40 protein-coding genes are annotated in these 49,272 nt (G+C 69.0%); 20 read left to right on the forward strand and 20 right to left on the reverse strand.

All coding sequences use genetic code 11. The features are described from left to right. From OXR60_RS17090 to OXR60_RS17100, 3 genes are all read left to right on the forward strand, one after another. The coding region (locus OXR60_RS17090) for a LamG-like jellyroll fold domain-containing protein (protein ID WP_267397163.1) at nt 1-3,704 on the forward strand (3,704 nt) is incomplete at its 5' end. Further along, nucleotides 3,701-4,894, forward strand: coding sequence for a DUF885 family protein (locus tag OXR60_RS17095; RefSeq protein ID WP_267397164.1), 1,194 nt, complete (start codon nt 3,701-3,703; stop codon nt 4,892-4,894). The genes OXR60_RS17090 and OXR60_RS17095, both read left to right, overlap by 4 nt. Nucleotides 4,895-5,013: 119 nt before the next feature. After that, a complete protein-coding gene (locus OXR60_RS17100; RefSeq protein ID WP_267397165.1) occupies nt 5,014-5,994 on the forward strand; it encodes an aldo/keto reductase in 981 nt (326 codons plus the stop codon). Nucleotides 5,995-6,006: 12 nt separating this feature from the next. Here OXR60_RS17100 and OXR60_RS17105 read toward each other — a convergent pair whose 3' ends face one another. The 14 genes from OXR60_RS17105 to OXR60_RS17170 form a co-directional block, all read right to left on the reverse strand. Beyond that, complete coding sequence (locus OXR60_RS17105; RefSeq protein ID WP_267397166.1) at nt 6,007-6,981, reverse strand: hypothetical protein; 975 nt, start codon at nt 6,979-6,981, stop codon at nt 6,007-6,009. Between the two features lie 43 nt (nt 6,982-7,024). Continuing rightward, nucleotides 7,025-8,038: an alpha/beta hydrolase gene (locus tag OXR60_RS17110; protein ID WP_267397167.1), complete on the reverse strand. Its 1,014-nt coding sequence runs from the start codon at nt 8,036-8,038 to the stop codon at nt 7,025-7,027. Next, nucleotides 8,035-8,748: a TylF/MycF/NovP-related O-methyltransferase gene (locus tag OXR60_RS17115; protein WP_267397168.1), complete on the reverse strand. Its 714-nt coding sequence runs from the start codon at nt 8,746-8,748 to the stop codon at nt 8,035-8,037. The genes OXR60_RS17110 and OXR60_RS17115 overlap by 4 nt, the downstream gene beginning before the upstream one ends. After that, a complete protein-coding gene (locus tag OXR60_RS17120; RefSeq protein WP_267397169.1) occupies nt 8,745-9,404 on the reverse strand; it encodes a hypothetical protein in 660 nt (219 codons plus the stop codon). The genes OXR60_RS17115 and OXR60_RS17120 overlap by 4 nt, the downstream gene beginning before the upstream one ends. Then, the gene (locus OXR60_RS17125; protein WP_267397170.1) at nt 9,401-9,784 is read right to left on the reverse strand and encodes a hypothetical protein; all 384 of its coding nucleotides are present in this window, start codon (nt 9,782-9,784) and stop codon (nt 9,401-9,403) included. The genes OXR60_RS17120 and OXR60_RS17125 overlap by 4 nt, the downstream gene beginning before the upstream one ends. A 42-nt stretch (nt 9,785-9,826) precedes the next feature. Beyond that, nucleotides 9,827-10,744, reverse strand: coding sequence for an amino acid permease (locus OXR60_RS17130; protein ID WP_267397171.1), 918 nt, complete (start codon nt 10,742-10,744; stop codon nt 9,827-9,829). A gap of 1 nt (nt 10,745) precedes the next feature. Then, nucleotides 10,746-11,132: an SCP2 sterol-binding domain-containing protein gene (locus OXR60_RS17135; RefSeq protein WP_267397172.1), complete on the reverse strand. Its 387-nt coding sequence runs from the start codon at nt 11,130-11,132 to the stop codon at nt 10,746-10,748. Nucleotides 11,133-11,161: 29 nt separating this feature from the next. Next, nucleotides 11,162-11,692 carry an acyl-CoA dehydrogenase family protein gene (locus OXR60_RS17140; RefSeq protein WP_267397173.1) on the reverse strand — a complete coding sequence of 177 codons (531 nt, stop codon included), beginning with the start codon at nt 11,690-11,692 and terminating at the stop codon, nt 11,162-11,164. After that, nucleotides 11,689-12,411 (reverse strand): acyl-CoA dehydrogenase family protein, encoded by a 723-nt coding sequence (locus tag OXR60_RS17145; protein WP_267397174.1) that lies wholly within the window; start codon nt 12,409-12,411, stop codon nt 11,689-11,691. The genes OXR60_RS17140 and OXR60_RS17145 overlap by 4 nt, the downstream gene beginning before the upstream one ends. Next, complete coding sequence (locus tag OXR60_RS17150; RefSeq protein ID WP_267397175.1) at nt 12,395-17,011, reverse strand: aminotransferase class III-fold pyridoxal phosphate-dependent enzyme; 4,617 nt, start codon at nt 17,009-17,011, stop codon at nt 12,395-12,397. The genes OXR60_RS17145 and OXR60_RS17150 overlap by 17 nt, the downstream gene beginning before the upstream one ends. Beyond that, a complete protein-coding gene (locus tag OXR60_RS17155; protein ID WP_267397176.1) occupies nt 17,011-18,048 on the reverse strand; it encodes an NAD-dependent epimerase/dehydratase family protein in 1,038 nt (345 codons plus the stop codon). The genes OXR60_RS17150 and OXR60_RS17155 overlap by 1 nt, the downstream gene beginning before the upstream one ends. Before the next feature lie 70 nt (nt 18,049-18,118). Next, nucleotides 18,119-18,904: a GMC oxidoreductase gene (locus OXR60_RS20045; RefSeq protein ID WP_267397177.1), complete on the reverse strand. Its 786-nt coding sequence runs from the start codon at nt 18,902-18,904 to the stop codon at nt 18,119-18,121. Nucleotides 18,905-19,056: 152 nt separating this feature from the next. After that, nucleotides 19,057-20,220, reverse strand: a complete 1,164-nt coding sequence (locus OXR60_RS17165; RefSeq protein WP_267397178.1) for a GMC family oxidoreductase N-terminal domain-containing protein — start codon at nt 20,218-20,220, stop codon at nt 19,057-19,059. A gap of 129 nt (nt 20,221-20,349) precedes the next feature. Beyond that, complete coding sequence (locus OXR60_RS17170) at nt 20,350-21,111, reverse strand: hypothetical protein (RefSeq protein WP_267397179.1); 762 nt, start codon at nt 21,109-21,111, stop codon at nt 20,350-20,352. A gap of 212 nt (nt 21,112-21,323) precedes the next feature. Between OXR60_RS17170 and OXR60_RS17175 the strand changes: the two genes are divergently transcribed. The 3 genes from OXR60_RS17175 to OXR60_RS17185 are packed head-to-tail and all read left to right on the forward strand — an operon-like array spanning nt 21,324 to nt 25,376. Continuing rightward, nucleotides 21,324-22,901, forward strand: coding sequence for an AarF/ABC1/UbiB kinase family protein (locus OXR60_RS17175; RefSeq protein ID WP_267397198.1), 1,578 nt, complete (start codon nt 21,324-21,326; stop codon nt 22,899-22,901). Continuing rightward, a complete protein-coding gene (locus OXR60_RS17180) occupies nt 22,891-24,399 on the forward strand; it encodes a hypothetical protein (protein ID WP_267397180.1) in 1,509 nt (502 codons plus the stop codon). Before OXR60_RS17175 ends, OXR60_RS17180 begins: the two co-directional genes overlap by 11 nt. After that, nucleotides 24,396-25,376 (forward strand): hypothetical protein, encoded by a 981-nt coding sequence (locus OXR60_RS17185; protein WP_267397181.1) that lies wholly within the window; start codon nt 24,396-24,398, stop codon nt 25,374-25,376. The genes OXR60_RS17180 and OXR60_RS17185 overlap by 4 nt, the downstream gene beginning before the upstream one ends. Here OXR60_RS17185 and OXR60_RS17190 read toward each other — a convergent pair. Then, nucleotides 25,369-26,244 (reverse strand): LysR family transcriptional regulator, encoded by an 876-nt coding sequence (locus OXR60_RS17190; RefSeq protein ID WP_267397182.1) that lies wholly within the window; start codon nt 26,242-26,244, stop codon nt 25,369-25,371. The two genes, OXR60_RS17185 and OXR60_RS17190, sit on opposite strands and share 8 nt — an antisense overlap. A gap of 91 nt (nt 26,245-26,335) precedes the next feature. Between OXR60_RS17190 and OXR60_RS17195 the strand changes: the two genes are divergently transcribed. The 6 genes from OXR60_RS17195 to OXR60_RS17220 all read left to right on the forward strand — a co-directional run bounded on the left by OXR60_RS17195 (nt 26,336) and on the right by OXR60_RS17220 (nt 33,868). Next, a complete protein-coding gene (locus OXR60_RS17195; RefSeq protein ID WP_267397183.1) occupies nt 26,336-27,505 on the forward strand; it encodes an isovaleryl-CoA dehydrogenase in 1,170 nt (389 codons plus the stop codon). A 10-nt stretch (nt 27,506-27,515) separates the two neighbouring features. Next, on the forward strand, nt 27,516-29,111 hold the full coding sequence (locus tag OXR60_RS17200; RefSeq protein WP_267397199.1) for a carboxyl transferase domain-containing protein: 1,596 nt from the start codon (nt 27,516-27,518) through the stop codon (nt 29,109-29,111). A 4-nt stretch (nt 29,112-29,115) separates the two neighbouring features. Continuing rightward, nucleotides 29,116-30,969, forward strand: a complete 1,854-nt coding sequence (locus OXR60_RS17205; RefSeq protein ID WP_267397184.1) for a biotin carboxylase N-terminal domain-containing protein — start codon at nt 29,116-29,118, stop codon at nt 30,967-30,969. Then, nucleotides 30,969-31,421: a MaoC family dehydratase gene (locus OXR60_RS17210; RefSeq protein WP_267397185.1), complete on the forward strand. Its 453-nt coding sequence runs from the start codon at nt 30,969-30,971 to the stop codon at nt 31,419-31,421. Before OXR60_RS17205 ends, OXR60_RS17210 begins: the two co-directional genes overlap by 1 nt. Further along, nucleotides 31,418-32,272 (forward strand): CoA ester lyase, encoded by an 855-nt coding sequence (locus OXR60_RS17215; protein ID WP_267397200.1) that lies wholly within the window; start codon nt 31,418-31,420, stop codon nt 32,270-32,272. Before OXR60_RS17210 ends, OXR60_RS17215 begins: the two co-directional genes overlap by 4 nt. Before the next feature lie 108 nt (nt 32,273-32,380). Further along, on the forward strand, nt 32,381-33,868 hold the full coding sequence (locus OXR60_RS17220) for a peptidase S10 (protein WP_267397201.1): 1,488 nt from the start codon (nt 32,381-32,383) through the stop codon (nt 33,866-33,868). A 34-nt stretch (nt 33,869-33,902) separates the two neighbouring features. On the opposite strand, the gene OXR60_RS17225 is transcribed toward OXR60_RS17220, so the two are convergent. Both OXR60_RS17225 and OXR60_RS17230 read right to left on the reverse strand, forming a co-directional pair. After that, nucleotides 33,903-36,401 (reverse strand): FtsX-like permease family protein, encoded by a 2,499-nt coding sequence (locus OXR60_RS17225; RefSeq protein WP_267397186.1) that lies wholly within the window; start codon nt 36,399-36,401, stop codon nt 33,903-33,905. After that, nucleotides 36,398-37,102: an ATP-binding cassette domain-containing protein gene (locus OXR60_RS17230; RefSeq protein WP_267397202.1), complete on the reverse strand. Its 705-nt coding sequence runs from the start codon at nt 37,100-37,102 to the stop codon at nt 36,398-36,400. The genes OXR60_RS17225 and OXR60_RS17230 overlap by 4 nt, the downstream gene beginning before the upstream one ends. On the opposite strand from OXR60_RS17230, the gene OXR60_RS17235 reads away from it, so the two are divergent. Then, on the forward strand, nt 37,090-37,767 hold the full coding sequence (locus tag OXR60_RS17235; protein WP_267397187.1) for an arylesterase: 678 nt from the start codon (nt 37,090-37,092) through the stop codon (nt 37,765-37,767). The genes OXR60_RS17230 and OXR60_RS17235 overlap by 13 nt on opposite strands. On the opposite strand, the gene OXR60_RS17240 is transcribed toward OXR60_RS17235, so the two are convergent. Continuing rightward, nucleotides 37,736-38,428 (reverse strand): TetR/AcrR family transcriptional regulator, encoded by a 693-nt coding sequence (locus OXR60_RS17240; RefSeq protein WP_267397188.1) that lies wholly within the window; start codon nt 38,426-38,428, stop codon nt 37,736-37,738. The two genes, OXR60_RS17235 and OXR60_RS17240, sit on opposite strands and share 32 nt — an antisense overlap. An 88-nt stretch (nt 38,429-38,516) precedes the next feature. On the opposite strand from OXR60_RS17240, the gene OXR60_RS17245 reads away from it, so the two are divergent. The 4 genes from OXR60_RS17245 to OXR60_RS17260 all read left to right on the forward strand — a co-directional run bounded on the left by OXR60_RS17245 (nt 38,517) and on the right by OXR60_RS17260 (nt 44,130). Next, on the forward strand, nt 38,517-39,992 hold the full coding sequence (locus tag OXR60_RS17245; protein WP_267397189.1) for an efflux transporter outer membrane subunit: 1,476 nt from the start codon (nt 38,517-38,519) through the stop codon (nt 39,990-39,992). A gap of 31 nt (nt 39,993-40,023) precedes the next feature. Further along, nucleotides 40,024-41,139: an HlyD family efflux transporter periplasmic adaptor subunit gene (locus OXR60_RS17250; RefSeq protein ID WP_267397203.1), complete on the forward strand. Its 1,116-nt coding sequence runs from the start codon at nt 40,024-40,026 to the stop codon at nt 41,137-41,139. A 13-nt stretch (nt 41,140-41,152) separates the two neighbouring features. Further along, nucleotides 41,153-42,679, forward strand: a complete 1,527-nt coding sequence (locus OXR60_RS17255) for a DHA2 family efflux MFS transporter permease subunit (protein WP_267397190.1) — start codon at nt 41,153-41,155, stop codon at nt 42,677-42,679. Between the two features lie 119 nt (nt 42,680-42,798). Next, nucleotides 42,799-44,130, forward strand: a complete 1,332-nt coding sequence (locus OXR60_RS17260) for a chloride channel protein (protein WP_267397191.1) — start codon at nt 42,799-42,801, stop codon at nt 44,128-44,130. Nucleotides 44,131-44,145: 15 nt separating this feature from the next. On the opposite strand, the gene OXR60_RS17265 is transcribed toward OXR60_RS17260, so the two are convergent. Next, complete coding sequence (locus OXR60_RS17265) at nt 44,146-44,442, reverse strand: DUF1330 domain-containing protein (protein ID WP_267397192.1); 297 nt, start codon at nt 44,440-44,442, stop codon at nt 44,146-44,148. 157 nt (nt 44,443-44,599) lie between these two features. On the opposite strand from OXR60_RS17265, the gene OXR60_RS17270 reads away from it, so the two are divergent. The 3 genes from OXR60_RS17270 (at nt 44,600) to arsC (ending at nt 47,048) form a co-directional block, all read left to right on the forward strand. Further along, nucleotides 44,600-45,247, forward strand: a complete 648-nt coding sequence (locus tag OXR60_RS17270; RefSeq protein WP_267397194.1) for a DsbA family oxidoreductase — start codon at nt 44,600-44,602, stop codon at nt 45,245-45,247. Nucleotides 45,248-45,281: 34 nt separating this feature from the next. Beyond that, on the forward strand, nt 45,282-46,367 hold the full coding sequence (locus tag OXR60_RS17275) for an alkene reductase (protein WP_267397195.1): 1,086 nt from the start codon (nt 45,282-45,284) through the stop codon (nt 46,365-46,367). Nucleotides 46,368-46,631: 264 nt separating this feature from the next. Beyond that, a complete protein-coding gene (gene arsC, locus OXR60_RS17280) occupies nt 46,632-47,048 on the forward strand; it encodes an arsenate reductase (glutaredoxin) (protein ID WP_267397196.1) in 417 nt (138 codons plus the stop codon). A 456-nt stretch (nt 47,049-47,504) separates the two neighbouring features. Here arsC and OXR60_RS17285 read toward each other — a convergent pair whose 3' ends face one another. Beyond that, nucleotides 47,505-48,311, reverse strand: coding sequence for a hypothetical protein (locus OXR60_RS17285; RefSeq protein ID WP_267397197.1), 807 nt, complete (start codon nt 48,309-48,311; stop codon nt 47,505-47,507). Between the last annotated feature and the right edge of the window lie 961 nt (nt 48,312-49,272).

Here is a 49,272-nt window from a genome sequence, read left to right on the forward strand (position 1 = left end):
AGAGCCTCACGGCCGATGTTGCCGGGGGCGATCCGGTGCCGAACTTCCGCAGCAACGTTTCGGTGGTGCCGGACGGCGCGATCGGCGGTGCGGCGCGCTGGGAAGACGATGGCTATGTCGCCTGGCAGGCGGCGGGCAACATGCTCAGCCAGCGCGGCACCCTCGCCTTCTTCTGGCGCGCGCGCCAGCCGGTCGGCGAGGCGCCCTTCGTGATCTTCCGCGCCGGCTTCGCCGATCATTCGAGCTGGGACATGGCGTTCCTGCGCATCGACTGGAACGGCCACGGCTTCGATGCCTTTGTCACCGACGCCAATCTGTCGCGGCTGCGGGTGTCGTGGCGAATGCCCGATCTGCCCGATCCCCGCGCCTGGCATCACATCGCCTTCGGCTGGGACGAGACCCGTGGCGTGCAACTGTTCGTCGATGGCCGCGAAGTCGCCCGTCGCGACCAGCGGGCCGACCTCGACAGCGGGCTCGATCAGTTCGGCATGGCCGGCCGCGTGCTCTCGCCGCATCAGGTGCAGAGCCGCTACAATTTCATGCGCGGCTCCGACCTCGACGAAATCCGCGTCTACGATCGCCTGCTCGCCCCCGCGGACATGGCGGCGCTGGCCGACAAGCGCGAGCCTGGCGCTGCACCTGCTGCCGGATTGGCTGCCGAAGAGGCCGGCCGCCGTGCGGCCTGGCTGCATCGCTACGGCTGGGATCGCACCGACCCGCCGCTGCTCGATGCGCCCGTCACCCGCATCCGCAAGGTCGAGTTCGCCGACGCCAAGGATCTCAAGGCGTGGATGTGGAAGGGCGTCGACGGCATTGCGGAGACGACCTGGCCGGGCGTCTACAACCGCTCGCGGCTGCCGGGCCGCGACGACTATTTCGAGCTGCCCGACTGGAACACCTATGTCGAGGGCGGCAAGCGTTACGACCTGACGATCCCGCCGGGCGAACGCGTCAACCGCGTCGAGCTCCGCGGTGCGGCTTATGGCACGCTGGCCGGGTCCGATGGCACCAGGCCGGTCACGCTCGCGAGCCGGCCCCGCGGTGTCGTGCGCAGCGTCGATCAGTTCGCCGCGCGCACCGGCGGGACGCTGAGCTTCACCAACGTCATGCAGGAACAGCCGATCCAGGAGATCTGGGCCTATGACGTCGCCGCCGGTACCGAGCCGGCGGGCAGCTTCAAGCTCGATTACACCGTGCGCGCCGATGTCGCGCCGAGCCAGGCCGCACTCGCACCGCTCAACGCCTTTATCGCCGGCCGTCACCCGCCCGAAGAGCGCAGCACCGTCGTCGCGCTGCCATCGGCAGGGCTCAAGGCCGCGGTCGGCGCGGCGGCAGCCGGTGCCACCGGCAAGGTGACGCGCGCCGATCATGCCGCGCCCATCGTCCACGTCCTGATCCCCGCAAGCTTCGGCGATGCCGCGCCGGATCAACCGGTCGCCCGTGCCTGGGATTATGGCTGGCAGAACATTCACGACGGCCTCGATGGCATCGCCATCGACCTGCCCGCGCTGACGGTGAAACCCGACGCCCGCGGGCTGGTCCCGCTCAACATCCGGGTCAAGGATCCGATCTGGCCGGGCCGCGACATGATCGACATCTCGGTCTCCGTCCGCCCCGGCGAAGCGCGGACGCTGTGGCTCGACCTGCGCGACCGCATCCTCTCGCAGGACAGCCTGTATCTGACGGTCGCTTCGGCGGCGCCCGACTTCGACGCCCGCAGCCTCGACGGCGCGCGCATCCGGCTCGTCTTCAAGCCGCGTGGCGAAGCCGCGAAGGAGCATGTCGCCGATCGCTTCAACCAGGTCCGCGACAATTGGGGATTCCTCGTCGAGGAGCATACGGCCTCGAAGCGCGCGGCGCTCTATGCGCGGCTGTACGCCGACGCGTCCGATCTGCTCCGGGTCGACCCCGATCACGTCCAGGGTCGCGCCTATTGGGCCGACATCAATTACCGGCCCGAGAATTTGCCCGCCGTGCCCCAGCCGACGCCGCCACCCGGCGTACCCTTATGGGCGTTCCGCCAGCTCGAGGATCTCAAGCTCACCCGCCGGTTCGTCGAGTGGTGGATCGACCATCGCCAGGTGCCGTTCGGCGATTTCGGCGGCGGCATCTCCGATGATGTCGATCTCACCCAGCAATGGCCGGGCCTCGCGTTGATGGGCGTCGAACCCGACAAGATCAACGCCTCGCTGCGGGCGCTGTCCGATGCGGTCTACAAGAACGGGATGATCGTCGACGGGCTCGGCTACGTCACCACCGACGAGCTTCACGCCTATGAGGAAGGGCTCAACATTAACGCCGAGCGGCTCTACCTCAACTGGGGCGAACCGCGCGCGGTCGAGCGGCTGATGGACAACACGCGGGCCCTTACCCGCGTCATCCTGCCCAACCCTGCAGGCCATCTCCACTTCGCCTCGAGCTGGTACGGCGGCCGCAAGATCTATCGCGACGATCCGTGGAGCTGGCAAAAGCCTTATGCCTTCACCGTCCTCCACGGCCCGACGCTGGTCGGCCTCTACAACGGCAATTCGATCGCGCGCGGGCTGGTCACCGGCGTGGTCGACGGCTGGTTGGCGCATGGCAAGCAGGACGCCAAAGGCGCGTGGAGCTTTCCCAACGAGATCAACTGGCGGACTGATGCCGAGCGGGCCGGCGACGGCGGCGGCGCGACCACCCCGATCCAGGTCGCCTGGAGCGCCTGGCATTTCACGGGCGACGGCAAATATCTGCGCCCGCTCGAGGCGCGGGTCGCCAAGGCGGGACCGGCCGCGCTGGCGGAGATCGACGACAATGTGTTCGATCTGCTGCCCGAAGGCCGACAGTGGCGCGCGACGCTTGGCAAGGGCGGCAGTGACGACGCCTTCGCCCGCTACGCCGCCTGGGCAGCCAGCGGCGACACGGCGCCGCTCGCCGAGCTCCATGGCGCCGCGATTGCCGACAAGGCCGCGCACGAATATATGTACACCGAGGGCCATTGGTGGTCGGATCGGGTCGACCAGCCCAACGAGATCCTGCAGCGTGAGCGGCTCGGCGCAATCGCGCTGCGCCGCAACCAGCACTGGCCCGCCAACGCCGTCAGTTGGCGGTTCGCCGAGCCGGGTGGCGCCGAGCAGGTCGCGATCCTGGTGCCCGGCGCGACGACCGACAAGATCCGCGTGGTCGCCTACAACGTCGGCGATAGCCCGCAGCCGGTGATCCTCTCGACCTGGAACGTCACCGCGGGGCAGTGGCGGGTCTCCACCGCGACCAGCGTCGACGAGGGCAAGACGCTGCAGCCGCAGGGCAATCCTGTCATGGCGTCGCTCGAACGCAGCGCCGGTCTGCCGGTGAGCTTCGCGCCGCACACCACCACCGTGATCGATCTCGCCCTTGTCCAGGCAACCACGCCGGTCGACCAGCGTGCCGACCTCGGCGTCGGACGCGACGACGTGACGGTGGTCCGCCGCCGGGTCGCGGTCACCGTCCACAGCCTCGGTGCCAAGCCCACCGGCGGCGGCTTCGTGCACTTGATGGAAGGCACCAGGGTGATCGCCAGCGCGCCGCTGCCGTCGCTGGCCGCGCCGCTCGATCTGCTGGCAAAGACCGCCACGGTGCGGCTGACCATTCCCGCCGGTGCCGATCGGCGACAGCTGGCGGTGCAGGTCGCGCTGCCCGACTCGGCGGCGGAAGTCACCCTGCTCAACAACCGGGTGCCGCTGCCGTGACGGTCGATCGGCGGGCGCTGCTGGCCGGGCTCGGCACCGCGCTGTGCCTGCCGGCAGAAGCGGCCGGTGCAGCCGACGCGGCCGGCGCGCCCGCCGACGCGCGCGGCCTGCTCGACGCCGCCGCCGCCGCCGCCACGCCTGTCGCAGGGCTGCAGATGCTCGAGCAGCTCGATCCGGCGCGGCTCCCGCCGGGGCTGCGGCTCGACGTCGCCAGCGCACGCGCCGGGCTTGCGATCGACGCGGCGCTGGCGCGAACGCCCGACGATTACTCGCTCCGGCTGCAGCGCTCGCTCGGCACCGGTGTCGACCCCGACTGGGCCGAGCAACGGCTCGCGCGCGAACTCGATCGGCTCTCGGCCAAAGCGACAGGCCTGTTCGCGCAACTTGGTTTGCCAAGCGGCGGCATCGGCAGCCGCTTCAGCGAGCTCTGGCAGAACGAACGCTGGCTCTATCCGGACGACGACGCCGGACGCCGGGCCGCGCTGGCCGACATGACCGCCACGCTCGTGCGGGCCCGCACGGCGTCGCTGCGGGCCTTTCCCAAAGCACCTGCCTTCTGCTTCGACGTCGCCGTCCGCAGCCTCAGCGCAGCCGAGATCGCGGCCGGCAAGGGCGGCTACCGCGAGGTGCCGGCTCGTGACCGGCCCGGCGCCTATATCGTCGATCTCAAGCAGATCCGCCGCCGGCCGCAGTGGACGCTCGACAGTGTCGTCACTCATGAACTGCTGCCCGGGCACATGATCCAGCTCGGCATCGAAGCGCTCGAACCGCCGCACCCGCTGCGGCTCACTTATGCGGCGGCGTTCGTCGAAGGCTGGAGCATCTATGCCGAACAGCTCGCGGCCAGCTGGGGCCTGTTCGCCTCCCCCGAGACGATGCTCGGCCATTGTCACTGGCTGCTGTTCCGCGTCGGCCGCGCGCTGGTCGACCTGCGCATCCATCGCCGCGGATGGTCGATCGACCAGGCTCATGCGGCGTTGGTCGACTGGCAAGGCGAGCCCGCCTATTTCGCGCCGTTCGACACAGAGCTTGCCCGGATCGCGCGCGAGCCGGGGTCGCGCGCGGCGGAGGCGCTGGCGTGGCTGGGGATCGCCGACCGCGCGCCGGCGGCGCCTCACGCACGGGGCGCCTATCACCGGGCGGTGCTTGCGCATGGCCGCAAGCGGCTCGAGGCGTTGCCGCACGGCTAAACGCGCCAGCCGGGGCCGAACACCGATCGCCGCCACCCGGGGGAACCATGTCTCCGGCCGGCGGTAATGGACCTTCGAAACGGCAATGCCCGGCCGCGCGCCGGACCAGGAGACGATCGATGGACTATGTGAAGCTCGGCCGTACCGGCCTCGATGTCTCGCGCCTGTGCCTCGGCTGCATGACCTATGGCGTGCCCGAGCGGGGGCCGCACCCCTGGACGCTCGACGAGGAGCGCAGCCGCCCGCTGATCCGCCAGGCGGTCGAGGCCGGGATCAACTTCTTCGACACCGCCAACGTCTATTCGGACGGCACCTCGGAAGAGATCGTCGGCCGCGCGCTCAAGGAATTCACCCGGCGGGACGAGGTGGTGATCGCGACCAAGGTCCATGGTCGCATGCATCCCGGACCCAATGGCGCCGGGCTCAGCCGCAAGGCGATCCTGCAGGAGATCGACCATTCGCTGCGCCGACTCGGCACCGATCATGTCGATCTCTACCAGATCCACCGCTTCGATCCCGAGGTGCCGATCGAGGAGACGCTGGAAGCGCTTCACGATGTCGTCAAGGCGGGTAAGGCGCGGTACATCGGTGCGTCGTCGATGTTCGCCTGGCAGTTCGCGACCATGCTCCACGTCGCCGAGGCGAATGGATGGACGCGGTTTGCGACCATGCAGGATTACGTCAACCTGCTGTACCGCGAGGAAGAGCGCGAGATGCTGCCGCTGTGCGATGCCGAAGGGATCGGCGTGATCCCGTGGAGCCCGCTCGCGCGCGGGCGGCTGACGCGGCCGTGGGACGAAGCAACCGAGCGATCGCAGAGCGACCAGTTCGGCCAGACGCTGTACGCGCATACCGCCGATGCCGACCGCCAGGTGGTCGAGGCGGTGGCCAAGGTCGCCGAGGGGCGCGGCGTGCCGCGGGCGCAGGTGGCGCTCGCCTGGGTGCTCGCCAAGCCCGAGATCAGCGCGCCAATCGTCGGCGCGTCGAAGCCCGGTCATCTCGACGACGCGTTCGCCGCGCTCGATCTGGTGCTCAGCGACGACGAGATCGCAACCCTCGAGGCGCCATACGTGCCGCACGCGGTGGTCGGCTTCTCCTGATCCAACGCCTGTCTAAATCACCAGCTCAGCCGGCTGATGAGGCCGATCGCGGCTGAGGATATAGACCCCGGCGAGCATCAGATCGGCGACCCAGATGAAGCCGCCGTTCATGAAGAAATCGGTGTTCTGGCCTACCCACAGCATGTTGTACTTGCCATTGGCGAGCCAGAAGCCGTCGAACAGCTCGATCACCGCGCCCTGCAGCAGCAGGATGGCGAGCAGCCGGTGATCGTGGCGGCGCACCGCATACCAGAGCGCGAACAGGATGAAGAGGCCGAACGCCAGGTTGCGGTTGCCGATCATCCGCGCCGGCAGCAAGGCGCCGAACAGGTCGGCGCCCGACCCCCAATCGGGAAATGGCCGGAACGCGGCGAGCCAGAAGCCGATGCTGTCGAACCACCACCAATAAGCGAACAACAGTTTCATGCCCGCATAGACCAGCGCCACCGCGTAGCAGAGATAGATGAAGTAGCGGTCGAGTAACCGCGCCAGCGACGAGAGGGGCAACGTGGTCTTGGCGGGGCGCGAGAGCGGCGCGGGTTCGTCCCTCCCCCACAACAGCCATGCCGCCGCCAGTAGCAGCACGGCCCAGCACAGATCGGTGACGATCGCCTGGTTCGTCGCCGCGGTGATCCAGCCCTGCTGCTCCCCGATCGTCAGCCACAGCGCATCGAGCAGCTCGATCGCTGCCGCCTCGCAGGCGACCAGCGCGGCCAGCCGATAGGCGCGCACGCTGAAGCCGGTAGCCAGCGCCGCAAACATCCCGATGGCGGCGCCAAGCGACCGGGTGCCGAGCCATTTGGAGGGCAGCAGGCCCCCATAAAGCTCTGCACCACTACCCCAATCGGGATAAGGCCGAAACAACGCCAGCCAATGGTCCACGCCATGAAACCAGAATTGCCCGACCAGCAACGACTTGGACAGCACGAACGCGAGCAGCACCACGATCCCGGCGATGATGGCAACGGCTGAATAGCGAAGGCTCATGGCTGGCGTCCTTTCTGGCCGGGAAACCGGTGGGCAGTCGCGATCAAGGGGCATGGACTTCGACCCAGGCGAGGATGCCCTTGATCAGCTCGGGCGGGGGCTTGAGGATCATCAGGTGCGGCAGATCGCCCAGCAGCAGAAAATGCTTCGGGCACGTCAGCCGGTCGAACAGATGCTGCTCATAGGCTGGCGGAAACACCTCGTCGCCGGTTGACGAGATCAGCATCAGCGGCATGGCGATTTGCGCGAACGGATCGGCTGGCGGACATTTGGCGAGCGTCGAGATCGCGCCGAGGCTATAGGCCAGGGTGGCGAGCGGATCCTGCGCCATCAGCGCCAGCGCACCACCGCCGCCACCCGGCAGCTTGAGCTTGTTGAACGGAAGATACCAGTTCACCGGCAGCGACCAGGCGCGCATCGCCGTGAACAGCCAGCATAGCAAGGGCACCACGAACAACGGCGGTTTCAGGATCGCGATCTGCCGGATGGTGTTGCCGTCCAGCCAGGCGATGTTGTGGCACACCACGGTGGCGATATGGGGATCCCTGGTTGCCGCGACGTACATCGAGACCACGCCGCCCTGGCTGCTGCCGGAGAAGACGACCTTTTTGCCAAACCGCTGATGCGCATAGGCCGCCACCTTGCGGCCGTCGGCGATCATTTGCGGAATGGTGAACAGGCCGCGCCTGCCGCCGCTGCGGCCATGCCCGCGCGGATCGTAGGCGACGATTGTGTAGCCATGGCCGTGAAGATCGACGAGCAGTTGCGCGTAGAGCTGCGCGTAAACGGCGGTTCCGGGCATGAACACGTAGACCGGCGCGTCGGGTTTGCCGCGCAGGATGTACAGCGCCAGGCAGATCCCCCCGCCGACATCCAGCCAGTCGCGCTCGAAGCCTGCCGGATCTGCGGCGATCCCGAACCGGGCGTAGATCTTGGCAAGATAGGCGATCAGCGCGCACTCGTAATCGCGTCGTTGCGCCACATACCATTGGCTGAGCGCCAGCCATGCCAATAGGGCCGCGACCGCCACGCCGAGGATGATCAGCACCAGCGTCATGCTGCTTTCTCCAATCCGCCGCGGCAGACGATCATCGCCTGAGTGCTCGGCAGCTCGATCGCCCGCTCGGGACGACCGGCAAGGAAATCGGCAAACGCGCGTTCCACGCCGGGCAGGATCGAGAAATCATGGCTAACGATGATCCCGCCGGGCACCATCCGCGGGTAGAAATAGGTCAACCCCGCCAGCGTGCTGTCGTACAGATCGACATCGAGATTGACGAAGCTGAAGCGGAGGTGATCCAGCCCAGCGGTCGAGCCGGGAAAGGCGCCGACGTGGAAGGCGAGATTGTCATGGCCGGCCAGCCGTCGGCGGACCCGATGAAGGCTGGTGCCGAACTGCCCCTTGCGGAACACCGCCTGCTCGCCGGCGCCGGGTTCCGGCAGCCCCGCGAAGGTATCGAACAGATGGAGCGTACGGTGCGGCGCCGCGGTGGCGATGATCGTCGCCGAACTCCCCTCGAAGACGCCGAACTCAGCCATCTCCCCGGCGAGCACCGCCTGCGCGCGGGCGATGCTGAACAGCGTAAAATGCTCGTTGGCGGTCAGTAGCGACTCCCGCCCACGGCGGCTGCCGCGGATCAACGCCATCACCTCGTCCCGCTTGTGGCCGCGCATCGCCGCAGTTTCGATCGCCGAGAGCAGCCCGATCGCGGACCGCCGCAGCAGGCGATTGCGGCCGACAATGCGCTGCACCAACGGCTGCTTCATCCACATCGCGCCGGCTCCACTTGGCGCACCGCGAGCGCCGCGACCACGCGGCAGGCGGGCGGCAGCGCAAGGTCGCGCCACGCCCATAATGTTCCGCCATATTGCACCGACCCGATCGGCTGGCGGAGTGGCAACCGGAAACGCGCGGTCAGCCCTATCCCGATCGCCTTGGCCACCGCCTCTCGCCGCGTCCATCGCCGCAGCCGCTCGATCGGATCGAGATCGTCACCCAGCCCGTCGCGATGCAATACCCGTGGCACGACACGCTCGATGTCGACGCCGAGCTCGCATCCCCCGACCGCGATCAACACGAAGCGGTCACTTCGGCTCATATTGAAGAACAGCGGCGGGGTGCCGGACGCGCGAAGCGCGGGCTTGCCGCGTGCGCCGATGATCAGCTCCACCGCTTCTGCCGGGCAGTTCAGCATGCTGCCCAGCACTTCGCGCAGCCGTCGCTGCGCCTCCTCCTGGCGGGGTGGCCTGCCGGTGGCCGAGAAGCCGGGTTCATCAAGCGCAAACAGCCAAAGCTCGACGGCGTCTGGCGTCAGGCAACTGTGATCAACCGCCGCGGCCGTATCGCCCAGCATGTCCTCGGCAAGCAGCAGGCGCGCACGCCATAGCGGTGCGGGCCTGGTGAGGAGCGCCGCCGCTATCACGCCGCCTCTCTCCGTGGATCAGCGCGCCCGCGCGGTTCGTCGCGCAGCCGCTCGGAATAACCGGTCAGCACCGCCACCAGCAGCGCGATTCCCGCCACGCCGACGGCGATGGGCCGCGCGAGATCGGGCATGGAGACAAGCGAGGCGATGCCGATCAACGGCATCAGCACCATGGTCGCGCGGCGCAGCGGGGTCGGCACACCCGAGCGGAAGGGTCGCGGATAATCGGGCCGTACCCGCCGAAGCTGCTCCACCGCCCCGATATAGCAGGCGTAGATCAGGCAGATGATCGCTGAGGCGATCAGACCGATGATCAGGTAGAGATCGAACGCGGCCAGCGCAAACGACGAGATCGTTGCCAGCCCGCCCAGCAGCAGCACAGCGCCGACCGGCGCGCCGGTGGCGAGGTCCGTTCGACCTACTCAATGTGGCAGGGTCCGCTCGCGGGCCATCGCCTGGAGGAGCTGCGCGCCGCCGAGGATCCCTGCGTTGAAGGTGGAGAAGATCGCCCCGAACGCGAGCAGCAAGGCAAAGACCAGGCCGATGTTCCCGCCAAGGGAGCCAAACAGCAGCACCTGCGGCGTCGCCGACGCGGCGATCGTCGGCGCAGGGATTGTCGCGCCAAGGCCGGCGACGAACAGGCCATACGTCACGAACAGCGCGCCGAGCGCCAGGAGCATCGACACGGGCACGCGGCGCGCATAGGCGTCGCGCGACAGGCCGACGGGGGTGACCCATTCAAAGCCGGTGTAGATGAACACCGCCAGCGCCACCGTGCCCGGCAGCCGGCCCCACGCCGTGCCGGCCGGCACCGCCAGCAGCGCCGTTTCTCCCTGCCCCACGCCAGCCGCCCCAAAGCCTATGAGCAGCGCCATGGCGGCAAAGGCGGTGACGATCTGTGCTCGTCTAGACAGCGCCAGTCCGCGCAGATTGACCAGCACCACCGCCGACAACAGCAGCAGGATCGTCATCGCCGTCGGCATCTGCGGCACCACGGCGTGCACCGCGACCGCAAAGCTGTAGCTCTCCACGCCCGCGACCAACACCACGAACAACAGGTAGAGGTGGATCAGCGCCAGCGCAGCGCGATGACCGAAGGCCGCGCGGAAATAGGTCAGCACGGCAGGCGCCGAGGGCCACATGCTCGCGAGTTCGCCGATCGACAGCGCGATGATCACGCAGATCGCGGCGGCAAGCGCCAGCGCCAGCAGCGCAAGCCCGCCGGGCACCAGCGCGAACAGGCCCGACACCATCGCGAAGGCGGCGTTGCTGATCGCCATCCCCGCGCCGACGGCGACATAGAACAGCCACTCGCTGAGCCTTGCTGGCCGGCCGGTCACGCTACAGCCCCCATATCACGAGGGCGAGCGCCTCGAGCTTCACCTTGTCGCGCGGATCGGAATAGACCTCGAGCTGGCCGTCGATCAGCGCGGTGGACGGATTGGTCGTCCCTGAGAAGATCTCGATCAGCGTCCGTTCGTCGGCGCTCATCGTCACCAGCCGCTCGTCGCCGCCTGGCTCGATACCACCCTCGCGGACGTCGATCAGCCGCGCGTCGGCGACGGTGAGCGTGTGCGTCGGCCCGCCATCGGTAGGCTCGACCACCAGACGCCGGTCCCAGCCCGCGGTCAGCTTGGCGACACGCGGGTTGTCGTTGAACCGAGCCTCAAAGTCGTACAGCCAATAGGCAAGGCTGCGATCGATGATCGTCTGTGCCGTGATCGTCATACTTCCTCCCGATGGTAGTGGCGCGGCGATCATGCCCATGGCTGCGGCGTACCGAGCAGCTGATTGCCCATGATCACCTTGAGCGTGTCGTCGGATGGCCCCATCAGCGAGCCGGCGCGGGCGTCGCGATAGCAACGCTCGACCGCGTGGCCGCGCTTGTAGCCCTGGCCGCCGCAGATCTGCAGGGCGGTGTGCGAAACCTGCACCGCCATCTCGCTGGCGATGATCTTCAATTGCGCGAGCTCGACGAAATAGGGGTCGTCGGGATTGTCGCGGATGATCTCGTCGAGCAACCCGGCATTGTTGAACTCGTCGAACAGCACCGTCGCATTGTCCGACATCTGGGCGACGCGCAGGATCGCGGCGCGCACCGCATCGATCCGGCACTTCATTTCGGCGGCGTAGCGCTGCACCGTCTCCACCGTCGCCAGGCTGCGGTTGGTATCAGAATGCACCCGCCCCTTCACATGAGCGATTGCGGCGTCGAACGCCTCCTGGGCAAGGCCGAGGTAGCAGGTCGCGATTCCGACCAAATAGACGGGCAGCGAATAGGCCATCATGAACGAAAAGCCGGCGGTCTCGTCGCCGAAGCGTTTTTCGCCGGCACCCGGCATTTGTTGAAATGGAGCGGTCGGCTGCCGTTGCCGCGCAGCCCCATGCCGTCCCACTCGCCCTTGGGCTCGATTCCCGGCTCGTCGCCATCGATCCAGAACAGGCTGAGATCGGTGGCACCGCCGTCGGCGCTGCCGCGGGTCGGCACCAAGTAGAAATCGGCATGGCCTGCCGAGGTGCAGAACGACTTGAACGAGTCGATCACGAACGTGTCGCCATCCGCCACCGCGTGGCTGTCCATGTGCCAGATCCGATTGCCCGATCCCGGCTCGCTCATCGCAAAGGCGCCGAACAACTCGCCGCGCGCGATCGGCGCGAGGAATCGCTCGGCCTGTTCCGGCGTCGCGAGCGCGACCATCAGCATCAGCGTCGACTGGTGCATGGTGTAGATCATCGCGGTGGAGATGCAGCCCTTGGCGAGCGCCTCGGTGACCAGTATCGCGGTAGCGACGTCGCCGCCGCCGCCGCCGAGCGAGGTGGGGATCAGCAACCCAAGCAGACCGGATTTCTTCAGCGCCTCGATGTTGGCCGCGGGAAACACGCCGCTGCGATCCGTTTCGGGGGCGTTGGGACGCAGCACCTCGGCGGCGAGCTTCTCCGCGACGCGCCGCCAGCGTCCCTGATCACGCGTTAGGGCAATTCCGTCGAGATTAAGGGCGTTCGGCATGCTGTCCCCTGTCGCGGGTCGGTGAGATGATGGGGGCGACAGCGGCGCGCATCCGCCGCCAATCGCCATCGCCCAGCACGCGGCCGAAGCTGCGGAGCTCGGCGAGACGGAAGCCGTGGCGTAGCCCCCAGCCGCGCAGCGCCCGAAGGTAATCGAGCGGCACCCCAAGCCCCCGCGGCGCGGCGTCGAACCGGCCCTCGAGCGCCAGGATCATCGGCTCGCACATGCAGGCGAAGGCGACGCCCGGCGGCAGGCCGAAGCGCCAGCCGAGATCCACCCGCCCCGGCACCGCCACCAGCCCGCCGTCGAGCACCAGCACGTCGTCTCGCTCGGCCGCAATGCTGCCGGCGAGATTGCGCGGCTGCGACACGTCGCAGACGATCGCGCCAGCCCGGAATGCTTCGGGATCGATCAACAGGTCGGGGCTGGAGGTGGCGGTGAGCACCAATTGGCTGTCGGCGAGCGCGCGCGCCATGCTCACCGACAACACACAATCGCCCTGCGCGATCAGCCACGCCGCGACGGTCGCCGGGTCGCTGCCGGTGCGATCGTGAAAGGCGATCGCCCGACGGGCGAGCGCGCCGCCGCCATGATGGCGCTCGGCGATGATCGCGGCGACCGCCGCTTCCAGCGATCGGCGCAGCCCCCTCAGGCTCGCCTCGGGGTGCGCGGGATTGCCGATCAGCACCAGCCGCCCGGCGCGCTCCGCCATGAGATAGGTAAGGCCCAGCCCGACCGATCCGCCACCGCCGACGATCGCCGTCTCGGCTTCGCCGAGCGCAATGTCGAGCCGGTCGCAGGCCGCCTCCACGGCCTCGACGGCGGCAATGGCGGTATAGCTGTTGCCGGTCGTCAGCGACACGCCGCCGTCGGCGAGATCGAGGCCGCCGTTGCTGGCGATCGACACATAACCGCCGAGGCCGATCACCTGCGCGCCGTTCGCCCGCGCCAGCGCCGCCCCGGCGCGGATCGCGCTCAGCCCGGCGCTGCGATGGCCGTGCAGCGCCGCCGCCGTCCACGGCACGACGACGAACTGGCCCGGTGCCGAAACGCCGGCGCCGACGATCTCGATCTCGCCCGCGACGAACGGATCGACCGCGCTGCCGATCCGCTCTGCCAATTCGCCAAGCTCTCCCACGGAGAAGCAGGCGAGCGACGCGTCGAGATCGGCGTAGCTCGCGGCAGTCATCGGATGCGCGAGGAACCCCCAGCGCGGACCCACCGTGGCGGTGCGGCGGATCGCAGGTGCGGCGCGTGGCGCCGGTGACGGGATCACGGTCCGCGGCTTGTTGAGGAGATGATTGACCAGCGCGGCGGCATCGTCCTCCGCAAGGTGACGGACTGCCTGCTCGATCGCAGCGACGATCAGCGGGATTTCCGCCTCCTCCAGCGTCAGCGGCGGCTCGATGCGGAGCACGTCGCTGCCGAGCAAGGTCGGCGCGACGCGAAGCTGCGCGACGTTGAGCAGGTAGCTCGCCACCAGGGGGGCGAGCGCCTGCTGTTCGGCGAGCACGCCGAGCAGCGAATGGTGCCCGAACCCGGCCCGGTCCCGGGTCAGTTGGATCCCGAGCAGCAGCCCACGCCCGCGCACCGCGCGCAGCACGGTGGGATAGCGATCGACGACGAGGGCCAATTGCTCACGCAGCCGCGCGCCGCGCAGCGCCACCTCTTCTACCAGCCGCCCATGGTCGGCGGTAAGCAGCGCCAGCGACGCCAGCCCGACCCTGCAGGCCAGCGTATTGCCCGCGAAGGTAGAGCTGTGATGGCGGGCGAAATCCTCGGTGTAGCTGTCGGCGGTGCACAGCACCGCACCGATCGGCACAAGGCCTCCGCCGAGTGCCTTGGCAACCAGCAGGATATCGGGACGGACGTCCTCGGCGGCGCAGGCAAACAGCGCACCGGTGCGGCCAAGCCCGGTCTGCACCTCGTCGACGATCAGCTTGACGCCATGCGCGCGGCACAGCTCGGCGGCTGCGGCAAGGTAGCCGGCCGGCGGCTCGACGATCCCGCCCTCTCCTTGGATCGGCTCGACCAGCAGCCCGGCATAACGATCGGGGTGATCAACCAATGCCGCCCGCAACGATCCGATATCGCCATAGGCCACATAGCCAACGTCGAGCACCGGCGCGCCGAACGGCGCTTGGAACGCCGGTCTCCCGGTTACTGACAGCGCGCCGAGCGTCTTGCCGTGAAAGCCGTTGGCGGTCGACAGGAACGCGCGGCGGCCGGTGGCGGCCCGCGCCAGCTTCAGCGCGACCTCGGTCGCCTCGGCGCCGCTGTTGACGAAGGTGACGTGGCGCAAGCCGGGCGGCGCGACCGCGAGCAGCGCCTGCGCCAGTTCGCCCGCGGCATCGTTCATCGCCGGCTGGATCAGGCTCGGCTCGGCGGCGACGCGTACGCGGTCCAGGGCGGCCCAGATCGCCGGCGGATTGTGCCCGAACGGCAGCGCGCCATAGCCCGCGATGCCATCCAATATCCTGCTGCCGTCGGCACGCACCAGCCAATGTCCCTCGCCGCGCACGAACGGCTCGTCGAGGCGAAAGCGGCGCAGCAGCCCGCCGACCACCGGATTGACGTAGCGCTCCCATGGATGGCGATCACCGCCGCTGCGTCCGCGGCGAACCGGCGGCCCATCGAGGTCGGCGACCATGTCGGCAATACTGCATCCCTGGAGCAATCGGGCGAGCGGGACGTCGAGGCCCAGCTCCTCCTCGATCCGCCCCTTCAGGTCGGCCAACTCGAGCGAGCCGAGCCCCAGCCGATGCACCGGCGCTTCCAGGTCGACGACAAGATCGGGATCGTCGAGCAGCAGCCGGATCTCGCGCACCACGCAGGCGACCAGCTGGCCGGGATCCGGCATGGCAGCGACCGCGGCGACGATCGGCCGCGGCCTCCGTATCGGCCATTCGGCGACGACGCCCTCGCTGCGCTGCGCGATCCAGGCGTTGCGCACCGCGCTCCGCTTGATCTTGCCGCTGGAGGTCTTGGGGAGCGACCGTCCACGCAGCAGCATCACCGCACCGACGGTGATGCCCTGAGCGCCGGCCACTGCCGCCCTGATCGCGGCGATCACTTCGTCGGTTCGGCCGCCCGCGCGCTCGCCGAAGATCTCCGCGGCGATCACCAGCCGGTCCGTGACGTCGCCGACCGCGAAAGCAACGACATGGCCGGTACGGATCGCCGGATGAGCTGCCTCAGCGATGGCTTCGATATCCTGCGGCGCATGATTGGTGCCGGCGATGATCACCATGTCCTTGATCCGCCCGGTCACCACAAGCTCGCCGTCGGCGATGAACCCGGCATCGCCGGTGCGCAGCCAGGTCGTGGCGCCGTCGCTCGCCAGCGTCGCGCGGAACACCTCGTCGCTGTCGTCGGCTCGTCCCCAATAGCCTTGCGCCACGCTCGGCCCCGACAGCCAGATCTCGCCCGCCGCTGATCCGGCGGCACGCATCCGTGTGTCCGGGTCGACGATCGCGATCGCATGACCGGCGGCGGGCGCACCACAGCCGGCATACCAGCCGGGCTTGCGGCCACCGTTGACGCCAGGCCCGCGCACCCAGGTTGGTGGCGCGGCGGGGGCAGCGCCGCTCGCGAACACCACATGCTCCGCCAACCCGTAGAAGGGGGACATCGCCTCGCGGCGGAAGCCGGCGGGCGCGAAGGTATCGCTGAACCGGTCGATGGTGGATCGCCGCACCGGCTCGGCACCGTTGACCGCAAGCGCCCAACGGCTGAGATCGAGTCCGGCAATCTCTTGGGGTCGGATCTGGCGGCAGCAGAGTTCATAGGCAAAATTGGGGCCGCCGCTCCACGTCGCGCGATGGTCGGAGATCGCGCGTAACCAGCGGATCGGCCGGCTGAGAAAGGCGAAGGGCGACATGAGGACGACGGGAAGGTCGCCATAGATCCCGGTCAGCAGCCCACCGACCAGCCCCATGTCATGATAATGCGGCAGCCAGCTCAGCCCAGTGGAGCCGCCCTCCGGCACGGTGGGCAGCATCGCCTGGCTCGCCGCAAGGTTCGCCATCACGTTGCCATGGCTGATCATCACGCCCTTGGGGGCGCTGGTCGAACCAGAGGTATATTGGAGATAGGCGAGATCATCGAGCGCGGGCGCCGGCAGCGGTTCGGTGGCGCCCTCCCCGATCAGGTCGGTCGCGATCCAGCGTGGGCCGGCGTCGAGGGCGCCAGCAGGAAGCGCGGCGAGCACCGCCGCAGTGGTCAACGCCAGCCGGGGCGTGCAGTCGCCGATCGCCGCCGCTGCACCGACGAACTCCTCGGGCCGGATCGGCAATGTCCGTGGGCAGGCGACGGGCACGCCGATCAGGCCGGCGATCGCCGCCGCGAAGAAGCCGATGATGAAGTCGAGCCCCGGCGGATAGCAGAGCAACACCCGGTCGCCCCGATCGGCATGGGCGAGGAGGTGTAGCGCCAGATGACGCGCGCGGCGGTCAAGCGTGACAAGATCCAGCAACCGATCGTCGCCGCCGCTACGATCGGCCAGATAGCGGAAGCCGCCCCGGCCCGGGCGCGCGGCACGGGCGCCGAGCAGGTCGGCGAGCGTCGTGCCGTCGGCGATCTCGGCGGCAGGACCCGGCATCACCGGACAATGCCGCTGACGACAGGATCGACGCGTGGCGCCAGCGCGGTGGTGCGGACCGAAGCGGCGGGGATAGCCATCTGATCGCGCACCCATCGCACCACCGGCGCCATCGTCTCGCGCGCGCCGCGCGGCCGATAGCCGAGCGCCGCCCGGGCCTTGCCCGAATCGACAAACCAGTAGCGGCGCAGATAGCCGAGGACGCCGGGTTCGACGGGTGGCGTGATCCGCAGCAGCCGGCACACCGCCACCGCCGCGCGCAACGCCGCGAAGGGGACGACGACCACGGGGCGCCTGATCCCGGCGAGATCGAGGGTCAAGCGCACGAGCTGCGCGATGGTGAGATTGTCGCCGCCGAGGATGTAGCGCTCGCCGGGCAGGCCGCGATCGATCGCGCGGGCAATGCCGTCGGCGACATCGTCGACATGGACCACCGAGGTGCCGCCCACCGTCGCCAGCGCCGGCCAGCCACGCAGGATGTCGCGCACGCTGCCCGCGGTGATCCAGTCGTCGTCCTCGGCGCCATAGGTTTCGGCCGGGTTGACGATCAGCGTCTCGAAGCCCTGGCCGTTGCGGGCGATCACCGCCTGCTCGGCAGCATGTTTGGCGAGCGCGTAGACCAGCCCCGACCGCTCCAGCGTGAACCGGCTGGTCTCGTCGAGCATCACCGGCCGCGCCGTGCCGTCGATCGCCGCCGCCGACGACACATAGACGAACCGCCGCAGCCCGGCCGCCTGCACCGCATCGAGCAACCTCACGGTGCCGGCATGGATGGTGTCGTGGATCGCGGGATCGGCGATATGGTCCCAGCCGCTCACCCCGGCGAGATGGACGCACGCCTCGCACCCGGCGGCGGCGCGCGCCAGGCTGGCGGGATCGCGCAGATCGCCGCGCACCTGCTCGACCGGCAGGCCGTCGAGCCGCGCACGGCGACGATCCGAACGGATCAGGCAGCGCACCTCATGGCCGGCCGCGAGCAGCTTGCGCACGGTGCGCGAGCCGATCAATCCCGTACTGCCGGTGACGAGTATTCTCATGACGTGTCCCCGATCGTTGTTGCTCGGCGCTCAGTCCGCGCCGGGTGCTCGCTGGCTGGCTGTTCGCCCGCTACGGGCTCGCGACGATGCCCGGCGCGGCGTAATGGGCGAGCGCCATCACCGTCATCTGCAGGTTCACCGTGATCGGCGACGGGATGATGCTGGCATCGGTGATCCACAGCCGGTCGATGCCGTGGACCCGCATCTCCATGTCGACCACGCCCTGGGCCGGGCTGGCGTGGAGGACGTTGCCGCCCTGCAGGTGCGCGGTGGTGATCTTGAGATATTGCAGCGGGCCGACCGCGCCGAAATAGGCGTCGAGATCGTCCGCGCAGGTTGCCCCTCTTGCATCGAACCGGCTCGAGCCGACACGGGTGGCGCCCGCCGCGAACATCGCCTTGCCCGCCGCCTTCATGCCCAATGTCAGCCGATACCAGTCGTCGTCGTCGAGCTTGTAGGAGATGGTGTAGCCGCTCGCCGACCAATCGGCGTTGATGCTGCCGTAGGCGTTGGCGCCGATCACCGGCACCGCCACCGCGATCCGGTTGTAGTTGTTGAGCAGGCCCATGAAGGCGCTACCCCATTGCGCCGCTTCCATGCCGATCGTCGCGGGCGGGCCGAACGCGGTCTCGATCACCATCCGCTCGCGCGGCATCTCGATCGCATAGCCCACCTGGATGCCGCGCGCGCCATATTGGTCGGTCGGGAATTCGCCGAACACCGGCGTCCCCATGTTGCCCGAAAAGCGCTTGCCGACGGTGCGCACCCCGGGCAGCGCGCCGGAAAAGCCGCTGCGGCGCAGGATCTTGGTGGAGGCGAAGGCGCCGGCGGCGAGCACGATCTTGTCGGCTTCCACCAATCGCCGGTGCCGTCGCCGTCGACGACATGCGCACCCCGGCAACGCTGCGCGCCTGGCGGCCCCTCGAGCTCGAGCTTGAGCACATGCGCGTCGGGCACCAGCAGCCCGCCCGCCTTTACCACCGCGGGCAGCGTGGTCTCGTTCATCGATTACTTGGCGGCATAGCGGCAGCCCGAGTTGCAGCGCCCGCAGCCGATGCAGTTGAGCGTGTTGATGGTCACGTCCACCGCCTGATGGCCGGTGCGCGCAAACCCATCGCGCAGCGTTTCGGCCATCGGCGCCATCACCACCGGCCTCGCCGGGCCGGCATGGATCAGCGCGAGCATCGCATCGTAGCTGCGGTTGAGCCGCGGCCAATCGAGCGACACGCCGAACCGCTCCCAGCGCTTGACCAGCACCTCATCCCACCAGAAGCCCGCTGGCTTCCACGCCACCGCATTGTTGACCAGCGTGCCGCCGCCGACGGTGCGGGCTTGGACAAAGGTGGAGCATTGGTCGGCAGACAGCGTGAAGCCGCCATTCATGTAGATCGTCGACGCCGCCTGCATCAGGTGATCGGGGAGCTCGTCATTGGCCACCAGCGGCCCCGATTCGACCATCACGATCCGCGCCGACGGGTCCGCCTGCTGGATGAAATAGGCCGCGGTCGAGCCGCCCGCGCCCGATCCGATCACCAGATAGGTGACCACGCCCGCGGGCTTGGCGGCGACATCGGCAAGCCGCGCCCGGCGCTCCACAAGCAGCGTGGACGCCGCCGATCGTGCCGGCTGCGCGAGATCCGGGCCGCTCGGCGGCGTCCAGCTGCGCTGCTGGTAGCGCTCATAGTCCAGCCCGCGCCAGGTTTCGTCGAGGTCAAGATAGGCACCGGTGATCAGCGTCTTCACCACGCCGACGACGATGATGCTCTTGATCGGCAGATCCTCCTCCGCCGCGGCCTGCTCGCCGAGCCGCGTGAACATCCGGTCCACCACCCTCGTGCGCCGGGCGCGGCTGCTGAAGCAGAAGCCGATCCGCGCCACCTGGCTCCACACCGGCACCAGCAGAAACAGCAGCGTCCGCCAGAAAGGCGAGTAAGGCAGCCGCCGCGGCACCCACAAGGGGAGCGCGAGGACGCTCAGCGCCGCCTGGATGAACACCGCATTGGTCATCAGCCCGAGCAGCCGATCAAGCTCGCGGATCACCGCGCGGCCATCGGGATCAAGGTCGGGATTGCCGGGATTGGGGCCGATCAGCGCCGGCGCAAACCGCACCAGGAACGGGCGATTGGCGCGCCAGTAGAGCCACAACAGCTTGCCGATCAGCCACTCAGCCATCGACCGAGCCGCGCCCGGCCACGCTGCCTCCCGTCGTGATGGTGAGCATAGGATCTCCCTCCGCACGAGCCGTTCGCTCGCGCGTCGCTGCATTGCTGGTGTTGGAGCGGTCGGGCGGCGGCGCGGCGCCTACCGTTGGCGCCCGGCCAGATCGTCTACCGCCGCGCCGACTCTGGCGCCGGCTTCGCCGACCTGATCCTGCGCGTCACGTTGGTCGGTCTGGTCGCGTGGCCCGTCCGGCTGCCGATCCCGGCGGCCGCGCGCGCGCTTCGCCTGCCGCGGGTTGGTGTCGCGGCGACCGACGCTGTCGTCGAGCTCGGCGCTCTCGTCGAGCGCGGCATCAAATTCATCCTGGAACCGCCGGCTGGAGCGCGCGGTGACGCTCGCCGCCTCCGCAAACGCGTCGGACAAGGAGTGGGTGACGTCGGCAACATCGCCGCCGACATCGCCCACCGCGTCGCGCCGCCGGCCCTGCCGGGGTGTCCGGCGATAGTCGTCGTTGTCCTCGTCGTCGTCCGCATAGCTGCGCAGGCGCGTACCGCGATCATCGTCCTCGTCGCGGTAATCGTCATCATAAGCGGCGGAGCGCCGCGGCCGCACATCGCCGACCAGATCGAGCGCGATATTGCCGACGATGGTGACGATGCCTTTGAACGCCTCGGCGTTTGACGCGCTCCACGCGCGGACCAGGGCATTGACGTCATTGGCAACGCGATCGGCGACGCGGTCGGCCGATTGGACGTTGTCGCTGAGCCTGCCGCCGCGGTCGCGGATCCGCCGACGCGGCTCGCGGCGATCGGTATCGCGTGCCCGGCGGAGCAGCCGGTCCCGCTCCTGGCGGTCGCGCAGATTGGTGTCGTCGGTGCCGGCGTAATCGGTGTTATCGACCATGTCCCGTCCTTCTCGTCTGGAGAATCATCGACGTCGCCAAGATGATTGATAATGATCGGCAGCAAAAGCCTCGACGTGGTCCGTCATCCTGTTTTCTGGCCCGAAACGGAGAGGACGACCTCCAGATCGGATGCTTCGGATCCGTCTCTCCAGCGCAATTGCTGCTATGCCGATCGCCTGATCGGGAGGCGGGGATCTTGGGCGCGGTGCGCATGTTCTTGACGGTGATGCGAATGGGGCTGCTGCTGGCGGCGCTATGCTTGATCGGGCTGCTCGCGCCGGTGCGATCCCCCGCCCTCACCCGCCGCACGGTCCGCAGGCTGCTGGAACGCGGCGGCGTCACCACCATCAAGATCGGCCAGTATCTCGCGATCCGGCGCGATCTCTTCTCCGCCGAGATGTGCGCCGAACTCGCACGGCTGTTCGACGCGGTGCCGCCGATGGCGCCCGCGACGGTGCGTCGGATCATCGAACGCGAACTCGACGGGCCAGTCGACCGCTTTTTCGCGTCCATCGACTGGACGCCGATCGGCGCCGCCTCGATCGCCCAGGTCCATCGTGCCCACACCCGATCCGGCGCCATGGTCGCGGTGAAGGTGCAGCGTCCCGGTCTGGAGGCGCGCCTCGCCGCCGACTTCGGGCTGTTGCACCAGCTCGCGCGGATTGGCGACGGCCTGGCGCTGTTCGGCGGAGTGAAGGTCGCCGAGCTCGTCGCCGAGATCTCCACCTTCACGCGCCGCGAGGTCGATTTCCGCGCCGAGGGGCGGACGGCCGAACGCATCGCCGCCGATCCCGGCCGCGGCGTCCATGTCCCCGCGATCATCTGGCCGCTCTGCACCCGGCGGCTGCTGGTGATGGAATTCATCGAGGCGGTGCCGCTCGCGCGCGCGGTGGCGCTCGCGGAAGCGGGCGACGACCGGGCGTTCGCCGCCATCGCGCCGGGCATCGCCACCGCCACCATCGTCGCCGCGCTGGCCCGCGCGTTCCTGCGGCAATTGTTCGTCACCGGCCTGTTCCACGGCGATCCGCACCCCGCCAACGTGCTGATCCGGCGCGACGGCGGCATCGCTCTGATCGATTTCGGGATCTTTGGCGAACTCGGCCCCGCCGACCGCGCCTTGCTGACCGGCTATGTCGAGCATCTCGCGCTGGGTCGCTTTGACGCCGCGTTCGACTGCTACCGGCACCTGGTACATTTCGGGCCGCGCACCGACCCCACGGCGTTCCGGCATGACGCAGTCGCGGTGCTCGCCGCTTGGCATGCCGCCGCCACCGATCCGTCGACCCCGGTGGAACTGCAACTGACCGCGCGCTATCAGGGAATCATGTTCGCGGTGATGCGTGAGCATGGGGTGCGGATGGGAACTCAGCATCTGCTGTTCTGGCGCGCATTGGGGATGCTCGATTCCACGGCTCATCGCCTGCCGGGCGATTTCAACCTGCTCGCCGCCATTCGCCATTACTTTGCCGCGCGTCGGCCCGCGCTCACCACCCGCGCCGTGCGCGCCGGCGCCGATGCGATCGTCCATGCACGATGGCTGCTGCCGGACGCGATCGATGCCGTCGCCACCATCGGCCGCGAGCCGATCCGGACCGATGACGCCATCTCATCCGCCGACCGGCGTGAGGATGCCAGGATCGTGCGGACGATCTCGCTGATATTGGTAAGCCTCGCACTCGCGCTGCACGCTGCCGCGCTCGCGCCGCTGACGATGCTGTGGCCGGTGGCCGCTACGCTCGCCGTGATCGCGCTCGCGATCGGCGCTGCGGGAAGCCGGCGTGCCGCCTGACCCGGGCGACGCCATGGCGGCGCTGGCGCGGATGGGCGACGGCGCGATCCGTGCCGCGCAACTGATGGCGTTGCGCCGAGACCTGTTCGCCCCTCCCGTCGCCGACGCGCTGTCGCTGCTGCCGCCCAATCGATTGGCACCGCCGGCCGAGGCAGTCTCGATCATGGCACGCGAAGGCGGCAAGACCCGCGCGGCGGTGGTCGGCAGCTGGCTGCCGGTCAGCGAACCGAGCCCGCTCGCCTGGACCACCCGTGGCTTCGAGGCGCACCGCGAGGTCCGGGTCCGCGTCACGCTGCCGACGGCCGCCCCCGATGCCGCTGTCATCGCCGCCGCGATCCGGCTGGCGCTGCCGCTGATCGCCTCCCCCGATCGCGAGGCCGCGCGCCGCTCGCTCCACGACGACCTCACCCGCTGGCTGGCCGCCGAACTCGACGCTCCCGCGCAGCATGTCCGCCTTGCGCGCTGGCGCCGCCAGGCGCTGGCCCGCACCGGCACGATCGTTGCGCGACCGCTGGATAGCTGGACGGCACCACACCTCATCGGGATCGCCCGACTTCCGGCCTTGCCGCTGCCGCAGGTCGTGGCGCTGGCGGCCGGCGGCAACGAGGCGACGCTCGACGCGCACGACATTGATGCCGCCGCCACCGCACGGCGCCTGATCGAGGCCGCACTCGAGCAGGTCATGGTGTTCGGATCGGTGCCGATTGAACCGCGGCTTGACCATCTCGGCGTTCTCGCCGGTGATCGGATAGCCAGGATCGACATCGGCGGCGTCGAAGCGCTGTCGAAGGGGCTCCGCCGAGCAATCAACGGAGTCGCGCGCGCGGCGATCGCCCGCGACGCCGGGCTGGTCGCGGCCCGGCTCGCAGCGCTGCTCACGCCTTGCGATGCTGCCGATCATGCAGCGCTGGTGACGCGGCTCGACCGGGTCATCCAGCGGCTCGACGACGACGACGATGTTCGGGCGAGTCCCGCGCGTCTGCTCGACGACGGCCTGGCCGCGGTGCGGGCGAGCGGCTTTGCCGTTGCCGCGGACCTGCTCGCGCTCGGTCGCTGGCTCGCTGCCATGGCCACGGCAGCAGCGACGATCGATCACGCGGTCGACATCGGCGATGTCGCGCGCCGCTTCATGCTCCGGCGGGAACTGGAAGAAGCGGTCGCGCTGCCCGACAGCCTGGAAGCCGCGCAGCGGGTGCTCGCGGTGGTCGCGCCGCTCGAGACGCTGCCGGGGCGGCTGGATCGCCTGGTCGCCGATGCGGCGAGCGGCACCTATCGGCTGCCGGTCGAACAGCATCGCGCCGCCGTGGATCGACAGCTGCGCCTCGCCCAGGCGCGGCTGGTGGCGGTCGCGATCGGCTGGACGGGCATCGCGTTGCTGCTGCTCGTCGCTGCCGGCCTGCCCGCCGGCCCGTTGCGCACCGGCCTGACCGGGCTGCTCTGGGCTGGCGCGGCAGTGGCCGCCGGGCTCTTTCTGGCATTGTGGAGGCGGACCGCATGACGCGCCTGGGCGACACCATCCGGGTTACGGAGCGGCTGACGAGCGGCACGGCCGCCGCGCTGTTCCGCGCCGCCTCGCTCGCGCTGGCCGGCGCCGGCTCGTCCGAAGACGGGTCGCTATCCCCTGCCCTGCGGGCGCGTCTGCAGCGCGACGCCGCCGAGGCGCGCGCGCTCTACGACACGCTGGCGGAGGCCAAGGGGCTGAGCGGCGCGCTCCATGCGGTCGCCGTGCTCGCCCGTGGCGGCAGCGACCGCATCCTTGCGATCGCGGCGCTGGTCGATCTGCTTGCCGACGAGGCCGAGCGGCGCGGCGGCACCCGCACCGGCCGTGGCGCCTACAAGCGCCAGCAGGTCAAGGCGGCGCTGCTCTATGCGGTGCGGCGCGGCGGCTATACCATCCCGTTGGTGCCATCGTTTCTCGAGCCGGTGATCTTCTCGATCGGCGCCGACCTGCTGATCGACTTCACCGTCGCGCACATCAACGCGCAGCAACTGTGGACGTCCGGGCTGACGCCGACGCCAATCGGCCTGTGGTCGCGGTTCATGGCGCCGCTGCTGCTCGGGATCCGCACCGTGTTCCTGCGGACCTCGGAACTGCTCGCCGGGCTTGCCTGGTCGCTGATCCTTGCCGCCAATCAGCTTTCCCCGGCGGCGCGGGCGGCGGTCAACCGCGCCGTCGACTCGGATGCCGCCGCCATCGGCGCCTTGGTATCGCTGCGGGGTTTCCTCGAGGCCAATCCGCGCTTCGTCACCGGCGCCGCCGCGCTGTTCGGGATCGCCACCCGCCAGGCGGAGGCGTTGACCGGGCTCAGCGGGCCGGAAAAGCAGGCCTATGTGCGCGAGCTGGTCATGATCGTGCTCGAGCAGCAGGGCATCGTCGGCCAGTCGCCACTGCTCGACCGGATCATCGAGACGGTGGTCACGATCGGCATCGACGCCACCGTTGCCTTGTTCAACCGGCGCGGGCTGTTCAGCTGACCGCGCCGGCTTCAATCGCGGCGACTAGCGCGGCGATCGTCGGGCCCTCGCGCAAGGCAGCCGCGTCGACGTGGCGGGCATAAGCAAGGCCGATGGTGCGGCTGAAGCCGAAGCCGTCGAGCGGCCGGCGGATCATGCCGGGGTGGCGAAAGCAATCGGGCATCACCGTCACCGCGAGGCCCGCAGCGACGTAGCCCATCGCGCGATCGTCGCTGTTGGTCCGCGCCGGGAAGAAGGGCCGCACGCCGCGCGCGGTGAAGAAGCGACTGGTCTCCGACAGCAACTCGCAATGGCGGCGCACGATCATCGGATCGTTGACCAGATCCTCGGCGCGGATCGTTGACCCGCCCGCCAGCGGATGGGTAGCCGGCAGCGCCAGGCCATAGCCTTCGGTGAGCAGCGGCTGATGACGATCGTCATGCTCTCGCAGGATCATCAGTGCCGCATCCAAACGGCCACGCGCCAGCCGTTCGCGCAAGACGCTGTCCTTGCCCTCGACGATCTCGACGCGATCGGAAGAGCCGGAAGCATGAAGCGCACCGAGCCATGCCTCGATCCAGCGTCCTGGCACCGTTGACAATACGCCCAGCCGCAGGCTGCGCCGCTCCGCGGCGCCGGGGACGTCCCGCTCCGCCGCCGCAAACCCGGCCTCGATCGCCCGGGCATGACCCGCAAGACGCGCCCCCGCCTCGGTCAGCTCGACCCGTCGATTGGTACGCAGGAACAGCGGATGGCTAAGCATCGCCTCGAGCTTGGCGATGCCGACGGACAAGGTCGGCTGCGACACGTTGCAGGCCGCCGCGGCGCGCGAGAAGTTGCCATGGTCGACCACGGCGAGAAAATAGCGGAGCAGATAACGGTCGATCATAGACAGCTTCTATGATGTGAGGCGCGCGGTTTCAATTTTGCGCAGGGCCAGGCGGGGGCTATGGGCAGACGCAACAACAAGGAGAGGCTGGATGAGCGAACTCGATTTCGCCGCGGGCGAGATGGCGGACGCGATCCGCGAAACGACGCGCCGCTTCGCCGCGGACCGCATCGCGCCGATCGCCGCGCGGATCGATGCCGATGACGCTTTCCCCCGCGAGCTCTGGCCGGCGATGGGCGCGCTCGGGCTGCACGGCATCACCGTCGAGGAGGAATTTGGCGGGCTCGGGCTCGGCTATCTCGAGCATGTCATCGCCTGCGAGGAGGTCAGCCGCGCTTCGGCGTCGGTCGGGCTCAGCTATGGCGCCCATTCCAACCTCTGCGTCAACCAGATCCGACGCTGGGGCAGCCCTGCGCAAAAGGCCGCCTATCTGCCCAAGCTCGTCTCGGGCGAGCATGTCGGCAGCCTCGCCATGTCCGAGGTCGCCGCCGGATCCGACGTCGTCTCGATGAAGCTGCGCGCCGACAAGGTCGACGGCGGCTGGAAGCTCAACGGCACCAAATTCTGGATCACCAACGCCGCTTATGCGGACACGCTGGTGGTCTATGCCAAGACCAGCCCCGACGCGGGCTCGAAGGGCATCACCGCCTTCATCATCGAGAAGGACTTTGCTGGTTTCTCGATCGGCCAGAAGATCGACAAGCTCGGCATGCGCGGCTCGCCGACCGCGGAGCTGGTGTTCGACGATTGCTTCGTCGCCGACGCCCAGGTGATGGGGCCGCTCGACGGCGGCGCCAAGGTGCTGATGTCGGGGCTCGATTATGAGCGGGTCGTGCTCTCGGGGATCCAGCTCGGGATCATGCAGGCCTGCCTCGACGTCGTGCTGCCCTATGTGCGCGAGCGGCGCCAGTTCGGCCGCGCGATCGGCGAGTTCCAGCTGATGCAGGCCAAGATCGCCGACATGCACGTCGCGCTCAACTCGTCGCGTGCCTATGTCTATGCGGTCGCCCGGGCCTGCGATGCCGGGCAGACCACCCGGTTCGACGCCGCCGGCTGCATCCTGCTCGCCTCCGAGAATGCGGTGAAGGTCGCGGGCGAGGCGATCCAGGCGCTGGGCGGCGCGGGCTACACCAAGGACTGGCCGGTCGAGCGCTATTGGCGCGACGCCAAGCTGCTCGACATCGGCGCGGGCACCAACGAGGTGCGCCGGATGCTGATCGGCCGCGAGCTGATCGGCCATGACGCGCCGCGGGCGCAGTGAGGCCGCGGCGATGACCACGCTCGGCACGATGGTCGACACCGGCTCGGCCGAGTTCGCGGCCAATGCCGCGCACAATGTGGCGTTGGTCGAGGCCCTCCGCACCGCCACCGCGGCGAGCGCATTGGGCGGCTCCGAACAGCATCGCGCCCGCCACGTCGCCCGCGGCAAGCTGCTGCCGCGCGATCGCGTCGCCCGCCTGCTCGATCCCGGCGCGCCGTTCCTCGAGGTCGGCGCGCTCGCGGCGAACGGCCTGTACGGCGACAGCGCGCCCGGCGCCGGGATGATCGCCGGCGTCGGCCGCGTCGCGGGCCGCGAGTGCATGATCCTCGCCAACGACCCCACGGTAAAAGGCGGCGCTTATTTCCCGATGACGGTCAAGAAGCACCTGCGCGCGCAGGAGATCGCGCAGGAGAATGCCCTGCCGTGCATCTACCTGGTCGATTCGGGTGGCGCCAACCTGCCGCACCAGGCCGAGGTCTTCCCTGATCGCGAGCATTTCGGCCGCATCTTCTTCAACCAGGCGCAGATGTCCGCCAAGGGCATCCCCCAGATCGCCTGCGTGATGGGCAGCTGCACCGCCGGCGGCGCCTATGTCCCTGCGATGTCCGACGAGACGGTGATCGTCCGCGGCCAGGGCACGATTTTCCTCGCCGGCCCGCCGCTGGTGAAAGCGGCGACCGGCGAGGTGATTTCGGCCGAGGAACTGGGCGGCGCCGATACCCATGCCCGCAAGTCGGGCGTGGTCGATCACGTCGCCGAGAATGACGAGCAGGCGTTGCTGATCGTCCGCGACATCATCGCGACGCTCAATCGCCCCAAGGTGGTCGACATCGAGATCACCGCACCGCGCCCGCCCCGCCACGATCCGCAGGAGCTCTACGGCATCGTCCCCCAGGATGTCCGCGCGCCCTATGACGTCCATGAGGTGATCGCGCGGATCGTCGATGGCTCCGAGCTGCACGAGTTCAAGCCGCTGTACGGCGCCACTCTGGTCTGCGGCTTCGCGCGGATCTGGGGCATGCCCGTCGCGATCCTCGCCAACAACGGCGTGCTGTTTTCCGAAAGCGCGTTGAAGGGCGCGCATTTCATCGAGCTCGCCTGCCAGCGCCGGGTGCCGCTGCTGTTCCTGCAGAATATCTCCGGCTTCATGGTCGGCGGCAAATATGAGGCGGAGGGGATCGCCAAGCATGGCGCCAAGCTAGTGACCGCGGTCGCCACCGCCTCGGTGCCCAAGCTCACCGTGCTGATCGGCGGCAGCTTCGGCGCGGGCAATTACGGCATGTGCGGCCGCGCCTATTCGCCGCGCTTCCTGTTCACCTGGCCCAACGCCCGCATTTCGGTGATGGGCGGCGAGCAGGCGGCAAGCGTGCTCGCGACCGTCCACCGCGACGCCGACAGCTGGACGCCCGACCAGGCCGAGGCGTTCAAGGCGCCGATCCGCCAGACCTATGAGGACGAGGGCAATCCTTATTACGCCACGGCGCGGCTGTGGGACGATGGCATCATCGATCCCGCGCAGACCCGTGACGTGCTCGGCCTCGCCCTCTCCACCACGCTGAACGCCCCGATCCCCGATCGCGCGCAGTTCGGCCTGTTCCGGATGTGACGGCATGATCGAGAGCCTGCTGATCGCCAACCGCGGCGAGATCGCCCGCCGCATCATCCGCACCGCGCGTACGCTCGGCATCCGCACGATCGCGGTCCATTCCGATGTCGACGCCGCGATGCCGTTCGTCCGCGAGGCCGACGAGGCCGTGTGCATCGGCACCGCCGCCGCCGCTGACAGCTATCTGCGGCAGGACCGGCTGCTCGAGGCGGCGCGCGCCACCGGAGCCGAGGCGATCCACCCGGGCTATGGCTTCCTGTCGGAGAATGCGGAGTTCGCCGAGGCGGTGATCGCCGCCGGGCTGATCTGGGTCGGCGCCTCGCCGGCGAGCATCCGCGCGATGGGGCTGAAGGACGCCGCCAAGCAGCGGATGATCGCAGCCGGCGTACCGGTGACGCCGGGCTATCTCGGCGCCGACCAGTCGCCGGCGCGGCTCCAGGCCGAGGCAGACGGCATCGGCTATCCCGTGCTGATCAAGGCAGTCGCCGGCGGCGGCGGCAAGGGCATGCGCAAGGTGGACGCCGCCGGCGACTTCGCGGCGATGCTGGAAAGCTGCCAGCGCGAGGCCGCCGCGTCGTTCGGCGATGCGCGCGTGCTGATCGAGAAATACATCCTGTCGCCCCGCCACATCGAGGTGCAGGTGTTCGGCGACCGCCATGGCGAGGTCGTCCATTTGTTCGAGCGCGATTGCTCGCTCCAGCGACGCCACCAGAAGGTGATCGAGGAGGCCCCGGCCCCCGGCATGGACCCGGCAACGCGCGCCGCGGTCTGCGACGCCGCGGTGCGCGCCGCCCGGGCGGTCGATTATGTCGGCGCGGGGACCATCGAGTTCATCGCCGACGCCTCCGAGGGCCTGCGCGCCGACCGCATCTGGTTCATGGAGATGAACACGCGGCTGCAGGTCGAGCATCCGGTGACGGAGGCGATCACCGGTCAGGATCTGGTCGAATGGCAGCTCCGCGTCGCCGCCGGCGAGCCGTTGCCGCGGCGGCAGGACGAGCTGTCGATCACCGGCTGGGCGATGGAGGCGCGGCTCTACGCCGAGAACCCCGCCAGCGGCTTCCTGCCCTCGACCGGCCCGCTCGAGCGGCTGCGCTTCCCCGCCGGGGTGCGGGTCGACAGCGGCGTCGAGGAAGGCGGCGAGGTCACGCCCTTTTACGATCCGATGATCGCCAAGCTGATCGTCCACGGCCGCAGCCGTGGCGAGGCGGCGGCGAGGCTTGCGGCCGCGGCGCGCGGCACCGAGGTGTGGCCGGTGCGCACGAATGCCGCCTTCCTCGCCTGCGCCGGCGCCGACCCGGCCTTTGTCGCTGGTGCGGTGGATACCGGCTTCATCGAGCGCCACGCCGATCGCCTGATCCCGCCCACCGAGCCATCGGAGCGGGTCCGCCAGGCTGCCGTGGCGGCCATCCTCCCGGTCGCCACCGGTGATCCGTGGACCGGCCTGCCGGGCTTCCGGGTCAACGCGCCATCCGACCTGCAGGTCGCGGTCGAGATCGCCGGCAAGCCCTATCTGGTCGAGCGCGGGACGCCACCCGCCGCCACCCTGGCCGATGGCGTGCTGTTCATCGATGGTGAGGCATGGCCTTATGCGCCGCGCCGCGCCGGTCATGTCGATGGCAGCGGCGACGGCGATGGCGCGATCGTCGCGCCGATGCCGGGCCGCGTCATTGCGGTGCTGGTCACCGCCGGCCAGACGGTCGCCAAGGGCGAACGGATGCTGGTATTGGAAGCGATGAAGATGGAACAGGCGCTGCTCGCCCCCTTCGCCGGCACCGTTGCCACGCTGGGCGTCAGCGAAGGCGAGCAAGTCGCCGAGGGCGTGGTGCTGGCGCGGATCGAACGGGAGGCGGAGTGATGGCCGGGCGTTGCTATGAGGATTGGCAGGTCGGCGACCGGTTGGTCCACGATATCCGCCGCACCGTCACCGAGACCGATAACCTGCTGTTCTCGACGATGACCCACAACCCGCAGCCGTTGCACATCGATGCCGAGGCCGCGCGCGCCAGCGAGTTCGGGCAAATCCTCGTCAACGGCACCTTCACCTTCGCGCTGATGGTCGGCCTGTCGGTCGGCGACACCACGCTCGGAACGCTGGTGGCGAACCTCGGCTACGACCAGTTGGTGATGCCCAAGCCGGTATTCCTCGGCGACACGCTGCGCGCCGAAACCGAGGTCCACGCGCTCAAGGACAGCCGCTCGCGCCCCGATGCCGGCATTGTCACCTTCGCCCATCGCATGCTCAACCAGCGCGACGAGATCGTCTGCCAGTGCCTGCGCACCGCGCTGATCAGGCGCGCCGCGGCATAATGCTGCGCTCGCTGCTGTTCGTGCCCGGCGATCGGCCGGACCGGTTTGACAAGGCGGCGGCGAGCGGCGCCGATGCGCTGATCTTTGATCTCGAGGATGCGGTGGCGACCACCGCCAAGCCGGCGGCCCGCGCCGCGGTAGCGACCCGGCTGCGGGGGGAGCGCCGCCAAGGCGTTAGCCTGTTCGTCCGCGTCAACCCGCTCGACACGTCCGCCTGCGCCGACGATCTGGCTTCGCTCGCGGGCCTCGCGCTCGACGGTATCGTGCTGCCCAAGGCCGAAGGTGCCGCCAGCGTCCAGGCGCTCGCCGCCAGGCTTGCCGCGGCGCAGATCGATGCGCCGATCCTGCCGATCGCCACCGAAACACCCGCGGCGATCTTCGCACTCGGCAGCTATGCCGCCGCCGGCGTGTTGTTGGCCGGCCTCACCTGGGGGGCGGAGGACCTGCCCGCCGCGATCGGCGCCGCTACCAGTCGCGAGGCCGACGGCCGCTTCACGCCTCCCTATGAACTCGCCCGGTCGCTGACCCTCTTCGGTGCCCATGCTGCGGGCGTTCCCGCGATCGACACGGTCTTCCCCGCGTTTCGCGATCACGACGGCCTCGATCTCTATGCGCGCCGCGCCGCGCGCGACGGCTTCACCGGAATGATGGCCATCCATCCCGGCCAGGTCGCGATCATCAACGCCGCGTTCACACCGGAAGCCGAGCAGATCGCCGCCGCCCGCCGCATCGTTGCCGCCTTTGCCGCTGCGCCGGAGACCGGCGCACTGCAGGTCGATGGCCGGATGGTCGATGCGCCGCATCTCAAGCAGGCACAGGCGCTGCTCGATCGCGCGGGCGAGTGGAGCTAGCGAGCACGCGGTGAAATGGTGTTGCACGGCAGCAACGATCGTTCATGATCGGCGCGCCCAGCGGAAACCCCGCCGACACCGTCACGCAACGAGGTGCCTTCATTGACTATTCCCCGCCTTCTCGCCGCCACGCTGCTGCTCGCCGCCGGCAGCGCCGCTCATGCCCAGGCCGACAAGACCACCACCACCGTCGAAAAGAAGAGCGAGGATACGCCAAAGCTGCCGCCGCTCCCGGCTGACAAGTCGATCACCCAGACCGCGCAGATCGGGGGCCGCACGATCAGCTACAAGGCGACGGTCGGCACCATCACGGTGCGTGACGACAAGGGCAAGGAGATCGGCCAGGTCGTTTACACCGCCTATACCGTGCCCGGCCGCGATCCCGCCCGCCCGGTCACCTTCGCGTTCAACGGCGGTCCCGGCGCGGCCTCGGTGTATCTCAACCTCGGCGCGGTCGGCCCCAAGCGTGTCCAGTTCGGCGCTCAGGGCAATGCACCCTCCGACTCCCCGATCGCGCGCGACAACGCCAACAGCTGGCTCGATTTCACCGATCTCGTGTTCATCGATCCGGTCGGCACCGGCTTCAGCCGCAGCCTGGTCGACGAGGCCGAGACCAAGAAGGCCTTTTACGCCAACGATCCTGACATCCATTATCTGTCCAAGGTGGTCTACGACTGGCTGGTCAAGGAAGGCCGGCTGCGCAGCCCCAAATATGTGATGGGTGAAAGCTATGGCGGCTATCGCGCGCCGCGCATCGCCTATGAGCTCCAGTCGCAGATCGGCGTCGGCGTCAACGGCCTGATCATGGTCTCGCCCTATCTCGATCCCGCCTCGGGCGACGGCGCCACCGCGCTGTCGCCGCTGCCGTGGATGATCGACCTGCCGTCGATGGCCGCCGCCAACCTCGAGCGCCAGGGCCGGCTCACCCCGACCGCGATGGCCGAGGTCGAGGCCTATACCCGCGGCGATTTCGCCCGGGATCTGCTGCGCGGCCGCTCGGATCCGGAGGCGACCGGGCGCGTCGTCACCCGCGTCACCGAGCTTACCGGGCTCGATCCCGCCTTGGTCCGCCGGCTCGGCGGCCGGGTCGACAGCGGCACCTACCTGCGCGAGATCCATCGCGCCGACAACACCATCGGTTCCGTCTATGATTCCAACGTCACCGCCTTCGATCCCTTCCCCTGGTCGGCGCAGCAGCAGTCAAACGATCCGATCCTCGATGCGCTGATCGCCCCCACCACCAGCGCGATGGTCGATTTCGTCACCCGCGAGGTCGGCTGGAAGACCGACGCGCGCTACAACGCTTTGTCCTATGCGGTGAACAAGGCCTGGGATCGCGGCAAGCCGGACGACACGCCGGTGACCGACCTGCGCAAGGCGATCGCCAACGATCCCAAGATGCGGGTGCTGATCGTCCATGGCTGGGACGACCTGTCCTGCCCGTTCATGGCCTCGCGGCTGATCGTCGACCAGATGCCGGCGTTCGGCGTCGCCGAGCGCGTCCAGCTGCGGGTCTATGCCGGCGGCCACATGTTCTACAGCCGCAGCGACAGCGGCGCGCAGTTCAAGGCGGATGCCGAGCGGCTCTACCGATAGGCCGGGCCGGCGCGGGGTCTGCCCCCGCGCCGGTTCACAGCTCGCGCAGCGTGGTCGCCGGCTTGGCGCGCAACGCCGGCAGGCTGCCGATCACGCCGATGCCGAGCGTCATCGCGGTCGCGGCCAGCAACGTCAGCGCGACCACCGACCAGTTCGATGCCCAGGGCAGCGCGAACACATGGACGACGACGAACCAGCCGCCGCCCCCGCCGACCAGCAGCGCCACCGTCGCCAGCACCAGCGACAGCAACGCATATTCGATCGCCTGCGCCGCCAGCACCTGGCGCGCGGTGCCGCCGAGCAGCTTGAGGATCACCGCATCGTAGCGCCGGGTGCGCTCGGCGGCGGCAACCGCGCCGATCAGCACCACGATCCCGGCCGCGATCGTCACCGCCGCCGCCGCGCGGATCGCCACCGCGACCTGGCCGAGCACCGCGCCGATCTGGCCGATCACGTCGCCGACGCGGATCATCGTCACCGACGGCAAGGCGTCCGCCACCCGCCGCGCGACCGCGGCATCCCGGCCCGGCGGCGCATAGACGCTCGCGAGCAGGCTGTGCGGCGCCTCCTCGATATAGCCCGGTGAAAACACGATCGCGAAGTTGAGCCCGAGCCCGCTCCAGTCGATGTGGCGCAGCGCCGCAATCCGCGCCGGCACGTCAACGCCGAGCACCGAGACCACAATGCTGTCGCCGATCCGCAGCCCCAGCGCCTCGGCGGCGCGGTCCTCGAGCGACACCAGCGGGGGCCCGCGATAATCGGCCGGCCACCAGCGCCCGGCGACCACCGTGTTGCGTGGCGGCATGCCCGCCGACCAGGTCAGCGTCCGGTCGCCACGCAGCACCCAGGCGCCTGCCGGCAGCGTCTTCATCTCGGCGACCCGTTGGCCCTTCAACGCGACGATCGAGCCGCGCAGCGACGGCACCGCCTCGATCCGCGCGTCCGGCGCGGCGGCGGCCACCGCGGCGCGGAACCGGCCCGCATCCTCGGGCTGGAGATCGATCGTGAAGAAGCGCTGCGCCTTGGCGGGCGCGGCGCCGGCGAGCTCGGCCGACAGGCTGGTGTCGATCACCGCCAGCGCGACGAACAGCGAGAAGCCGAGCCCGAGCGCGACCACCAGCCGGTCGGTCTGCGCGCCGGGGCGGTGGAGGTTGGCGAGCGCGAGCCGCAGCAGCGGTGCGCGCGGCCGCGGCAGCCGCGCGAGCAGCCAGCGCAGCGCTATCCCGACCAGCCACAGCAGCACCACCAGCACCGTCACCGCGGCGACGAACTGCAGCGCAAGCAACCGATCGGTCGCGGTGAGCACGGCCAGCCCGATCAGCGCCGCGAGCAGCGCCGCCATCCCGCCGAGCACCGCGGCGCCGGGCAGCCGCCGGGTCGCGAGCGCATCGCGCAGCAACGTCGCCGCCGGCACCGCGCGCGCGCGCGCCAGCGCCGGCAGCGCGAACAGCAATCCGGCGAACAGCCCGAGCAGCGCCGCGGTCGCCAGCGGCACCGGATAGAGCGCCAGCCGCGGCGCAACCGGCAGCGCCGATCCCGCCATGCCGGCGACGATCCACGGCACCAGCGCGCCGAGCGCGACCCCGGCGAGGATCGCCCCGGCGGCGACCAGCCCGAGCTGGAGCAGGAAGATCGCCGCGATCGTCCCCGAGCGCGCGCCGAGCACCTTGAGCGTGGCGATGATCCGCGTCTTGCCGGCGAGATAGGCCGCGACCCCGCTCCCCACCCCGACCCCGGCGATCGCCAGTGCCGACAGGCCGACCAGCAGCAGGAATTGGCCGAGCTGGGCGATGCCGCGCTTGAGCCCGCCCGCGGCCTGCGCGCTGGTCCGGGCCGACCAGCCGGCGCCGGCGAAGCGCCGCACCAGCCGGTCGCCGGTCGCCTCGGCCCGGGCCGGATCGGCGCGGGGCAGGACGAGACGATAATGGCTTTCATAGAGGCTGCCGGGCTGCAGCAGCCGGGTGGCGTCGAGCCCGGCCATATTGACCAGCGCCGGCGCGCCGAGCGCGAATCCGGCACCGAGCCGATCGGGCTCCTGCGCGATCAGCCCAACCAGGCGGAGCTCGGCGGCACCGACCTTGATCCGGTCGCCGACGCGAACGCCGAGCCGCGCCGCCGCCACCGGGGCGAGCGCGATGCCGTCGCCGCGCGGTCGCGGCGCCAGCGCGCCTGCCGCGAGGCGCGCGTCGCCGACCAGCGGCCAGCCCGCGTCGACCCCGCGCAGGTCGAGCAGCACCGGCGCACCGCCGCGGACGCTCGCCATCGCGCGCAGCGACACCGTCTCCGCAACCCGGCCGGCGCCGGCGAACGCCGCCGCCTCCTCGACGGTGGCGCGGCGCTGCGACACGGTGAGTTCGAGGTCGCCGCCGAGCATCTGCCGCCCCTGGTCGTCCAATGCGGCGAGCAGGCTCGCCGACAGGCTGCCGATCCCGGCGAGCGCCGCGGTGCCGAGGAACAGGCACAAGGCGAGCAGCAGCAGCCCGCGCCCGCCGCGCCGGAGATCGCGCAGCGCCAGCCGCCAGGCGATGTTCATGCGCCACGACGATCGGCGACGATACGGCCATCGGCGAGCTCGATCACCCGCGCGCACCGCGCCGCGAGCGCGGCATCGTGGGTGATCACGAACAGGGTCGCCCCGCTCGCGGCGTGGCGGGCGAACAGCATGTCCATGATCGCCGCGCCGGTGGCGGTGTCGAGGTTGCCGGTCGGCTCGTCGGCGAACAGCAGCCCGGGCTGGCCCACCAGCGCGCGCGCGATCGCCACCCGCTGTTGCTCGCCGCCGGACAATTGCGCCGGATAGTGCCCGGTGCGATCGGCGAGGCCGACCGCCGCCAGTTCCACCTGCGCCCGCGCGAACGCGTCGCTCGCGCCTGCCAGCTCGAGCGGCACCGCGACATTCTCGAGCGCGGTCATCGTCGGCAGCAGGTGGAAGGCCTGGAGCACGATCCCGATCCGGCCGCGGCGCGCGATCGCCAGGCCGTCCTCGTCGAGCGTGGTGAAAACGAGCCCGCTCACCGTCACCTCGCCGCCGGTCGGCCGCTCGAGCCCGGCCAGGATCGCCATCAGCGACGATTTGCCCGATCCAGAGGCGCCGAGCAGCGCCACGCTCTCCCCCGCCGCGACGCTGAGATCGATGCCATGGAGGATGTCGACCCGGCTGGGCGGGCGGCCCAGCGACAGGCGGACGTTGCGCGCGACGATCAGCGCGCTATCGCGGGGAGATGGAGAAGATATCACGCCGCCAGCGATACGGAGGGCATGGCCTGCTTGTCCATCTCGCGTTGCTCGTCGCCGGGCTGGTCGCCCCGCCCGCAGCCCTCGCCGCACCGCGCGCGCCGCTGGTCTGGGCGTTCGGCGACAGCCTGTCGGCCGGCTATGGCCTGCCGCCCGCGGACGGGTTCCCGAGCCAGCTCCAGGCCGCGCTGCGCCGCGCCGGCATCGCCGCCACGGTGCGCAATGGCGGCGTCGCCGGCGACACCGCCGCGCAGGCTCGGGCACGGCTGCGCTGGGGGTTGCGCGGGCTCGGCGTCGCGCCCGATCTGGTGATCGTCGAGCTCGGCGCTAACGACATGCTGCGCGGCCTGCCGGTGGCCCAGGCCCGCGCCAACCTGGATGCGGTGCTCACCGAGCTGCAGCGCCGGCACATTCCCGTTCTGATCGCCGGCATGCGCGCCGCGCCCAACCTCGGCAGCGACTATGGCCGCGCGTTCGACGGCCTGTACCCCGCGCTCGCCCGCGCCCACCGGATGCCGCTCTACCCCTTCTTCCTCGACGGGGTCGCCGCCAATCGCACGCTGCTGCAGGCGGACGGGCTTCATCCCAACCGGCGCGGCGTCAGCATCATCGTCGGCCGGATGCTGCCGGCGGTCACCGCCGCGCTTCGCCAACGACAGGATTGACGCCGAGGCGCTTTGGGGCGGCGCTCGGCTCGGGTGCATAGGCCCTCAGGAACAGCTGGACGATCTCGTCGGCATCCTCCGCGGCCGATGATGCCAGATGCGCCTCGACACCCCACAACCGGCGCGTCTGCGGCCCGACGCACAGGTCGATCAGCCGCTCGGCCATATGGTCGGGCCGCGCCTGGCGTAGCCGCCCCTCGGCGATGTACGGCTCGAGGAACCGCGTCAGCGCCTCGCGGGTATGCCGCGCCGCTTGCTGGTAGAAGATCTGGCCGACCTCGGGAAACCGGCCGCTCTCGGCGACCACCAGCCGCCACGTCTCCAGCGATTCGGGTGCGCTGATCTTGCGCATGAAGGTGCGGCAGAAGGCCGCCAGCACCGTCTCGAGCTCACCGCGGGTCGCCAGCACGTTCGCCAGTTCGGCACGGAAGGCGGCACTGACCTGCTCGATGACGGCACCGAACAGCTCTTCCTTGGATGGGAAATAGCTCCACAGCGTCCCCTTCGAGCCGCCCAGCGTCTTCACCAGTGCCGACATCGACGTCCCCGCATAGCCATGCTCGAGGAACGAGTGCCGCGCCGCCTCGATGATCGCCTGGCGGCGATCGAATTTACGCGCATCGCGCCGCGACAAGGCGGGTTCGGGGATCTCGGCAGACATAATCGTACTATAGGGTACGCTTTCTCATTGACAAGCATGTCGCCGATCCTCATCTGGCCAACCGTACCCATTAGTACGGTTTCTTGACATGCCCTCGCCTCCCTTTGCTGCTTTGCCTGCCGCGGCGCTGTTGCCGCTGGCACTCCTCTCCGCCTGCGCGACCGTGCCCAAATTGGGCGCGGCACCGCAGATCGCCACGCCGGCCCAGTTCGACTCCCGGCAGACGCTTGCTGGCGCTGCCACGGTGACGACCTGGCCAGCGGCGGATTGGTGGACCGGCTATGGCGACACCCAGCTCGACGCGCTGATCGCCGAGGCGCTTGCCGGCTCGCCGGACCTCGCCGCCGCCGCCGCGCGCGTGCGCCAGGCGGATGCCTATGCCGAGCAGGCCAATGCGGCGCGGCTGCCGACGCTGGACGCGACCGGCAGCGTCGGCGCCGCCAAGCAGAGCTACAACAACGGCATCCCGGCAGCCTTCGTCCCTAAGGGGTGGAACGGCACCGGGCAGCTGGCGGCGAACGTCGGCTTCGATCTCGACCTGTGGGGGCGCAACCGCGCCGCTTATGCCGCGGCGCGCTCGGAGGCCGAGGCGGCACGGCTGGATTTTGCGCAATCCTCGCTGATGCTGTCGACCAACATCGCCGATGCCTATGCCGATCTTGCCCGGCTGTTTGCCGAGCGCGGGGTGCAGCAAAGCGCGCTCGCCATCCGTCAGCAAACGGAATCACTCACGGTCGATCGCGTCGCCTCCGGCCTCGACACCCAGGCCGAGCTGAAGCAGGCCCGCGCCGCGGTGCCGACCGCGCGCGCCGACCTGATCGCCACCGACGAACAGATCGCCCTCACCCGCAACCGCCTCGCCTCCTTGCTCGGCAAGGGTCCCGACCGCGGGCTCTCGATCCAGGCGCCGGCGGCGATCGTGCCGTCGCGTGGCATCCCACAGGACGTCACCACCGATCTGGTCGGGCGTCGTCCCGATGTGGTCGCCGCGCGCAGCCGGGTCGAAGCGGAGGCCAGCCGGATCAAGGTCGCCCGCGCCGATTTCTATCCCGCGATCAACCTCAGCGCCGCCTTTGGCCTGCAGGCGCTCGGCCTCGGCAATCTGATCAAGACCGGCTCAACCTATGGCGATGCCGGGCCCGCGGTCAGCCTGCCGATCTTCCGCGGCGGCGAGCTGCAGGGTCGCTACCGCAACGCGCGCGCGACCTATGACGAGGCCGTCGCCAATTACGATCGCACCGTCACCGATGCCTATCGCCAGGTCGGCGATGCAGTGACCAGCCGACGCTCGCTCGCCAGCCAGCTGGTCGAAGCGCGCGAGGCGCTGGTCCAGGCGCAAGGCGCCTATGACGTCGCCCGCCAGCGCTACGAAGGCGGTCTGTCACGCTTCCTCGATGTGCTGACGGCGCAGGACCGCGCGCTTCAGGCGCAGCGCAGCTTCGCCGATCTTCAGGCGCGTGCCTTCACCCTCGATGTCGCGCTCGTCCGCGCGCTCGGCGGCGGGTTCGCCGCCGCCCCCCTCCCGACCGACCACCAGACCAGCAAGGATAGCAGCCGTGGCTGATGCCGATCCCCAATTCCCCCAGGCCGATGCCATGTCCGTCCAGGCACCGCCGCCCCGCAACGGCCGCCGCCGCACGCTGCTCGCCGGTATCGCCGGCGTCGTGCTAGTTGCCGGTGTCGGCTATGGCGGCTGGTATGCGCTGGTCGGCAGCCATTATGTCGAAACCGACAACGCCTATGTCGGCGCCGATACCGCGCAGGTGACGCCGATGGTCGCCGGCCAGGCGCTCGACGTTCGCGTCTCGGATACCCAGGCGGTAAGGAAGGGCGACGTCCTCGTTCGTCTCGACGACAGCGACGCGCGGATCACGCTGGCCACCGCCGAGGCGGATCTTGCGAAAGCGCGGCGCATGTTCGGCCAGACCTCGGCGACCAGCAATGCCTTGTCGGCGCAGGTGCAGGCGCGCGGCGCCGACATCCTCAGCGCCCGCGCGCAGCTGATCGCCGCCCAGGCGAGCTTCGCCAAGGCCCAGGTCGATTTCAATCGCCGCCAGAAGCTCGCCCCCAATGGCGCGGTCTCGGGCGACGAACTGACCTCCGCGACCAACGCGCTGGCCGCGGCGCGGGCGAGCCTAGAGCAGGCGCGCGCCGCCGTCGCCCAGGCAAGCTCGCAGCGTGGCGCCGCGGCGGGCAACCTTGCCGCGAACCAGGCGCTGATCCAGGGCACCAGCGTCGCCAACGCGCCCGATGTGCTGATGGCCGAGGCGCGGGTGCGGCAGGCGCGGCTCGATCTCGATCGTACCGTGATCCGCGCACCGATCGACGGCGTGGTCGCCAACCGCACGATCCAGATCGGCCAGCGCATCGCGCCCGGCGCCACGATCATGCGCATCGTCCCGGTCGGCCAGGTCTATGTCGATGCCAACTTCAAGGAAGGCCAGCTCGAGAAGGTGAAGCCCGGCCAGCCGGTGACGCTGACCTCTGACCTTTATGGCGGCAGCGTCGATTATCACGGCCGCGTTGCCGGCTTCTCCGGCGGCACCGGCTCGGCGTTCGCGCTAATCCCGGCGCAGAATGCCACCGGCAACTGGATCAAGGTGGTCCAGCGTCTGCCGGTCCGCGTCACGCTCGACCCTCGCGAACTCGCTGCGCACCCGCTGCGCGTCGGCCTGTCGATGACGGCCGAGATCGATACCTCGGCCCGCTAGGAGGACAGCGGCGATGGCCGGTACCGATACGTTCAAGCCCCTCGCCGGGCCCACCCTGCTGCTCGCCGGCATGGTCCTGGCGCTGACCAATTTCATGGTGGTGCTCGATACCACCATCGCCAACGTCTCGGTCGCGCATATCGCCGGCTCGATGGGCATCTCGTCGTCGCAGGGGACGTGGATCATCACTTCCTATGCGGTGGCGGAGGCGATCTGCGTGCCGCTCACCGGCTGGCTCGCCGGGCGGTTCGGTGCGGTGCGGACCTTCATCGTCGGGATGATCGGCTTTGGCCTGTTCTCGATCCTGTGCGGCCTGTCGGGTAGCCTGCCGATGATCGTCGCCTGCCGGATCGGTCAGGGCCTGTGCGGCGGGCCGCTGATGCCGCTCAGCCAGACCCTGCTGCTGCGCGTCTTCCCCAAGCAGCAGCACGGCCAGGCGATGGGGCTGTGGGCGATGACCACGGTGGTCGCGCCGATCCTCGGGCCGATCCTCGGCGGCACAATCAGCGACAGCTGGTCGTGGCACTGGATCTTCTTCATCAACATCCCCGTCGCCGCGCTCTGCGCCTATGGCGCCTATCGGCTGCTGACGCCGGCCGAGACCCGCACCGAGCGGCTGGGCGTCGACAAGATCGGGCTGGCGCTGATGGTGCTGTGGATCGGCGCGCTGCAGATCATGCTCGATCTCGGCCGCGAGCGCGACTGGTTCGGCGACAGCCTGATCGTCGCGCTGGCGGTGATCGCGGGGGTCGGCTTCCTTGTCTTCCTGGCATGGGAGTTCACCGAGGAGCGGCCGATCGTCGATCTCAAGGTATTCCGTCATCGCGGCTTCAGCGTCGCCGTGGCGAGCCTCGCCTTCGCTTTTGCCACCTTTTTCGCCTCTGCGGTGCTGATTCCGCAATGGCTGCAGGCGAGCCTCGGCTACACCTCCACCTACGCCGGCTACGTCACCGCCTTCTCCGGCGTGGCGGCGGTGATCATGTCGCCGATCGTCGCGAAGATTTCCGGCAAGGTGGATCCTCGCGCGCTCGTCTGCTTCGGCATTCTCTGGCTCGGGCTGATCTCGCTGCTGCGGACGCACTGGACGAGCGGCGCCGATTATTGGTCGCTGGCGATCCCGCAGATGCTGCAGGGCTTCGGAATGCCGTTCTTCTTCATCCCGCTCACCACCATCGCGCTTGGCGCCGTCGAACCGCACGAAACCGCCTCGGCCGCGGGCGTGATGAGCTTCCTGCGGACGATGGCAGGTGCGATCGGCACGTCGGTGTCCACCACCATGTTCGCCAACAGCACGATCGCATCGCGCAGCGAGATCGTCGGCAGCCTCAACGCGGCCGACACTAGCCAGCAGCTCCAGGCGAGTGGATTTTCGATCGATCAGGTGCGCGGCATTATAGAGCGGACGGTGGAGCAGGAGGCGGCCGCGGTCGCCATCGACCACATCTTCCTGCTGTCGGCGATCATCTTCGGGATCGCCGCGATGGTGATCTGGTTGTCGCCACGCCCGCGGCGGCCAGTGGGAGCCGGCGCCGCGCATTGATACGGCCGGCAGGCGAGCGTCCCACAACCGCTACCGCTGGCATGCTCACATTGGCATTCGCGGGTGCAGACGGTACGGCGCGTGATGATCGCGACCCTTGATGCCGCGCGAAAGGAACGATGGCCACCCTCCCCCAATATCTGATGCAGCTGCGTCATCTGCTGGCAGGGCGGCGGCACAGGGCCCATGGCGCCGTTGCCCTGGTCAATCGACGGCTGGCGACCGGCATCGGGGCGGTCGTGCTGGGGCTTGCGGCCCTCGCGTTCGCAAGGCTCGGCGATGTCGCGCAAGCAGCCTTTGCCCGTCTCGTCGCCGCGTGGTCTTATGCCCCGCTGCTGATCACGCCCATGGTGTTCGGGCTGGTGGCGTACGCCACGCGGTGCTGGGCGCCCGAGGCGCGTGGCTCCGGCATACCCCAAGTCATCGCGGCATCGCGGGACCCTGCCGGCAAGGGCTATGGCCCGCTAGTGTCGCTGCGCACGGCCGCCGCCAAGATCGGCCTGACGCTCGCCATGCTCGGCGCAGGCGGTGCGGTGGGGCGCGAAGGACCGACGGTGCAGCTCAGCGCCGCGATCATGGTTGCCTGCCACCGGCTGCTGCGGGTGCCGGTGACGGCCGGCGTGCTGATCGCCGGTGGCGCGGCCGGCGTCGCGGCGGCCTTCAACACGCCGCTCGCGGGGGTCGCCTTCGCGATCGAGGAACTCGCCTCAGCCTATGAGCAGAAGGTCGCGGTGCTGGTGATGGTGGCGGTGATGATCGCCGGCATGGTCAGCCTCGGGATCGCCGGCGACTATGTCTATTTCGGCACCATGCGGCAGACGCTGGCGCTCGGCTCGGTCCTCGTCGTCGCGCCGGTGGCGGGGATCGTCGGCGGTCTCGGCGGCGGCCTGTTCACGCGGATCGTGCTCGCCGTTGCCGCGCCGAGCCGCGGCTGGTTGATCCGCGCCAAACGCCGTCCCGTCTTACTCGCGATCCTGTGCGGGGTGGTGGTGGCCGTGCTCGGGGTGGTCACCCACGGCGCGACTTGGGGCACCGGCTATGAGGCGACCCGCCACTTGGTCGAGGGTCAGGGCGAGCCCTTGTGGTTCGGCCCTGCCAAGTTCGTGTCGGCGTTGATGGCGACGCTCAGCGGCGCGCCCGGCGGCGTGTTCGCGCCATCCCTCGCGGTCGGCGCCGGCGTCGGCAATCTGCTGACGGCCGCCTTCCCGAACGATCCCGCGGGCGCCGTGGTGCTGCTCGGCATGATCGCCTATTTCGTGGGCGTCGTCCGCGCGCCGCTAACGGCAGTGATCATCATCAGCGAGACTACCGCCAGCCGAGGCATGATCATTCCCCTGTTCGCCACCGCGCTGATCGCCGATCTGGTCAGCACGATGGTCTGCAAGGAGCGCCTGTACCACGGGCTCGCCAAACCGTTCTTGCAGCCGGCTTCGCCTAGCTCCGGACTGTAATGGTCGGCATGGCGATCAGCCCGCGTCGACCCCCTCGACGATGAACACGCGATAGTCCGCGCCCTTCAGGCGATGCTCGCGCGCGGCCTGGTAGATCGGACTGTCATACCAGCCACGCGCCTCGGCGATGCTCGGGAAGGCAAGGATCACACAGCCCTCGACGGGCGCGCCTTCAAGCACCTCCAGCGGACCGTAGAAGGCGAGCGGGGTCATGTCATGCCCGACACGCGCGGCGGGTGCCTGCTCGCCGTACAGCTTCAGTTCGGCGGCATCGGTGGTCCATTCGCGGGTGAAGACGACATAGGCGGTCATGATGGTTCCTCTGCAACGGCAAGCGCCAGTCGGCGTAGATCGCCGATGAACGTGGGTTCCCAAACGGAATGCTAGGGCCGGCAACGAGTTCCGCCCCCGTGCATTGAACGGCTCGCATGCCTACATTCGAGTTCCTTTCCAGCCGCAACGGTGCCGCATGCCCAAGCCCATGAAGATCGACTTCGTTTCCGACGTTTCCTGTCCCTGGTGCATCATCGGCCCGCGCGGGCTCGAGGAAGCGCTCGTCCGTACCGCCGATGTGGTGGCGGCCGACATCACCTTTCAGCCGTTCGAGCTCAACCCGCAGATGGGCAAGGACGGGCAGAATATCGGCGAGCATATCGCGGAGAAATATGGCTCGACGCCCGAGCAATCGGCCGCCAACCGCGCGATTATCCGCGACCGCGCCGCCGCAATCGGCTTCCGAATGCAGATGTCGGAGGCCAGCCGCATCTACAACACGTTCGACGCGCACCGGCTGCTGCACTGGGCGCATGGCGAGGGAAAGCAGGCAGCGCTCAAGCACGCGCTGTTCGACGCCTATTTTACCGATGGGCAGGATCCGTCCGACCACGCAGTGCTCGTCGCCGCTGCCGCCAAGGCCGGGCTCGATCCGGCGCGGGCCGACCAGATCCTCGCGTCCGACACTTACGCGCAGGACGTGCGTGTCGCCGAACAGCTATGGCAATCACGCGGGATCAGCGCTGTGCCCGCGGTAGTCATCAACGATCGCTACCTGATCTCCGGCGGCCAGCCGCCTGAGGCCTTTGAAAACGCGCTGCGCGAAATCGCCGCCGCAGCCTGACCTCCTGCATTACCGTTCCCAACGAAAGATCCCCATGCCAACCTTGTTCGATCCCTACATGCTCGGCACCATTCCGCTGGCCAATCGCATCGTGATGGCACCCCTCACTCGCAACCGCGCCGCCGCCGGCATGGTTCCGGGCTCGTTTGCCGCCGACTATTACGCCCAGCGTGCCTCCGCCGGTCTGCTGATCGCCGAAGCGACCCAGGTGTCGCAGCAGGGCCAGGGCTATCAGGACACGCCGGGGATCTATACCGACGCGCAGGTCGAGGGCTGGCGCACCGTCACCGACGCAGTGCACGCCGCCGGCGGCAAGATCTTCCTCCAGCTTTGGCATGTCGGCCGCGTCTCGCATGCCGACCTCCAACCCCGCGGTGGAGAGCCCGTCGCGCCATCGGCCATCCGCGCCGACAGCAAGGTTTACGTCGGCGGCAGCTTCGTCGACTGCTCGGAGCCCCGCGCGCTCGCGCTCGACGAGATCCCGGGCATCGTCGAGGACTTCCGCCGTGGCGCTGCGAATGCGATCCGCGCCGGCTTTGACGGCGTCGAGGTGCATGGCGCCAACGGCTATCTGCTCGATCAGTTCGCCAAGGACGGCGCCAATCACCGTGACGACATCTATGGTGGGTCGATCGAGAACCGCGCCAGGCTGATGCTCGAGGTCACGAAGGCGGTCGTGAACGAGGTCGGTGCCGCGCGCACCGGCATCCGCATCTCGCCGGTCACTCCCGCGAACGGCATTGCGGACAGCGATCCCCAGCCCTTGTTCGACCATATCGTCGAGCAGCTCAGCGCCCTCCGTCTCGTCTACCTCCACGTCATCGAAGGCGCGACCGGTGGGCCGCGAGACATCGCGCCGTTCGACTATGTCTCGCTCCGCCGCCGCTTCGCCCAAGCCTATATGGCCAACAACGGCTACACGCTCGAGCTATCCAACAAGGCATTGGAGGCCGGCGACGCCGATCTGATCGCCTTCGGCCAGGCGTTCATCGCCAATCCGGACCTCGTTACGCGCCTCGAGCGAGGCGCGCCGCTCAACGAGATCGACAAGGACACGCTCTACGGTGGCGGTGCCAAGGGCTATAGCGACTATCCCACGCTCGAGATCGAGCACGCCTGACACAGGAAGGGCTGCGTCACTAGCGCAGCGCCTTCGGTGTCAGCTCCAGATCGACCATTGGAGCAACAACAGCCACAGCCGCGCTATCGATGATGCTGCGTAGGTCAGATAACGGGCCGGCCATCACAGCTCCGAGGGCAAGTCGCGGCGATTATCTCCCCCGCCGATCTGCCAAACTTGTGTGGCCTGATTGCTCCGTCGGCGCCCCGGAGCTAGGCGCATCGCTGCTTGCCGACCTCACCCGCTCTGCTGAAGGACCGAGTCTTGGCCATCGACATCGTGATCTACCACAACCCCGACTGCGGCACGTCGCGCAACACGCTTGGGCTGATCCGCAATGCCGGAATCGAGCCGCATGTCGTCGAGTATCTCAAGACCCCGCCCTCGCGGGCACTGCTCCTCGGCTTAATCGAGCGCGCCGGCATCACGCCGCGGATGCTGTTGCGAGAGAAGGGCACGCCGTTCGCCGCACTGGGGCTTGGTGATGAGACGCTGTCCGACGAGGCATTGGTCGACGCGATGATGCGGCATCCCCTTCTGATCAACCGCCCCCTAGTGGTATCGCCGCTGGGCGTGAAGCTGTGCCGGCCATCAGAAGCGGTGCTCGATCTGCTGCCGATGCTTCAGCAAGGCGCCTTCACCAAGGAAGATGGTGAGACGGTAGTGGTGGCAACTTGCTAGCGCTCGGCCTGACGCTCGGGTTCCGGCTTACCTGGCCACCACGATGCTGTGGCGATGCTATGGCAATGATCACCCGCACGTCCGAGTGGTGCTACGGCTAAACGCTACCACTTTCCCGTACTTACCTGCGGGGTGCTGAGGCATGCGTTAATAATTGGATCGTCGATCGAAAGGCCGGCTTCTCCGTGGCGGAAACGCGTCCGTCGCAGTTGAACTGAAAAATAGCATCGACCCTGATCCGGCCAACCCAACGCTGATCAATGCCCGTATGTCGCTCCGAGCCACGTCGCGATCAGGACGGCCGCTTTGTAAAGCGTATGCTGCGCGAGCAGGATGTCTTAGCCATCGTTGGTCAGGCACCGCGGGCCGGTCGGCACGGGTCGCCAAAGATGCCGATATTTCCGCGAAAGCGACGACGGGCCGATCGACACGCTTCACGTAAACGCGGCTGAACAGCTACCCGAGCAGCGAGCGAAACTTACAGAAACTTATTTGGTATGTAGAGCGGTATAGAATCCTCCCACAACTGTCAGTAGTTAACCGCTTTCCGGTCCCGTCCGCGTTCATGACCATGATCTGCCCATAAGGCTGGAACGTGTTGTCGTAGATAGCCGCGTCGTCTCGGAAGCCGTACATCCCGCTCGACCAGGCTATGCGTCCGTCATACGTCCACACGGCGTGCGGGTCGTTTGCCTGGCTGGTGGTCAGCGTCTTCAACCCGGAACCGTCCGGGCGGATCGTGCAGATGTCGAAATTCGTCGCGCTGGTCTTGCGGGTGAACACGATCAGCTTGCCATCGGGCGACCAGAAGGGAAGATTGTCGACTTCCTTGGTCAGGATGCGCACGCTCTTGTCGCTGAGATACATGACGCGCAGACCAAAGTTGTTCTCGCCCCAAACCCGATAGCCCAGGTAGCGCCCGTCAGCCGAATAGCTTGGAAATCCCGAATGCACGGTGCCGTCGGTCAGTGCCTCGTGCCCCGAACCATCTGCCTTCGCGCGCATCACCGTAGCTTTGCCGTGCGCCCGCTCTTGAAACCAGGCGCCAACGCCGAACGCGATCCACTGCCCGTCCGGCGACAACGCCGGTTGGAATGCGCCCGCCAGTCCCTTCTTGACCAGCGCCGGATCGAGGCCCGCACCGTCGGCATTGAACACGACCTTCTGGTCGGAACCATCAGGCTTCATGGTGACGATCGAAGAGTTGCCCAACTGCTTCTCCGTGATCGCCAGCCGCCCTTGGCGCGACAGCAACGGGAACACGTCGGTCGAACGATACTCCCATTCGGAGTCCCAGCTGTAGTAGCGTGGTATTCGAACCGGGATGTTGGCAACAGCTTGCGCTCGTTTGATCCATCGCCATCAGCCACAAACAGTTCGGAGGTGGACGGGCCGATGCGGTTCATCAGCATCACGCCCTTCTTGCCAGGCGCAGCCTTGGCGATACCCGATTGCGCGAGTAGCAAGGCGGCGGGCACCGCGACCATGAGCTCCCGACGGTTCACACACACTCTCCTTGGAGGTCTTTGCCGCTCACCGGCTGCCCCCGCCTCAAACCGTTAGCTGAAAGTTTGTCGCACTGCATCGCCGTGGATGCAGAAGTTAGCGAGCGTGATCCATCTCCTATGGGTCATCTTCCCTCCGGCTCGATTGGCGACGTGCGGACCAACCCGGAGCCCTGATTGACCAAGCTCGCCCCTATACGGACCGCCGGCTGGGGCCGGGTGTCAACGCGGGACACGGCGCCATCTGCCGAAGGAACAGCAGCTATACCGATCATGACCAGGGAGCCGCGGCTGTTATGAAGATCGTGCGGACCCATCTACCCGCGTCGCGAGCGCGGGTGATAGCTCAGGCGCATCGGGCTAATCTCAGCGCAGGTTATCGCTGACGCAGCGCCGATGATCCGGCAGGTCGCCCGATTCTGTGGGTCCGGAAGCGAGACCTGCATGATCCGAAAGGCTGTTCGCCGGGCCAGCCATCCCACAGGTGTCGATCGCCACTTGCCTGCTAACCGTCATCCCCGACCTGCGGGAGCGCAGCAACCGGCGTGCGACTTTCTGTGATGGTCACGATATGCCATCGAGCGGCACGGCTCGTCGAGACATTGACGCGTTCAAGCGATGTACCGCTCACTTGCCGGCGCGAACGTCGGTCAGGCTGCAGTAACAGGGAGTGGCGCTTGTCCACGGCAGCCTGCTCGCAACCTACCCCGCCAACCACG

Source organism: Sphingomonas sp. GC_Shp_5 (assembly GCF_026540855.1).
Taxonomy (GTDB): Bacteria; Pseudomonadota; Alphaproteobacteria; order Sphingomonadales; family Sphingomonadaceae; genus Sphingomonas.

Excerpts from the sequence above, each read along its gene's own strand:
- OXR60_RS17100 (WP_267397165.1), top strand. The coding sequence starts at position 5,014 with ATGGACTATGTGAAGCTCGGCCGTACCGGCCTCGATGTCTCGCGCCTG.
- OXR60_RS17105 (WP_267397166.1), bottom strand. The coding sequence starts at position 6,981 with ATGAGCCTTCGCTATTCAGCCGTTGCCATCATCGCCGGGATCGTGGTG.
- OXR60_RS17110 (WP_267397167.1), bottom strand. The coding sequence starts at position 8,038 with ATGACGCTGGTGCTGATCATCCTCGGCGTGGCGGTCGCGGCCCTATTG.
- OXR60_RS17115 (WP_267397168.1), bottom strand. The coding sequence starts at position 8,748 with ATGAAGCAGCCGTTGGTGCAGCGCATTGTCGGCCGCAATCGCCTGCTG.
- OXR60_RS17135 (WP_267397172.1), bottom strand. The coding sequence starts at position 11,132 with ATGACGATCACGGCACAGACGATCATCGATCGCAGCCTTGCCTATTGG.
- OXR60_RS17140 (WP_267397173.1), bottom strand. The coding sequence starts at position 11,692 with ATGATGGCCTATTCGCTGCCCGTCTATTTGGTCGGAATCGCGACCTGC.
- OXR60_RS17145 (WP_267397174.1), bottom strand. The coding sequence starts at position 12,411 with ATGCCGAACGCCCTTAATCTCGACGGAATTGCCCTAACGCGTGATCAG.
- OXR60_RS17150 (WP_267397175.1), bottom strand. The coding sequence starts at position 17,011 with ATGCCGGGTCCTGCCGCCGAGATCGCCGACGGCACGACGCTCGCCGAC.
- OXR60_RS17155 (WP_267397176.1), bottom strand. The coding sequence starts at position 18,048 with ATGAGAATACTCGTCACCGGCAGTACGGGATTGATCGGCTCGCGCACC.
- OXR60_RS17165 (WP_267397178.1), bottom strand. The coding sequence starts at position 20,220 with ATGGCTGAGTGGCTGATCGGCAAGCTGTTGTGGCTCTACTGGCGCGCC.
- OXR60_RS17170 (WP_267397179.1), bottom strand. The coding sequence starts at position 21,111 with ATGGTCGATAACACCGATTACGCCGGCACCGACGACACCAATCTGCGC.
- OXR60_RS17175 (WP_267397198.1), top strand. The coding sequence starts at position 21,324 with ATGTTCTTGACGGTGATGCGAATGGGGCTGCTGCTGGCGGCGCTATGC.
- OXR60_RS17185 (WP_267397181.1), top strand. The coding sequence starts at position 24,396 with ATGACGCGCCTGGGCGACACCATCCGGGTTACGGAGCGGCTGACGAGC.
- OXR60_RS17190 (WP_267397182.1), bottom strand. The coding sequence starts at position 26,244 with ATGATCGACCGTTATCTGCTCCGCTATTTTCTCGCCGTGGTCGACCAT.
- OXR60_RS17195 (WP_267397183.1), top strand. The coding sequence starts at position 26,336 with ATGAGCGAACTCGATTTCGCCGCGGGCGAGATGGCGGACGCGATCCGC.
- OXR60_RS17200 (WP_267397199.1), top strand. The coding sequence starts at position 27,516 with ATGACCACGCTCGGCACGATGGTCGACACCGGCTCGGCCGAGTTCGCG.
- OXR60_RS17205 (WP_267397184.1), top strand. The coding sequence starts at position 29,116 with ATGATCGAGAGCCTGCTGATCGCCAACCGCGGCGAGATCGCCCGCCGC.
- OXR60_RS17210 (WP_267397185.1), top strand. The coding sequence starts at position 30,969 with ATGGCCGGGCGTTGCTATGAGGATTGGCAGGTCGGCGACCGGTTGGTC.
- OXR60_RS17225 (WP_267397186.1), bottom strand. The coding sequence starts at position 36,401 with ATGAACATCGCCTGGCGGCTGGCGCTGCGCGATCTCCGGCGCGGCGGG.
- OXR60_RS17235 (WP_267397187.1), top strand. The coding sequence starts at position 37,090 with ATGGAGAAGATATCACGCCGCCAGCGATACGGAGGGCATGGCCTGCTT.
- OXR60_RS17240 (WP_267397188.1), bottom strand. The coding sequence starts at position 38,428 with ATGTCTGCCGAGATCCCCGAACCCGCCTTGTCGCGGCGCGATGCGCGT.
- OXR60_RS17245 (WP_267397189.1), top strand. The coding sequence starts at position 38,517 with ATGCCCTCGCCTCCCTTTGCTGCTTTGCCTGCCGCGGCGCTGTTGCCG.
- OXR60_RS17250 (WP_267397203.1), top strand. The coding sequence starts at position 40,024 with ATGTCCGTCCAGGCACCGCCGCCCCGCAACGGCCGCCGCCGCACGCTG.
- OXR60_RS17255 (WP_267397190.1), top strand. The coding sequence starts at position 41,153 with ATGGCCGGTACCGATACGTTCAAGCCCCTCGCCGGGCCCACCCTGCTG.
- OXR60_RS17260 (WP_267397191.1), top strand. The coding sequence starts at position 42,799 with ATGGCCACCCTCCCCCAATATCTGATGCAGCTGCGTCATCTGCTGGCA.
- OXR60_RS17265 (WP_267397192.1), bottom strand. The coding sequence starts at position 44,442 with ATGACCGCCTATGTCGTCTTCACCCGCGAATGGACCACCGATGCCGCC.
- OXR60_RS17270 (WP_267397194.1), top strand. The coding sequence starts at position 44,600 with ATGCCCAAGCCCATGAAGATCGACTTCGTTTCCGACGTTTCCTGTCCC.
- OXR60_RS17275 (WP_267397195.1), top strand. The coding sequence starts at position 45,282 with ATGCCAACCTTGTTCGATCCCTACATGCTCGGCACCATTCCGCTGGCC.